A 57,671-nucleotide genomic window follows, 5' to 3' on the forward strand; every position below is an offset into this window, starting at 1 on the left:
TGATGCGCGTCAATCTCTATCGGCCTGTGCATGTGAAGACATTGACGAGCCAGAAGCACCGAGCATTGCTGACCGCGCGCAAACTCTTGCAGGAAAAAGCCATCGCCATCGCGAATGACATTCGTGGATCGTTGCGCAACTTCGGTCTGAAAGTCGGATTGGCCGGCAAGATCAAATTCGAGGAGCGGATCAATGAGCTCGTCGAAGACAGGCCTGATCTATACGAAATCATGCAGCCATTGTTGGCTGCACGCAAACTGCTGCGGGACGAGTTCACCAAGCTGCACAAGAAGGTTTTGGATTTGGTCCGCGACGATGAGGTATGTCGCCGATTGACGACGATCCCTGGTGTCGGCCCGGTTGTCGCTCTCACCTATACGGCAACCATCGATACTCCTGGCCGTTTTGCACATTCAAAGGCGGTCGGTTCTGTGCTCGGGCTGACGCCGAAACTGAACGAGTCTGGTGAAAGCAAACGGGTCGGGCGAGTATCCTGTTGCGGTGACGCAATGATGCGATCCCTGCTTTACGAAGCAGCGCAAGTTCTGCTTGTAAACGTTAAGAAATGGTCGTGGCTAAAAGCTTGGGCGATGAATATCGCCAAACGCCGCGGCAGGCAAAAGGCGGTTGTAGCCTCGGCCCGACGGCTTGCTGTGATCATGCATCGCATGTGGAGTGACGGAACCGAATTCTGTTGGACACGGGAGAGCTTGCCTGTTGCTGCGTAATTAGCAACAAGGTGACAACAACAAAAGGAGACAAGATTCCGCCGCCGGTGGAAAGATGTCCTTCGCGGGACGACGGATGGGGTGAGTTCGCGTGGTTGTCTTGGTACGGTCGTTTATTGCGATCAGGTCGCCGATTAGATTGTTCCGCCTCATTCTTCTGGTCCCATAATGGGAGGGCTATGCAGGCCGATCCCGTAGAGAAGCGCGATACTGCGAAGACATCAATCACCATAGCTACGGACAGTCAGAAGGTGCTTGACCTCACCACGCCGAATAGAGAAGACAACGCTGCCACGGCTGAAGCCGAGAAGCTTCGCCTGTCGCACGACGGACAGATCATTTCTTTCCGCTCAGCAGTCCGGCTTTGCCGAGCGCACCGGATAAAAAATCAATCTCTAACGTCAGTTCGCCGATCTTCGCATGGAGCGTTTTGACATCGACGGTCGGACCTGCCGGTTCTGCTTTGGCTTCATCGCCAAACACGCCCGTCGCCCCTCAAGGAGCTGAAGGGACCGTGTACCCGCCGATCTTTCACTTGGATTGAGATGAATGAATCACTATCGTCATTATTAAAACATACGTTGCCACAGTTTCGGCATTGCGATAGATGTTCATTGGGCGCTGGCAACGCGGAGCAAAAGCGGCTGCCTTGTCAAAAGACCCGATTTCAGAGGCCTGTGGGCCGCCGCGCCTGCGGCCAAAGGTTCAAAAGGGGAACTAAATCATGGAAATTTCTCGACGCGATCTCTTCAAAGTCAGCATGGCAGCCGCGACTGCTTTGACGATCCCATCCATCCTGCGGGCACAGGCCGCAGGTGTCGATCCAAGGACTATTCGGATGGTGAAAACTGGCGATCTTCAGGTTTTTGATCCCATATTCACGACGGCGAATATTACGGCCGACCACGGGGCGGCAATCTACGACACTCTTTTCTCGGTCGATTCCAAATTTGAACCGCGTCCGCAGATGGTGGAGAAGTGGACTGTTTCCGAAGACCAAAAGACCTACACGTTCGTGCTTCGCGATGGCCTGGCATGGCACGATGGTTCACCTGTCACTGCCGCCGACTGTGTGGCTTCGATCCGTCGTTGGGGACAGGTTCATCCAGGCGGCCGATTGATCATGGAATTGGCCAATGACGTCTCACGGGTCGACGCCAAGACTTTCACCATCGCCCTGAAGGAGCCGCTGGGGCTATTGATGGACATACTTGCGGACCTGACGCCGCCTTGCCTCTTCATTATGCGAGAGAAGGATGCAAGCCGCCCTGCTACCGAGCAGGTGACAACGAACATCGGGTCAGGTCCGTTCAAGTTCAATGAAGCTCTCGCCAAACCCGGCGCTAGCTTCACCTATGATCGGAACGAAAAATATGTACCACGCAACGAGATCGCCGATGGGCTGGCTGGTGGCAAAGTAGTCAAGGTAGATCGCGTGATCTGGGAGAACATCGCCGATCAGCAGACTTCTCTTTCTGCGCTACAAACCGGTGAGATTGATTTTCTTCAGGGGCCTCCTGTGGATCTGTACTCAGTAGTCGAGAATGATGCAAACTTGGAACTCGAAGTTCTCAACAAAGGCGGGGATGACATTTGCCTCCGTATGAATTTCCTGCAGAAGCCTTTCGACAACGTGAAAGCACGTCAAGCTCTGCTTCACCTGATCGACCAAGAAGCACTCTTGCAGGCAATGGCTCCGGACCCAAAATTTGGTCGCCCGGTCACCTCCATATTCGGCAATAATACTCCGATGACGAACGATGAGAACACCGGGTGGTTCAAGAAGGGTGGCAACCCTGAAAAGGCCAAGCAACTCTTCAGCGAAGCGGGATATGCTGGTGAGAAGATCGTAATTCTGCAGCCTACCAACGTAGCGAAGTTCAACGATGCGTCGCAAATTGTTGCGTCTGCGCTGCGAAAAATTGGGATCAATGCTGTACTGGCGCCGAGCGACTGGGGCGGCTTGGTCGCGCGCAGAGCGAACAAAGGTCCGGTTGAGAACGGTGGCTGGAACATCTTCATCACGGATGAAATCGACTACTCGCTAGCAAATCCCCTCGGCACACCGTTCCTCGTGGCTAGCGGCAAAAAAGCTTGGTACGGGTGGCCGAAGAGCGACGAATACGAAGCGCTCCGGGCCAACTGGGCAAAGGTTAATACGCTGGAGGAGCGGAAGGCGCTTGCCAGAAAGATGCAACGCGTCTGGTGGGACTTTGTCGGGGACATTAGGCTTGGGCAAATCGTCTCGCCTGTTGCACGCCGGAAAGCGCTCACAGGAGTCATCTGCATGCCGCAGATCATCCCTATGTGGAGTATGCTGAAGATTTAAGCAGGCGGTGCCCTTATTCTCGCGGGATAGTCCGACCATTGCTACATTGTGATGGACGGGATTCGTGTGTTGCGATCAGAACATCGTCCCGCGCCGTAATCGGCACGGTGCAGGTCGGCTGCCCCGGCCAGCTAAGCGCGGCGTGAGCGGCAACGCGTCCATTGAGCTTCGTCTCGCAGCAACGCAACGAGGTCGAGGAGTGAATGCAACGTTTGAGTTATAAAGTATAAAATAAAACACATGTTGCACATCGGGGTAAGCTGGAGTACATAAGGTGGGACGCTAGCGTCCGCGACGCCACCTATCCGAACTTTTCGGAAGGTCGTCGCAACAAAAAGCTGGGAGGAGCTGCGACCATGATAATTCGCGACGCGAAGACGCCGCGCCAATAGCGGTCCAATCCAGGAAGGTTGGAGCATCTTCATCACGAACGATATGAACTATCGCCAACGGGGCTCTGTCCTCAATGCAGGTGGGAAAAGCCGCGGTTTGGGACGAATATCAAGCATGGAACTTCGTTGGCGACATTCGACTCGGTCAGTTCGTATCCGCGAGAAACGAGGCGCTTTCCGGAGTCTTCGAGATGCTGCAACCTGTCGCCAAGTGGAACATGCAAAAGGTCTAAGGAACAATGGGCATTTACATCCTTCGAAGGTTGGTTTCGGCGATCGCTGTAATGGTGATGGTCGGAGTCTTCGTCTTCCTGCTGCTCAGGCTAGCGCCCGGCGATCCGGCAGCGATAATCGCTGGCGACGCGGCTACGCCGGAGATGATCGCCGGCATCCGCGAACAGTTGGGACTAACCGATCCGCTGCCAGTCCAGTTCGTACGTTGGGCGACTTCCATCCTCGGCGGGGACTTTGGGACTTCGATCTTTACGGGGCGCCCGGTCCTTGAGCTCATCGCGGACCGACTAGAGCCCACTCTTTCCCTGTCCTTCATGACAATCATTTCTTCTGTAACGATAGGAGTGTACTTTGGCGTCTTTGCTGCATGGCGCGCCGGTGGCGTCGTCGATCGCGCTCTCGCAGGATTTGCGGCGGTTGGTTTTTCTGTTCCGGTTTTTGTCATCGGGTATGCTCTCGTATACTACTTTGCAATCACAACTCATTGGTTGCCCGTTCAAGGTTACGCGCCCATTAGCAGTGGCACCGGCACTTGGTTCGTGCACCTCGTTCTGCCGACGCTGACTCTGGGTGTTGGCTATGTGGCGTTCATCGCGCGGATCACGCGATCAAGCATGCTTGAAGTACTGTCGGAAGATTACATGCGAACGGCTGCGGCAAAGGGCGCGTCGACATACGCCATGCTTTTTCACCACGCCCTGAAGAATGCCGGGGTGCCAATCCTCACCGTCATCGGCTTGAGTTTGGCGGGTTTGATATCTGGCGTCGTTATTACCGAGACCGTGTTTAACATCCCCGGCGTTGGTCGTCTCGTAGTCGATGCGATCAACAATCGTGACTATCCTATTATTCAGGCCGTTCTAATCCTTGTTTCGGGCCTTTACGTGCTGATCAACCTTGCGGTTGATCTCTCCTATACCCTGGTCGACCCTCGTATTCGGTACTGATATGACACTCTCTGCTCAGCTTGAACCCGTGCCGGCGCCCCGGCTAGAAATTGCTCATCTTCCTCGTCTAATTAGGCGGCATCCACTCGTGTTTGTAGGTGGCGGCCTATTGACGGTATTGGTGGTTCTGGCGGTTGCCGCACCGCTGTACGCAGGCGATCCAGTAAACATGGACCCGTTTTCTCGTCTGCAGGCGCCTTCACCTGAGAAGTGGTTTGGAAGCGACCACCTGGGCCGGGACGTGTTTTCTCGAACTATCTTTGGTGCCCGCATTTCCCTCATAGTGGGGTTGCTTTCGGCGATTTTCGCCTCTGCCGCCGGGCTCCTGATCGGCATCCTCGCCGGTTATAGTCGGAGTTTTGACAATATCGTTATGCGGATCATGGACGGCTTGATGTCGATTCCGACAATTTTGCTGGCTATCGCACTCATTTCTCTAACTGGTCCCGGGATTGGTATCCTCATCGTCGCCATAACGATCCCACAATTGCCAAGCGTGACGCGGTTGGTTCGTTCGGTAGTTCTCAGTGTTCGAGAACGACCCTACGTCGAGGCTGCACTTTGCGGTGGCGCGCGCCTCCCGAGGGTGTTGTGGCGCCATATCCTTCCGAGCACGATCTCACCTCTTATGGTTCAGAGCGCCATTGTATGTGCGGATGCAATCCTCACAGAAGCCGGCCTCAGCTTTCTGGGCGTGGGCGTGCCTCCCGAGATTCCCAGCTGGGGGAATATGATTTCGAACTCTCGCCTGTTTCTCGGCATCGCTCCCATGACGGTCTTTGCGCCAGGCATCTTTCTCGCCGTCACCGTCCTTGCCGTCAACTTGCTTGGGGATGGGTTGCGTGACATGTTTGATCCCCGTGCAAAGCGGAGACGCTGACATGAAAATGCAGAAAAACACAGATAGCCAGTTGCTTCTGGATGTTCGCGACCTTGAGACCCACTTTTATGGTGAGGAGAGCGTTACACGTGCTCTAAGCGGCGTTAGTTTTCAGGTGAACAGCGGCGAAACACTTGGCGTGGTCGGTGAATCGGGCTGTGGGAAGAGTGTCACCGCCCTGTCAATCCTTCGTTTGCTGCCAAAACGCACAGCAAAGACCATTGGTGGTGAGATCCTTTTCAAAGGGCGCAACCTTATCAATCTCTCGGAGCGGGAAATGAGAAAGATCCGCGGCGACCGTATTGCCATGATCTTTCAGGAGCCGATGACAAGTTTGAGCCCGGTTCACACCATTGGTCGTCAAATCGCCGAAGCTGTCCAAATTCATACGGGTGCTTCCCGCTCAGAGGCGTTGGAAAAATCGCTTGAAATGCTTCGCATGGTGCGCATTGCCGATCCCGAACGACGCTTGTACAACTACCCCCATGAGATGTCAGGTGGGATGCGTCAGCGCGCCATGATTGCCATGGCGCTCGCTTGTTCACCCGAGCTTTTGATCGCGGATGAGCCGACCACGGCGCTAGACGTCACTATCCAGGCGCAGATCCTGAGACTGATCGTTGACTTGAAAGAGCGCACGGGTACCGCGGTCATGTTGATCACACATGACTTAGGCGTAGTTGCAGAGACGTGTCAGCGTGTCATCGTCATGTATGCGGGTAGGATCATCGAGCAGACTACGGTGAAGGATTTGTTCGATTATCCTCTGCATCCCTACACAAAGGGCCTTATGCGATCCATGCCCGATCCCAGACGTGGGCGGCAGCAGCGACTAGCAGAAATCCCTGGAATCGTTCCTAGTTTGCGCGAGCCGATCGTAGGATGCAGTTTTGCGCCTCGTTGCCCGTTTGCGACGGGAATATGCCGTGAACAAGCGCCGAGCCTGCGTGACGTCAGGCCTGCCCATTCTGCAGCATGCTGGCGAGCCGAGGAGGTAATGGGCGCATGAGTGGTCCTTTGCTTAAAGTTGAGAATCTGGCCAAGCATTATCCGTTCGGTGGGGGCTTCCTGAAGAAGACAATCCCAGTGGTCCGGGCGGTCGAAGACGTTTCCTTTACCGTTGAGCCCGGGGAAACTCTTTGCATTGTAGGCGAATCCGGCTGCGGTAAGTCCACAGTCGCGCGGCTCTTGATGCGGTTGGTGGATCCGACAGGCGGGCGGGTCCTGGTCGACGGCACCGATATTGCCGGACTAAAGAAGAATGCTCTTCGAGCCTCGCGGCGTCGGATGCAGATGGTTTTTCAAGATCCATTCTCTTCGTTGAACCCGCGTCTCACCGCAGGAGAGATCATCACCGAGCCTGTCGAGAACTTCGAACGGCTAAACCGCAAAGACCGCCAAGCTCTGGCGGCCGACCTCCTGCGAAAGGTCGGGTTGTCGCCGGAGATGATGCACAGGCTTCCGTCCGAGATGTCTGGCGGGCAGCGGCAGCGCCTGGGTATCGCCCGTGCATTGGCCCTCAAGCCGTCGCTCATCATTGCCGACGAAGCAGTCTCGGCTCTTGATGTATCCGTGCAGGCGCAAATCCTAAATCTTCTGATGGATATCCAGCAGCAGATGGGTATCGCCTTTGTCTTTATCTCGCATGACCTCAGTGTCGTTGAACATATTGGCCATCGCGTGGCGGTCATGTACCTCGGTCGGATCGTGGAGCTGGCGCCATGCGACGCGCTTTTCGCCAAACCAGTTCACCCATACACAGAGGCGCTAATCGCGGCTGCACCTATACCAGACCCCCAGCGGGTTCGGATGGAAGTGCCCCTTGAAGGGGAGGTACCCAGCCCTGTCAATCCACCGTGCGGATGTGCGTTTCACCCGCGCTGCCCTCTTGCAATCGAACGGTGCCGAGTTGAAGTGCCGGCGCTGGTTCATATGGCGGACGGCCGAGTGGTGGCGTGCCATGTGCGCGCTCCGGCGGCGGGCACCAACGAACAGTTGTCTACGGCGGCTCACCCGTCAGTCGCTGTGGAACAGCCTCTGGGCTGATGATGTCAACGAGGCAATGAACAACTTGGAAGAGAGAAATATAGTGGACCAATTGGCAGAAAATAGCGTCTCCCGACAAGAGGCGAGCAATTACGATTCCATTGGTTCGGTCGCGACGAACGTAGCAGACGGCTTCACTCTGGTCGCTGTGGGCGACCTTATCGTGTCTCGAGCGATCACGAAAAACAACAACCCCGGGTTAGGCGAAGTGGCCGAACTTCTGCAAGGAGTTGATGTTACGTTTGGCAATCTAGAAACGAACATCTTTGACAGCCGATACTTCACCGGAAGTCCCCAAGCCGAATATGGCGGTGCGTATCACGTCAGCCTGCCAGTTGTTGGACCCGCTTTGAAGGCAATGGGGTTCAATATCGTAAGTTACGCCAACAATCACACGTTCGATTGGGGCGTTGAAGGCATGCGAGAGACTTGCCGGGCTCTCGACCAGAACGAAATCATTCATGCAGGTGTCGGCGAAAACCTTTCGCAAGCTGGCGCCGCTCGTTTTGTCGAAAGCCCGCGTGGCCGGGTGGCGCTGGTATCGTTTGCAACGACGTTTCCGCCGATGTCCCGGGCATGTGATCCCGCCGGCGAGGCGCCCGGCAGACCAGGCCTTAATGCCCTTCGATTGGCAAGGAGCGTGGTCGTGGCGCCCCACATGCTCGTGAGCCTGAGGGAGATACGCGATTCTCTGCCAAACTACGTACGCGATCATGCGGACGACGACCTGGTCGAGCTTGCTGGTGTGACCTACAAAGCCGGTGAGAAAGCAGGCTACAGCTATGAGCCCCATCCCGGCGACGTTTCTCATATCCTGCGCAATCTGAGACGGGGTAAACAGTTCTCTGACTTCTGCATTGTGACGAATCACGGACACGAACCGGGAAATTGGAGCCAAGAACCAGCTGATTATGAGAGAGCGTTCGCGCACTCGCTGATCGATGCTGGGGCCGACGCATACATCGTACATGGCCCCCACCAATTGCGCGGAATAGAAATCTACAAGGGCCGGCCAATCTTCTATAGCCTTGGAAACTTCATGATGGATGACCTGCGGACCCCCGTGGGCGCTGACATGTTTGACGCTTACGGCAAAGACGAACAGGCTGACACGGACGCTGAAGTCACGGTCGCCGAAATGGCATCGGGATATACAACAGCTCCAGGTTTTAAGGATCCGGTTTTCTACGAAAGTATTGTGACCTCAAGCCGGTTCGAGGGAAACAGACTTGTTGAACTGCAGCTCCACCCGATCGAACTTGGACATTCGAAAAGGTTTGCGAACCGTGGCATCCCATGTCTTGCACCTCCGGCCAAAGCGAAATCAATTCTGGAACGTCTCCAGAAGTTGTCGGCGCCCTTTGGCACTGAGATCAGCATCGAAGACGATGTAGGAATTATCAGATGTTGACGCATCCGGACCGAGCCATGAAAAGCCATGGGTCGAGGCTTTGCCCGCCTCTCAATGTCGGGCTCTGGCGCGCTTGATGAGATTTCACACGGTCATGCAGCCTTGCGCGAAAGCGATAATGGACATTGCTCTCGCGGGCGTTTCCGGCTCCCCCATACCCGCCTTAGTATGTTGATATAGGAATGATCTGATGAAACAGCCTCCAATCTTCCCTCCGCCCTTTCCAGTCGACGAATTCCGCTCGCGCCTCGCAGCGTTGCGCAAGGGGATGGCCGAGCGCGGCGTGGATATGCTCATCGTGGACCAACGTGAACACCGGGCCTATTTCAGCGGTTTCTCGTCAACAGCGGCCATGTACCAAGCCTTGCTCATCCCCCTCGACCAAGAGCCCATTGCAGTGATCCGTGGCCTCGATTCTCCCAGCTTTAGCGAGGCAAGTCGTTTCGGCGATTATGTAGCATTTTCTGATAACGAAAACCCGATTAAGGTCGCAGCCGAGACGATCAAATCCCGTGGCTTTGGAGCCTCGGCAATAGGCGTCGAGCGCGATAGCCATATTCTCACGGTGAACCGCGCATTGGAGTTCGAAAGTCTGCTCCCAGATGCCAAGTTCGTCGATTTCTCCCGCGTCATGTGGGAAATGCGGCTCGTCAAATCCCCGCTGGAGCTTGCTTGTCTAACAGTGGCCGCCGAGATCTGCGACCGTGCGGCGGCGGCAGCCTTCGAGGTAGCCCAGGTTGGCGTTAACGAGCGCGAAGTTTTTGCGGCCATGACGAGCGAAGCGTGGCGTAGTGGCGCTGATAATGCGCAGGTCGGTGTTATGTCGTCCGGCCCTCGCTCGGGAACTTTGCACTCGTCCCTCGGCGACCGCATGCTGGCTGAAGGGGATATCGTACACCTGGAGCCGGTTCCACATTTTCGTGGTTATACCTCGCGACTTATGCGCCCGAAATCAATCGGTGCTCCGACCGATGAACAAATCCGGACTGCCGAAACAATGATCCAAATTCAGGACGAGCAGTTCCGCACCATGAGGCCGGGCGTCAATGCAAAAGATGTTGACCGCGTCGTACGCGAGGGGATGCTGGAGGCTGGACTGCGCGACAGCTACGCGAATATTACCGGCTATACGCTCGGCCTAAAGAGCCCCCCTCGCACCAGCGATTTCACCCGTGTTTTCCTGGCGGATAGCGACTGGAAACTCGAGCAGAATCAAGTTTTCCACATGTACACATCGGCGCGTGGCATGGCCTTCAGCGAAACCATCGTCGTCACGACCGAAGGGGGAACGCGCTTAACCAAAATGGATCGTAGGCTTTTCTGCTGACGTCCGGCTCTCAAGCGACCACTTAGGCCGAAACGAAGAGCGATCATCTTCTCGATTCGTAGTTTCGTGATCCTCGCGCGCCGCTTCGGCCTTCTGCAGAAGGCCGGATCGGCCCTTTTCGCGAAGCCGGTAACCGTCGCCATGGATTATGATCACCGCCGATGATGGGTAGTGGTTCAAGCCGGAGACGCGAAACCATCCGGCGAAGGCGTCACCGGAGGGAAACGGAGACGCCTCCCGATTGAGAATGCTGTGTTGAAAAACCTACAGCGTTTTTCCGCCCTTCAAATAAAGAAGCGCACAATACTCGCTTCACATGCAGGTATGCTATGCGGAGGTGACCCCTTTCACGATTTGGCGGTTAGCTTCGGAGGTCCGTGGATAGAGGCGGATGAGACCCCGCCGCATCCGTCTCTGTTCGAGCTTGCGCTCGCACCATTACGTGATCAAAGCGCGCTGCGTGCGCTCGACCGGTCAGCTCCGCTCTTATACCGCCGGCCGTCGACACGCTCGACAACGTTCACCAGCCCATGTGGGTGCGTATTCCGATGAAGCCGGCCATCGATTCCGATTTGAAGCCGGCCAGTCATTCCGATTTCATTCCGGCCAGCATTCCGATTTGAAGCCGGCCATTTTCCGGACTGATCCTGGGTCTCGTTGATGTTTGGGTTGGGTTTCGTTTCAGGTCAAGCTTGGAGTGTGTCGGACGGTATTGGTGGTCGCTGTTTTCGCATGCTCTCGCCAGTGAGATCGATGCGATAGGCGTTGTGAACGAGGCGGTCCAAGATGGCATCTGCCAGGGTCGGGTTTGCGATGATCTCGTACCAGCGATCCAAGGGCACCTGACTGGTTATGATCGTCGAGCGACGCTCGTAGCGATCTTCGATGATCTCAAGGAGATCGCGGCGCTGATCATCGTTGAGTTTTTCCGGGCCCCAATCGTCGAGAATGAGAAGGTCGGTCTTGGCGAGAGATTTGAGGATCCTGCCGTATCGCCCGTCACCTCTTGCAAGCGCGAGCGTGGCGAACAGCCGGGGAACCCGGTGGTATGCGACGGAGAAATCCTCCCGACATGGCCAAGGTCCGGAGTTCCGTGCTCGCAACTTCTGCCAGAAACCCAAGCGCAAGCGAGGGCGGCGGGGTACATGTCGAAGACGCTGCCGCCCTGTAGTCTTATAGCATTTGCTGCGGTCGTGGCCGCGGGCACGGGAGTGGCGATCCCGAATCCTATGCTGCTGTGGACATGCAACGGCGCTTCAGAACTCATGAATCCTTTATTGAGATCTTGCGAACCCCAATAATGTAGGCCGAAAAGCTCGAAGCGTGACCGTCCCTCGATCATCACCTGCATCTCGGTGATCCGTTCTCTCAGCGGGCGCGGCCTCTTTCATGCCATCTCCTCAGATTAAATACTTGTCTGGATCCCGACCCCTAGGCCGAAGTTACTGCGTTAATTTCACCAATCTGGGCCGCGGCGCTACAAGGTGCGGCGCAATGGCTCCATCACCCGATAGTTACGGCCATCGAGACCCACATCGCCGCAGGCATAGTGAAGTCTTGATGGCGCACGTTGCTGAATGTCCACATTGCGATTTCATTCGGCGGCGTGCGCTACGCCAAGCCTTGCGGCGGCGCGGGCGCGAACTGCATCTCCGAAGACTCGAAAGATGCGTGCGGATGGCTCGTCGGTTTTTATCCAGTATTCGGGATGCCATTGCACCCCAAGGGCAAAAGCGCGTGCGCTCCGGACCGACACCGCTTCGATAGTTCCATCCTCGGCCCGCGCCTCGACCTCAAGCTCCTCCGCTAACCGGTCAATTGCCTGGCGATGGAGAGAATTCACAATGATATTGTCTGCATCGACGATGCTGGCAAGGCAACTATCTGACGCAATGGTCAAGCTCTGGTGGATGGCATACCGCTCATCGCGGTTATCGCTCGGCACCTCCCGATGATCAAGGTTTCCGGGCTTGTCTTGAATTTCGGTCGCAAGTGTCCCGCCGAGTGCGACATTCAATTCCTGAAGCCCGCGGCAGATCGCAAGCACAGGGAGCCCTTCGGCAATTGCCTTGCGGATTAACGGCAATGTGGTTGAATCCCTCGCAGGATCATAGGGGCCATTTGCTTGGCTCCCGTCACCGCCATAGAGCGATGGATGCACGTTCGTCCCGGAGCCTGTGACAATCAGTCCATCAATAGCGGCAAAGAGCTGATCGAAGTCAATTCGGTCTCCCAATGAAGGAACGATCAAAGGAAAAACCCCTGCACCTCCAACCGCCGCCTCGATATACTGCACAGGAGTCGCGTGCCAGAGATATTTGTATACCTCGACGACATCCGCCGAAATAGCAACAAGCGGCTGACGAGGCAGTGCGCGGCCAATCGTGGAACCTGTGGCGCCTACATCGTCACGTACATCTTTGCCCCGCATCATCTTAGCCTTCCTAATGGGTTTGCTTCATTTAGTTCATTTATTTAAATCATGCAACATTTGTGTTATTAGTTGAAACGAGGGCGTGGCCGCACCTCTCACTGCGGTCTCTTTCGGATTTCCCCAATAGCCACCAACGAAAAAAGGCCCACCTTTTGCAAGGCCGATCGAAAGCGGTCTGGTTGAAGTGAGTTCCTACAAAGTGTCAAAGGTAATTGAAGTGCTTCTGCTACGCGGCGAGGCTTGACCATGAAATCGGCATCAACAGTAGGATGGCTGTTTTTCGCAGACCCAATCAAAAGTCGGCCCCCGTGGACGCCAAGTCAATGCAACGGAACCGGCATAGGATTTGGCCAAGTGGCAACGATCGTCTGCGCAGTGGACGCCGGATCGCCGGCACCAACCTGAAAAGCAGGACCTCGACCATCGTGCTGCGATGGTCGAGGTGTTCTGTATGATAGTGTTCTCAGGCCTTCTGCATATTCCACATCGCGACAACGCCTTGCGGCGTCTCGACGAGCCCCGTGAGCATCTTCCGGCGCGCGATTGGCGACACAATTTGGCTAAGTACACGTCGCCCGCAAAATCCCACCAGATCCTTTGCATCTTGCGTGCGAGGGCCTTGTGCTCTTCGAGCGTTTCGAGACCTTCCCATTTGGCCCGAAGCGCCTCATATTCGTCACTCTTCGGCCAGCCGTACCAGCTCTTCTCACCATTCGCCGTAAGGAAGATTTCGCTGATCGGATTGCTCAAGGCAGCGTTTGCGACGTCCGTGAGAAATATGCTCCAGCCGCCTTTCTCAACGGGACCCTTGTTTGCCCGGCGCGCGACGAGCCCACCCCAGTCGCTCGGCGCAAGCTCGGCATTGACCCCAATCTTGCGCAACTGGGCCGCCACAAGCTGTGCGGCATTATTAAGAGATGCGATGTTGGTTGGCTGGAGAATAACGATCTTCTCGCCGGCATATCCAGCCTCCCGATGTATCTGTAGTCCGTCGGCTTGCCTGGCCGGGAGAAGTCGAGCACGACATCCTTGTGGTAGGACCCACGGACCGCAGTCTAAAAAGCCTTCTTGGATCCTAGCGCCCTCCGCAGAGCGGGATTGATAGGTGAATATCTGCAATCTGGCGTCCTATCATGAAAGTCGGCAATACCGGATACTTCAATGTTTTCCGATCGACCAATCAAGTTTGCTTCCTCCGGTTGTGAATTGAAGAAAAATCACAGCCTGTATGAAAAACCTCAACCTCAACACACCCGGGAACATCCGAGGCAAAGACCTTAGCGCAGGAACTGTCTATTCGATCGATGGTATCTTGCTAGGTGATACGATTGGAGCATATAATACGATACAAAACAAATGTTGCAAGTTCGTTTATGGAATGGTAGCTGTGACGACTGACAGCGGGTCATGAGCAAGACTGGCTACAAAGCTACGCTAATTACTTGCAACAAAACATAAAGAAGGGAACCGAAGCATGACGATCTCTCGACGCGAATTCTTCAAAGTGAGTCTGGCCGCCGGAGCGGCTCTCTCGACCCCGTCGGTCCTGCGCTCTAAGGCAGCGGCTGCCGAACCTCTAACGATCCGTATGGTAAGGGACAACCTTAAGGTCTATGATCCAATTTGGACCACATCCGGCGTAACCGCTAATCATGGCGCGGCAATCTACGACACATTGTTCGCCCTTGATTCGAAATTCATGCCGCAACCACAAATGGTGGGCAACTGGGGCGTTTCCGAGGACAAAAGGACTTACACGTTCGAACTGAGGGATGGCTTGGCGTGGCATGACGGCACTCCAGTCACTGCGGCTGACTGTGTTGCATCGCTTCGCCGGTGGGCAAAAGTCCATCCCGGTGGAAAATTGATCATGGCACGGGCAAGAGACATCTCTGCGAAGGATCAACGCACCTTCATTATAGCACTCAACGAACCTCTTTCGTTGCTGATCAATATTCTAGGGGACGTCACTGCGCCACTGCCATTCATGATGCGTGAAAAAGACGCAGAGCTCCCTGCCACTGAGCAGGTAACCTCAAACATTGGGTCGGGCCCCTTCAAGTTCAACAAAGACCTTGCTAGGCCCGGCGCCAGCTTTACATATGATCGCAACGATCAATATGTACCGCGACAGGAAGCTTCTGACGGATTGGCCGGCGGCAAGATCGTGAACGTAGATCACGTGGTTTGGAACATCATCTCGGACCAGCAGACTGCTCTAGCAGCACTTCAAGCGGGCGAGGTCGATCTCCTTGACAGTCCGGCAGTTGATCTTCTGTCAGTCATCGATGCTGATCCTAACCTTGAGGTTCGGGACCTGAATCAAGGGGGGTTGAACAATGTCCTGCGGATGAACTTCTTGCAGCCTCCGTTCAACAATGTGAAGGCCCGTCAGGCCTTACTCCATCTGATTGACCAGGAAGCGTTCCTAAATATCCTGTTCCCGGATCCAAGATTCCGTAGCACCGTTACATCTATATTCGGACATTCCACGCTTTACACAAATGATGCAAATACGGGATGGTTCAAGAAGGGAGGGGATCCGGAGAAGGCCAAGCAGCTCTTCAAGGAGGCCGGATATGTGGGCGAGAAGGTTCTCATTCTCCAACCGACTGACTTGGGATTGGCAGCAAGTAGCGCCTGCCAACTGCTAGCAGACACCCTACGCAAAGTTGGAGTCAATGCAGAGCTTGCTTCGATGGCTTGGGGTGAGCTTGCCACGCGCCGGTCTAACAAAGGCCCAGTCGACAATGGTGGCTGGAGTCTCTTCATTTCGGACCAGTCAGACTACGCCCTTGGAAATCCCATTGGCTCGCCTTTCTTGGTCGCGAGCGGTGACGACGCCTGGTACGGTTGGCCGAAATCCGATGAGTATGAGGCGTTGCGGGCCAAATGGGCGGACGTTGAAACGCTTGACCAACGCAAGGATCTGGCTCGGCAGATGCAAACTGTATGGTGGGATTTCGTCGGCGATATGAGGCTTGGTCAAAATTCCCAGCCTATTGCGTATAGAAAAGCTCTAACCGGCCTGATTGGTATGCCGCAGATTCTTCCCATGTGGAATCTCAGGAAAGCGTAGCGCCCGACAAGAGTATAACTCGCACGAGTCAGACGTTCGGCCATCGCTATGACAGCGATGGCCGAATGTTTTACTTCAGAAGGAGCCTCCACGGACTGTGGTGCTGGCGAGTCAAACTTACCAAACGTCGCACATCCCGCGGTAAAACAAATGTTGCATCCTATTCAAGAATGAATTAAACGGAGCAAGTCCATATGAGGGGCCGAAATGAATGAGAGCAAAGACTTACGTGGCGGATTTATGCGGCCGCATCTACGGGTGTCCGCCCACTGCGTCGTCAGCCGCTTGTTGCCATTTCGGCGGATGTCGTTGAGCTATACAAATATCTCTGGCAGGCGACGCCGTTGCAGGTGCAGGGGTCTTTCCTTTGATCGTTCCTTCATTTGGAGACAGACTTGACTTCGATCAGCTCTTTACGCGGTCCGCGCCCACGCGGCCACAAAGCGTCGTGCAGCGCACGTTGCTGAATATATTTGCAAAGCAGAAATTCAGCAACGATGGCGTCATCTAGAGCGCGTCCATTGAACGCGGAATCGGAATTGGGGTGACAGGCGTTGCTTGCCGTGATTCCTTACCTTCGAATCAGGAGGTATCGATGTCACGTGCTTTAAGCGATGATCTTCGCAGCCGCGTTCTCGCAGCTTCTGCAGACGGATTGTCTGCCCGCTCGGCAGCGGCGCGGTTTGGGATTGGAATTTCGACTGCGATTGCCTGGATTGCCAACGCCCGACAGGGGCGACTGACTGCGGCCAAGCAAGGCCGACGCTCCGGCTCGAGACTTGATGAGCATGAGACATTTATCATCGGCCTGATCGATCATGAAAGAGACATCACGCTCAACGAGATGGTGCTGCGCCTGGGTAATGAGAGGTCCGTATCGATCGGCCGTAGTGCTCTTGACGTGTGGCTTCGCAAGCGGGGCTGGACCTTTAAAAAAAGACCGCACATGCATTGGAGCAGGAGCGAGACGACCTGTTGAGCCGGCGTCAGGACTGGTTTGATGGCCAGCTCGATCTCGATCCCACCAAGCTGGTTTTTATCGATGAGACCGGTCTTTCCACGAAGATGGCGCGGCTGCGCGGGCGATCTCTGTGCGGAGAACGCTGCCGGTCGGCGGTTCCCCATGGCCACTGGAAAACCACGACCTTTACAGGCGCGCTGAGGCTTTCCGGAATGACGGCTCCGATGGTACTCGATGGCCCGATGAACGGCGTGGCCTTCCTGGCCTATATCGAGCAGGTTCTCGTCCCGACACTCAGTTCGGGTGACATTGTCATCATGGACAATTTGCCTGCTCACAAAGCAGAGGGTGTCCGCCAAGCCATCGAAGCTGCTGGCGGCCGGCTGCTTTATCTCCCGCCCTATAGTCCTGATTTCAACCCGATCGAAATGGCCTTTTCCAAACTGAAAGCGCTTCTGCGGGCAAAGGCCGAGCGCTCCGTTGATGCGTTGTGGGACACCGTCGGGAAAATCGTCACGCTCTTCAAACCGCAGGAATGGGCAAACTACTTCGCAGCAGCCGGATATGACCCCGATTAAAGCGGACGCGCTCTAGCTGTCGGAAACCTCCTGGCATGAGCGACGACTTGGAGGGGCTGGGGAAGCGCTCTGATCAAAACCGGACTGTCCGACAGCACTGGAATACCCAATTCTGTTCCCGAATTGAACCTGTGACCACGCTGGCGGTGGAGACGCACGAGAACTGGCTTGAGGCCACCGTTACTTCAACACGGACGAACTGAAGGAGCACAAGAAGGATACGATCCGCGAATCCGCTTAGCGAGCCAGCTGAGCCGCCCCGTTTTGCAGAGCTTGACGCACACAATCGGCCTTAGGCTTTCTTCATACTCCATAGTGCTCTGAGACCTGGAGTACTGACAAGATCCGTAAGTGTCCTGCGACGCACAATCGGCGAAACAACTCCACAGAGAAAAATGGTGCCGGCAATGTCCCACCATATTTTCTGCATTTGCCGAGCAAGTGCCTTGCGCTCCTCTAGACTGCCTACATCCATCCACCTCGCCCTTACAGCCTCAAACTCGTCGCTCTTCACCCAGCCAGAGAAGCCCGCCTCGCCAATTGGAGCAAGCCAAGACATGGCCATCGGATCACGAAAGCTAAAATCCGAAGAAGACGTGATAGTGATGCTCCAGCCGCCGCTATCAACGGAACCTTTGTTTTCCGTACGTGCTATCACGCCGCTCCAATCACTTGGTGCGAGCTCTGTATTTACTCCGATTTTTCGGAGCATTGTTGCCAATAACTGCGCGACGTCACTAAAGGCCCTAATACTCGTGGCTTGGAGGATGACAACCTTCTCCCCTGAGTACCCAGCTTCCTGAAGTAACCGCTTCGCCGCTTCGGGGTCTCCAGCCTTTTTATACCAGCTCGTATTTTCGTCGTTAGAATACACGGAACTATTTCCAAATAAAGACGTAACAGGCTCTGTGTACTTCGGGTTGGGCATGGCAACATACGCGAATGCCTCCTGATCGACGAGGTGGAGTATGGCCTGACGCGCCTTAACGTTATCAAAGGGCTTCTGCAGACAATTCAACCGCAACAAAAAGTCGTCTCCATTGTCCATTGGCTGAAGCGCGAGGTTGGGATCGCTATCGATCATTGAAAAAAAATCGGGAGGGGCGTGTTCCATGAAGTCAATTTCGCCCGCCTGAAGGGCCGCAAATGCGGTCTGCTGGTCGCTGATGTTATCCCAAATGACGCGGTCGACGTTGACCACCTTGCCGCCTGCATACATATCGGGCGGCTCCGCACGCGGCACATAATTTTCGTTGCGATCGTAAGTAACGCTTGCGCCCGGCTTGGCGAGATCATGATTGAACCTGAAAGGCCCCGAGCCAATATTCGCGGTAACCTGCTCGTTTGGGGGACGAATTGCATCCTTCTCTTGCATGACAAAAATACGTTCGGCCGCCAAGATGTCTATCAGCAAGCTCAGCGGCTCCTTGAGCTCAATAATAAAGGTCTTATCGTCCCTGGTTGAAATATCCTTTACTCGTTCCGTTACCAGCGGTCCAACACCCGCTTTCATCTGACCCCAGCGGCGAAGCGAGGCGACACAGTCAGCCGCAGTGACTGGAGTGCCGTCATGCCACGCCAAGCCATCCCGCAGTTCGAATGTATAAATCCTCTTGTCCTCGGAAACGCCCCACTTTCCCACCATCTGTGGTTGCGGTTTCATTCTGGTGTCAAGGCCAAACAGGGTGTCATAAATTGCGAGGGCGTGATCCCAAGTTATAGTTGAATACGAATAGTACGGATCATAGGCAAGGAGGTGACTGTGCATCGCCATGCGAACGGTACCCGGCGCCGTTGAGGCAGCATGCACGCGCGGGATCGGCGGGAAGGATAGTGCAGCTCCTGCCGCCATGCCCATCTTGATGATGTCGCGCCGAGATATATTCATGATTCACCTCCCGTTTTGGACTTAGTTAACTGAGTTTTAGCAGCACCTCGCCTCGAAGCACTCCGGTACGAACCTCGAAAACTCGCCAAGGTTTTCATCCTGCAATCCGTAGGATCTGTATTTCGCGCGACCATTGTAGTGAGCCGAGAGTTGAGGACGTTCAGACTTTAAGTTGCACGGCATGGAGGTCATTGACCCTGTTAATCGCAGAGGCGAGCGCGGAGCGTAGTAGTCGCTGGTTTAATGTGTCAGGTTGTGCTCAGCGCAGCGCGGATTGCAAGCAGCGCCGGCCTTTCGTCAAGGCGACGTTGGGTATAGTTTTCGTCGTTTGGGAGAGAGGAAAGTTTGACGGCTACAAACTCAGCGTCCGGGTCGATAAAGACGATCTGCCCATCCTGTCCGCGCGCCCATAAAGTGCCACGACGCGTATCTTCGATCCACCACTGGTTGTGATAGGCTCCGTTGGGAAGTGACTGGCTGCTGCTGCCTGAGAGTTCGACACCGCCGCTCCGTGTTCCTCTTATCCAGCTATGGGGAATAATTTGACGCCCGTCCCTGGAACCACCCTCAAGCAACAACATTGCAAACCGACCCAAATCACGCAGAGTCGCACACATTCCGCCAGCCGCTGCCGCTAATCCGGCGTGGTCCACAGTAATATAAGCATCCTCGCCAGCGCCCATTGGCGCCCAGATTTCTTGGCTCATGAGATCCGCCAACGATAGCCCAGACGCCCGCTCCAAGAGACAGCCCAGTACGGTGGTTGTGATGTTGCAATAGTGGAACGAGGCACCGTGTGGCCGCGCGGCTATGTTGAGCGTGAGGATCAGGTCCCACACTGTGCGTGGCCAGTCTGGCCGGTTGTGCGGGTGCCAGCCATTCGCGAGATAAAGTTTCTGGAGGTGGGAATCTTCATTCCGGGATTCGTCGAACAATACACCACCAGTCATGTCGAGCAGCTGCTGCACCGTCGCTCCCCGGAAGGCGGTTGCAGCGAGTTCCGGCAGATATTCTGTGACCGGCTCTTTGACATCGAGCAAACCTTTATCCTCGACAATTCCGGCGAGCGTACCTATGAACGATTTGGTCGCCGAGTGGATAAGATGCTGCGTGTGCGGGGCGAGTTCATTCATGTAACGCTCAAATATGATCCGGCCCCGATGCAAAACGAGGAACCCGTCTGTAGAGCTCTCGTTAAGGAACTCGTCGACGGATCGTTTGCCTTCACGGAAATCGATCATAATGTCGCCAAGTGGCTGAAGGCTCTCGGGTAGCGGCTGCACGGGACCGTCGCCCCGCCAAATCGGGGCCGTTGCCGTCATCTCGCGGACATGCTGGTTGGTCCAGCGGTTCCAGGGCGGCAACTCCCACCTATCTCGCGGGATGATCAGTGCGCCGGGGCTACGGCGGTCGCGCAACCGCATGTCAGTCATACTTTCTTCCTCTTCTTTCCATCAGCGTGCTCGACACGCCGTTTTCATTTCCGGGTTGCCGCTATGGAAATGCCTTGAACTGCAATGCGGGCGCGGTCGTGAATCAACTGCACCTAAACGGTGGCCATGCACCGTCGTGACTTAACGAGCTGCGGAATCGTCAGAATGTCCGAAACCCTAAATACTTGCGTCAACGGCATCTGTACCTCAGCTCCATTGGATTTGCAACATATGTTGTAGATGACAACAGATAATCCATACGTTTCATAAATTGGAACCCAGGCTGCGCTGAGTTTCACGCCCGACCGGCAGTCCTCTACCTGATCGTCCTTACCGGGGATCGCGGCCTGGCCGCGACATTCTCTCCTGTCTCAAAGCCGGTGTCGCCGGCGTCAAGTGGGTATCCGGCGTCATTCCACGATCCAACAAGAGAACAAATGCATAATCTAGAATCTAAAACAAACGTTGCATTTTCTGGCAAAGCCTGCAACTCACTACTCCAATATGCGACATCCGGTGAATAGAGTGCCTAGGGACATTCGAGAAGAGCGAACAGTCGCGGTGAGGCTTGATGAGTATGTCAGCATGACGTCACGGTCTGGCGTCTATCAAGCAGTCGATCAATTGGCCTGCCGTTCATGCGCGGGGCATCCTGTCCTAGGAGGACGGCTTGCCGTGACTGCAACTTCATCCAAAGCGCGGCGGCTAGGTAAGGGAGCCCTCGCGATGGCTGCTTCCACTGATCTGGTTCCCGTCGCAAGCTCAGCAACTGCCTGTACCGAATGCTCCTCAGGCGCGCAAGCCGACGGCGGCGGCGTTATTCCTTTCCCACGGCCCCGCTACGAGGTTAATGTTGAAAAGGACGCATCCAGATGAGCGATGGGATCGGTCTCTACGCCGATATCTATCGTCCGCAAGGGGTGGATAGCCGGTTGCCGGCAATCCTAATCCGCACACCATAGAGTAAAGCGCCCTACCAAGAGCGGCATGAGTCGGCTGCACGTAGTGGCGTAGCCTACATGTTCGCCGGGCAGGGCTTTGCAGTTTTGGATTGCAACGTAAACGCTCGCGCCTACGTCATATGTATCGCAGCTATGTACGATAATAATCCAAACGTCTCACATGCGCTTGACGGCGAGGCGCCATTGAAACGCTGGCGGAATTGGCTGCTGCTGGCGGGTTGTGATGGATGATGGAGGGATGCCTCTGGCGTGCTTGGCCATACAGTACAAGGTTCTGGGCCAACAGCGCCGTGGCCCGCCCAACACCCGCGAATACGAAGCATATGCAGGGGTAGGCGCTCCGCGTGCAAAAAATATCTGTACCAGGGGTGTTGCTTTTCACACGAAGGGGAGATTGTATCGAATGCGCCCTTCCTTTCCGCCCGGTCCCGCCACAAGCAAACAATCCGCGGTAAGCGCGCCAACTGCGGGTGGTCAATAGTGATGGATAAACTTTTCGGCCCCGTCCTTGCCGCAGGTTTGATTTGCCGTTGATGGCGGAAGCACGGGGACGGGATGGGACTTGAGACGACGGCTGATCGACCTCTTATCCGCGGGTTGGTTACCGCACTTCCGTAATCCGTCCTGGGCTATTCATGTCTAGAAGTCGGGCGTTGGGCTCTTACGACCAGCCACACAATACTGCCGTGAATTCCCGTGGCCACATCCCGTCTCCGTGCTGCCCGCGATTTTCGCCGCAGACCTGGCGCGGGCCGCCCTTCAATCCGGCGGCGCCGGTGCCAGGGATGCGCTTGCTGGGATCCTGTTCCTCGATGAAGCAGCGCGCTGCATCTCAGTTGACCGATTCGACCTGGTGACCAATGGCCCACAGGAAAGCCGCCATCTCGCGTGCGATCGCCGCAACGACGATGGGTTTTTTCTGCCCGCAGCCGTCAGGCGCCGGTAGCGGCCGCGCAGCCGCGTCTGCGCCTTCCAGGCGATCTCCCAAGCCTACGCCTCGCCCAGGACGCGGCGCGAGCGGCGGTTTCCGGCAAGCGTCGGCCGCCACGCTTGACCGTCTCGCCGGTTGACCGCTCCGAAGGCACGAGGGCCAAGCAAGGCCCTCAACTCTCGCGGATTGTCGAAGCGACGCACGTCGCCGACTTCGCTGAAGGTGACGGCGACGGTGAAGGACACGCCGCGAAGCGCTTGATACGCGGCCAACCACCGGCGTCATTGACCAGCTGGGCAGCAGTACCACAAGCGGCGCATCCAGCCGCTCCAGCCGGTTTTGTGCATCGGTGATCACGTCGACCTGATCCTGGAACACGACCTGCTGGGCCGGATGGTAGAACTTCTGCGACGCCAGCCAGCGGGCAAGCGCACAGCTCCAATTGTTGTGGCCAGTAAACGCGGCCATGGCGCAGCAAGAACGAGAGCAATTGCTGGCGTTTCTTGCGCAGATCTTCGCTCGCTGCGGCCCGCACCCGCACCAGATCGCGCACCGTTTCATGCACCGTGTCGGGAACCCATAAAGCGCACCGAAGTGAACAAATTTCCTGCGGAAAACAAATGAACCAAATTAGTATTAATAAAACAGTTGTTGCAATCTATGGTGAAACCTGCGACTCATCACACTGGCCTCAGTTTAATTTGGGCATCTGAGACATTCGTAAAGAGAGGACAGTCGCGGTGAGGATTGATGAATATGTGCAGCACGATGCTACCGGTTTGGCGTCTCTCGTGAAAGCGGGTGAAATCACACCGTTGGAACTAACACTCTTAGCCCGAGAAGCGCACGATGAGGTGAATCCTCGGGCAAACGCTGTCATCGAATTCTATGAAGATGCCGAGTCTGTCGTCGGTGCGAACGACGGTATTTTTGCCGGCGTGCCATTTCTTCGGAAAGACACGGGAGCAAGTGAGGCTGGTCGCCTTCAAGAAAAGGCAAGCCGTCTGTTTAAGGGCTACCGACCTAACACAGAAAGTCATTTTTTTCGCCGCGCGCGGGAGGCGGGGCTCAGAACCCTCGGAAGAACAACAATGCCTGAATTCGGGACGTCAGGCATGAGCCAATCGATTTTAAATGGAGTCACTGGCAATCCGTGGGATTTAGATCGGTCTGCAGGTGGATCGTCCTCGGGATCCGCGGCTGCTGTTGCTGCCGGCATTACACCAATCGCACACAGTAGCGACGGCGGCGGATCAATTCGTATCCCGGCATCCTGGTGCGGTCTTGTCGGCTTGAATCCATCTCGCGGACGCGTTTCCGGCGGCCCAAACAACCAAGACGCATCATCTGGCCGTAGTCGGGAGTTTGTTCTCTGTCGGACCGTCCGTGACATGGCCGCCGCGCTCGATGTTTTTTCCGGTCACTATCCTGGTGATCCGTTCATCATCACCCAGCCGAAGCATTCCTATCGCGAAGAACTTTCACAGCCGACAGGCGTTCTAAGGGTTGGAATTGCCAGGACCAAGTGGGGTGCCGTGGATCTGGAGCCGGAAGTGCTTGAGGTCGTCGATTCTGCGGCGACTCTGCTCGAGGAAATGGGGCACAGGGTCACCGAAATGGAGCCACCTTACGAATCTGCAGAATATTCAAGAATATTCCTCGCAGGTTCAGCCCGCAGCGCGCATCTACTTGGTGAAACGGCCCAGGCAATGGGGCGGACCATTAGTGCGGATACCGTGGAACCCATTAATTTAAAGATTTATGAATATGGCCGAAGGGCATCACCGTTTCTGACGGGGGACGTACAAGAGCTCATGCGAAGGATGCGGGTGCGCGTAGCTGAGGCGGTCGAACCGTACGACATACTGCTAACGCCCACCATGCCAACTGTGGCTCTACCACATGGCACCATTTACTGCACGACCAACCCAACGCTCTCCGCAGAAGAATTCATGGAAGCGGATGCCGCGCTTTATCAATATCTTGGAGTGCTCAATGTTACGGGACATCCGGCAGTATCTTTGCCGTTGGGACAAAGTTCCAACGGCATGCCTATCGGGCTTCAAATAGTTGCCCGTTTCGGCGACGAGGCGACGCTGGTTCGCGTCGCACGGGATCTGGAGGAGGCGAGGCCCTGGAGAGACCGGCACCCGAGAGTTTGGGCTGGCCAACAGCATTGATCTGCGGATGCCCCTGAATGACATCGGATCCAACGTTCGTCGAATACGACAGCTATTTTTCTTCAAGCGGGCACTGACCTTAGAAGGGTTCCGTCCAAGGTTCGTGCGCTTCTCCACCGCCATGTGGGAAGTGCAGATTAAATCACCACGTCACTACAATGAAGCGCAGGCATTTCCACTCGAGCAAATCAACCTGGAGAAAAATGCGCAACCTCTTACAGCTAAGGCCGTAATTTCAAGGGTTAGATCGCACAAAGTCTGGTCGATGGCTGTTATAAGAAAGCATCTTAGTCAAGAACTGCACAAAGGAAGCAACTCATGGCGACAATAGGAGTTTTGTCCCTGTCGAACGACGGCCGCTACATTGGCCAGCATCCCGATTTTGGTTACGGCATTGGCCATCCGAGCCGCTATGCGTCTCCTCCCATCTCGAAGCAAATTCCCGGAGCTTGGGCAAACAATGTTGTCTCAGGCGATCCTGATTGCGAGAGTGAGTATGTGAAAGGCGCCAAAGAGCTTGAACGAAACGGAGCTGCTGCGATTACTTGTGATTGTGGCTTTACTGTGCGGTATCAGAAGGCTATCGCATCGGCTGTATCAATACCAGTGTCTACTTCTAGCCTACTCCTACTGCCAGCCCTTCTATCCATCGTCCCCCCGGACAAGAAGATATCAGTACTGACTGCGGATTCGCGCTGCATAGATGCGGAAATTTGGGCTGCGCTCTCTATTACTGATCCATCAAGGTTGATTTTCGAAGGGCTCGAGGACACAGCAACATACGATTACATGTGGGCCGAGAAAGGCGAAATCAATGTCGAGGACGTCTTGGCTGATACTGACGATATCATTGCTCGCGTTCAAAAACATGAGAATGTAGCGGCGATTCTTTGCGAATGTACGGTATTCGTGCGTGTCTCGCCTCGAATCCGAAGAGCGACGGGGCTGCCGGTTTATGATGCGGCGCACAACGCAGGTCTTCTTATGGCGGGCGTAAGTTAGGTGCGGGGGTCTTTCCTCGCCTCTAAAGTTATCCCAATGCGGGGTGCGTGCCCAGAGGGAAATCGATGTGCCGATTGCATCTCGAGTACTAGGTGGTTAGCTGTCGCGGTGCTAATCGGATTGGCGACGGCAGGCGCGTCAGGTCTTCTGGCGCTGCCTGCTGAACTGATCACGGCCGTGCCGGCCTTTGCGGACGGGCCTATCGAACGCGCCTTTGTGCCACTGGCGATTACGACCGAGCCGAAGACGGTTACCGATGCTTTGCCGAACCCGGAGCCGGTGAGGCCGCTTCGCAGATCGTGACGGTAGAAACAGGCGCAGACCTTGTGATGAGGGTGCCCGGCGATGTGCCGGTTGATCGGGCTGTAGTCTTGGTGCGCGCGATGCGAGGGACGGCATGATCGTCGCGGGCCAACGATCACCGATCCTGATCGCGACGCGGGCGGTGGACTTCCGCTGTGGCCATCAGGATCCCCACTGAAGGAACTGATCGAGAAGCTTGAGGGCCAGGTCCAGGACTATCGCCGCACGAAGTTTGGGCCGAAATCGGAAAAGCTCGATCCGGCACAGATGGAACTGGCGCTGGAAGAACTTGAGACGGCGATTGCCGAAACACATGCCCAGATTGCCGTCGTCGAGGAAAAGATTGCGGGAAGCGCAGTTGACCTCGAAAAGGCCGTACCTCGCAAAGGACGGAAGGCGCGCGCGCTGCCTGAGAACCTGCCGCGGGTCGAGCGGGTGATCGAGCCCGACAGCATTGCTTGCCCATGTGGTTGCGGCGACGTGGTTCGGATCGGCGAAGATCGAACGGAACGGCTCGACTAGATTCCGGCACGCTACCAGGTGATCGTCACGATCCGCCCGAAATATGCGTGCTCCAAGGGTCGAACGGGCGTCCAAGTTGACGCCTATGGCGGCTATTCTCACCTCGCCACGCCAAAGCGCTCGGGTGGCGATCCGTTGAGGCTGGCCTTCTGCTGGGCACATGGCCGCAGAAAGCTGATCAAGGCCAAGCCAAAGAAGGATTCGCCCATCGTCGACGAGGCGTTGTTGCGCATCGCCGCCCTCTACAAGATCGAGGACAGCATCCGCGGTTGTGATCTCGATCATCGCCGGGCTGTCCGTGCCTACCTGCGCGACCTTTTCATCAGCCTCGCCAATGGCCACCTCGCCAAAGACATCGACGGCCCTCATACGCTGGGCCCATGCGCAACGGACCAGCGCCTCACAATGAGCTCGTCCGGGGTTCCCCGACGAGCTCACAGGACTTCCGATCGACATCACCGTTGCAACCACAAAATCAATGGGGCGGAGACGCCGCATACCGAGGGGGTGAACTCGGCTTGGCGAGCAAATAGGCAACCTGCAAAACAGGAAGCGTTAGGTACGGTGAGTTTTTGGCAGTTGGCCGCGAAGAGATGCTCATTGCGATCGATGTAATAAAAGCTGAGGCAATCGCGCGCTGTCGGAGAATTCCTGCGTTATTCGGGGGAACTACGCAGGGCCCCGCTCCTCGCGGGGGAGCAAACGCCGCAATCATTCTCGTCTTTGCTCGTATCTTTGAGAAACGACAATCGGTTGCAGGAGTTTGCTTATGACCATCAACATCAAAGATATCAGCGAGAAGGACCGCAACAGCGTCCTGCATCCGTTCACGCAGCTGAAGGATTTTGCCAGCGGCAAGCTTGGCGAGCCGACCATCGTCGAGACCGGAAAGGGCATCCGCATTCAGGATGCGCATGGCCATCAGTTGATCGACGGCTTTGCCGGTCTTTACTGCGTCAATGTGGGCTACGGTCGGACGGAGATCGCGGAGGCGATCTCGCGTCAGGCTTATCGTCTGGCCTACTACCATTCGTATGCGGCGCACACGACGGACGAGCTTGCGATCCTGTCGGACCGATTGGTGAAGATGGCGCCGGGCAAGATGAGCAAGGTGTTCTACGGCATGTCCGGTTCGGACGCCAACGAGACTCACGCCAAGCTCGTCTGGTACTACAACAACCTCCGCGGCAAGTCGACCAAGAAGAAGATCGTCTCGCGCGACCGCGGTTATCACGGCTGCAGCGTCGTCTCCGGCTCGATGACCGGCATGAGCTTCTATCACGACCACATGGACCTGCCGCTACCGCAGATCACCCATACCGGCGTGCCGCATCATTTCTGGGGCGCAAACCCTGGCGAAACCGAACGGGGATTCTCCGTCCGTCGGGCTGCCGAGCTCGATCAGTTGATCGAACAACTTGGTCCCGACAATGTCGGCGGTTTCATTGCTGAACCGGTCCTTGGCACCGGTGGCATTACGCCGCCACCGGAAGGTTATTGGGAGGCCATCCAGCCCGTTCTCAAGAAGCACGACGTGCTGTTGATTGCCGACGAAGTCATCACAGGATTTGGCCGCACCGGCTCAATGTTTGGCTCGCAGCATTATGGCATCGAACCGGACCTGATCACCGTCGCCAAGGGCCTGACCTCTGCCTACTTCCCGCTGTCGGCCGCGATCGTCGGCGAGAAGGTTTATCAGGTGCTGGAAGACGGCGCCGACAAGGTCGGCGCGTTCTCGCACGGCTATACCTATTCCGGACATCCGATCGGAGCGGCCGCTGCCAACGCAGTTCTCGACATCGTCGAGCAGGAAAACCTGCCCGGCAATGCCCGCGAAGTCGGCGACTATTTCCAGGCGCAGCTCAAGGAGAAGTTCGCCCAGCTGCCGATCGTCGGTGAAGTGCGTGGTGTCGGTCTGATGGGTGCAATCGAATTCGTCGGCAACCGTGAAGCCAAGACGCGTTTTGATCCGTCTCTGAAGGTCGGGGCACGCGTGTCCAAGGCCGCCCGAGACCTCGGCCTGATTGCCCGCGCCATGCCGCATGGCGACATCCTCGGCTTTGCTCCGCCGCTGGTCACCACAAGGGAAGAGATCGACGAGATCGTCTCGATTGCCGAGAAGGCGGTGCGCTCTGTGATGGACGAACTGGTTCGCGACGGCCAGAAGGTCTGATCGGGAAACTTAAGCCATGGCGGCCGGTGATGCTGGGCCGCCATAGCTTGCCATTAACGACTGCATCAAAAAGCCGAAACGGGGCAGGAGCGTAAGCTTTGCCTTGCAGGTCAAACTCGGCCTCCAGACAGGAGGTTCATCAGGAATAGGAAAGCTGGCCACATGACTGCCGCCAAACTCCATATCACGACCAGCCTGGCGCCGATCTCTGTTCATAGCCCTTATGATGGGTCGCTGCTTGGATCGGTCGATGCAACCGATCCTTCGGAGATCAATCGTCTCCTGGAAACCGCTCGCCGCGGCGCCGAGGTCTCACGCAATCTGGCCAGGCACGAACGCGCGAGCATCCTGGAGGGCGCCGCACGGATCGTCGATAGCCGTCGCGACGCTTTAGCCGAGACCATCGTCCGCGAAGCCGGAAAGACGATTGTCCAGGCGCGCAAGGAAGTGCTTCGCTGCGTCAACACGCTGAAGCTTTCAGCGGAAGAAGCAAAGCGCAACGCCGGTGAGATCGTGCCCTTCGATGCCTATACCGGATCGGAACAACGCCAAGGCTGGTTCACCCGCGAACCCCTCGGCATCATCACGGCCATCACCCCATACAACGATCCGCTGAACCTTGTTGCTCATAAGCTCGGCCCGGCTATCGCTGGCGGCAATTCCGTGCTGCTCAAACCGTCGAACCTCACTCCCTTTTCCGCGATCAAGCTGGTCGAAGCGCTGCGCGAAGCCGGCCTGCCTCAGGAGGTCATTACCGTCGTTTACGGTGACAGAGAGCTGGTGACTGCGATGGTCGCTGCACGCGAGGTGCGCATGGTCTCATTTACCGGCGGATTTGTCACCGCCGAGGCGATCAGCCGCGCGGCTGGCCTGAAGAAGCTCGCCATGGAACTCGGCGGCAATGCGCCCGTTCTCGTCATGAACGACTGCGACTTCAACAAGGCGGTCGAGGCTTCCGTCTCCGGAGCCTTCTGGGCGGCCGGCCAAAACTGCATCGGCGCGCAGCGCATCCTGATCCAGGCGGAGCTCTACGACCGCTTCCGCGATGCCCTTGTTGCCGCGACGTCCAAGCTCAAGGCCGGCGATCCGATGCAGGAGGACACCGACGTCGGCCCGATGATCTCCAAACAGGTGGCGGAACGCACCGAAGCCGCCGTCAACGAAGCTATCGAGGAAGGTGCCAGGTTGCTCTGCGGCCACCGTCGCGAGGGATCCCTGTATCACCCGACGGTACTCGAAGGCACGCCGCTGACCTGCCGGCTGTGGCATGAGGAAGTGTTCGCGCCCGTGGTCATGCTTGCGCCGTTCGACACCCTCGATGAGGCGATCGAGATGGCCAATGATCTGGATTACAGCCTGCATGCCGGCATCTTCACCAAGGATCTCAACGTTGCGCTTGAGGCGGCTAACCGGATCGAAGCGGGTGGGGTGATGATCAACGACTCCTCCGACTATCGCTTCGACGCCATGCCGTTCGGCGGCTTCAAATACGGCAGCATGGGCCGCGAAGGCGTGCGCTTCGCCTACGAGGATATGACCCAGCCAAAGGTCATCTGCATTAATCGCGGGTGAAGCTCGGTCCGATGAGCTGGTTCGGCAGCAAATCCAGATGCGCCGGCCGACATCCCGTGAACCGCATAATTTGAGGGGAGATTATGAATAAGACATACGAGAACCCGCAGGCAGCTCTCGACGGCCTGCTGTTCGACGGGATGTTCATAGCGGCTGGTGGGTTTGGCCTCTGCGGCATTTCGGAGCTGTTGATCGATGCAATCCGCAAGGCCGGAACCAAGGACCTGACGATTGCATCGAACAATTGCGGCGTCGACGATTTCGGTCTCGGCGTACTCCTGAAGACCAAGCAGATCAAGAAGATGATATCTTCCTATGTCGGTGAAAACGCCGAGTTCATGCGGCAGTATCTCAGCGGCGAGTTGGAACTGGAGTTCAATCCCCAGGGGACGCTGGCCGAACGCATGCGCGCGGGCGGCGCCGGCATTGCCGGCTTCTATACCAAGACCGGCGTTGGCACGGTCGTTGCCGAGGGCAAGGAGCAAAAGACTTTCGGCGGCGAGACTTATGTGCTTGAGACCGGCATCGTCGCGGATCTCGCGATCGTCAAAGCCTGGAAGGCGGACACCTCCGGCAATCTCGTCTTCCGCAAGACGGCCCGCAACTTCAACCCGCCAGCCGCCACCTGCGGCAAGATCTGCGTTGCCGAGGTCGAGGAGATCGTACCTGTTGGCGGCCTCGATCCTGATCAAATCCACCTGCCTGGAATCTATGTGCATCGCCTAATCCAAGGCGAACACGAGAAACGCATTGAACAGCGCACCACGCGCGCTGCAGCTTGAGGGGAGGGAACAAATGGCTTGGGACAGAAACCAGATGGCCGCGCGGGCTGCGCGTGAACTCGACGACGGCACGTATGTCAATCTCGGCATCGGCATCCCAACACTGGTGGCCAACCACATCCCCGAGGGTGTCCACGTGACACTGCAGTCGGAGAATGGCCTGCTCGGCATCGGCCAATTCCCGACCGAAGACGAGATCGACGCCGATCTCATCAACGCCGGCAAGCAGACGGTGACGGCACTGCCGCATTCGGCCTTCTTCGACTCTGCACAAAGCTTCGCGATGATCCGCGGCGGCAAGATCGCCATGGCGATCCTCGGCGCGATGGAGGTGGCGGAAAACGGCGACCTCGCCAATTGGATGATCCCCGGCAAGCTCGTAAAGGGTATGGGCGGGGCGATGGATCTGGTGGCCGGTGTTAAGCGGGTGGTCGTGGTCATGGACCACACCAACAAGGCAGGCGAATCCAAGGTGCTGAAGGCCTGCACGCTGCCCTTGACCGGCCAAGGCGTTGTCGACCGGATCATCACGAACTTTGGCGTCCTCGACGTCGTCGAAGGTGGTTTGAGGCTGGTGGAACTTGCCGACGGCGTGACCGACAGCGAATTGCGCAAGGCAACGGAAGCAACGATCGTCAATTGATAGAGATTGGTCGAACACAGACCAAAGCCCACTAGATCCAAAGAACAGCGGAAGGAGCCGTTATGAGCACCCCATGCATCGTCATCGCCAGTGCCGCCCGTACCGCCGTCGGGTCCTTCAATGGCGCGTTCGCTAACACGCCGGCTCACGAGCTTGGGACCGCCGTCATCGAGGCGGTGCTCGAACGCGCCGGCGTCGAGGCGAGCGAGGTCGATGAAGTGATCCTCGGGCAGGTGCTGCAAGCAGGTGAAGGCCAGAACCCGGCGCGCCAGACCGCGATGAAGGCGGGCATTCCGCCAGAAAAGACCGCCTGGGGCATGAACCAGCTCTGCGGCTCGGGCCTGCGCGCAGTCGCGCTCGGCATGCAGCAGATCGCATTCAGCGATGCAGAAATCATCATCGCCGGCGGCATGGAGTCGATGTCGATGGCGCCGCACTGCTCGCACCTGCGTGGCAGTGTGAAGATGGGCGACTTCAAGATGATCGACACGATGATCAAGGACGGCCTGACGGACGCCTTTTACGGCTACCACATGGGCATCACCGCCGAGAATGTCGCCCGTCAGTGGCAGCTGACCCGCGAGGAGCAGGACCAGTTCGCGCTCGCGTCGCAGAACAAGGCCGAGGCCGCGCAGAAGGCGGGCCGTTTCACTGACGAGATCGTTCCGTTCGTCGTCAAGGGCCGCAAGGGCGACGTCATCGTCGACCAGGACGAATATATCCGCCATGGCGCAACGCTCGACCAGATGACCAAGCTGCGTCCGGCCTTTGACAAGGAAGGAACTGTGACCGCCGGCAATGCATCGGGTCTCAATGACGGTGCTGCTGCCACCCTGCTGATGACCGAGGCGCAGGCCGCCAAGCGCGGCATTCAGCCGCTCGCGCGCATCGTCTCCTGGGCAACGGCCGGCGTCGAGCCGCAGGTCATGGGCACAGGCCCGATTCCGGCATCGCGTAAGGCGCTAGCGAAAGCCAGCTGGTCTGTCAGCGATCTCGACCTCGTCGAAGCGAACGAGGCCTTTGCCGCCCAGGCCTGCGCCGTTAACAAGGATCTCGGCTGGGATCCATTCATCGTCAACGTCAACGGCGGCGCCATCGCCATCGGTCACCCGATCGGCGCGTCGGGCGCCCGCGTTCTCAACACGCTGCTGTTCGAAATGAAGCGCTGCGGCCGTTCCAAGGGCATTGCGACGTTGTGCATCGGCGGGGGCATGGGCGTCGCCATGTGCGTGGAAGCGATGTGAGGGGGAGGGCAGTGTCATGACTGCCGTCGAGTTCCGCCTCTGCGAGGTTTCGCTTGACCGTTCTTTCGGTGGCCGAGACGAGCGCATTGAGCGTGAACAAGCGCTCGCGGTTGTCGACCTCCTGGAAAGCAACACGTTCATCCCAGTCGGACATGACGGCGGCCCTTATCGTCTTCGGATCGAAATGGTGGACGGACGCTTGGCGCTGCATATCGCCGACGATAAGGGGGCGCATATCGTGTGTCACTATCTCTCGCTCGCACCTTTCCGCCGACTGCTCAAAGACTACACCCGCATTTGCGAAAGCTACTACGACGCTATCGGTCGTTCTGGTCCTGAAAGGCTTCAAGCAATCGACATGGGCCGGCGTGGCATCCATGACGAGGCTGCTGAGCTACTGAGAGAGCGACTCTCAGCGAAAGTGCACGTCGACAAGGACACCGCTCGTCGGCTGTTCACGTTGATTTACGCTCTGCTTGCGCAGAATGCCACCTATCCAATGCTGTTGAGCTGAGACGACATGCAACTTGGCACGCAAGAGGCGGGGAATGTGAGCGGCCGATTGAACGCAGGGCACAGGTGCAGCCATAGAAAACTCTGCGTCAGAGACATTGGCGGCAACCGCTGCACGGGCGACGATGCATCAGCAAAACACCACATCAGCACGAAGGAGGACCCAAAATTGTGTTCAGAAATACCGCGAGCGCTTCATGGTGAAGCGAATGCCCCACTGACAGCCGAGCGCACGTTCGAAAGGCCGGACCGCGCTAATGAATGCATCCATGGAAGCAGCGCTCTCCGAGCAGCAAGAGGTGAGTGATGCAGGCTAGTTCCCTAGGTTTCCTGGAAAGCGTCGACCAGAACTTCCGCCATGCCATGACCTTCCTCGATCTGCCGGAGGGCCTGACCGAGCGGATCATACAGTGCAACTCGACCTACACGGTCCGCTTCGGCGTCAGGCTGCGCGGGCGCATGTACAGCTTTATCGGTTGGCGCTCGGTCCACAGCGAGCATTGCGAGCCGGTGAAAGGCGGGATTCGCTTTGCGCCAAATGCCGATGCTGAAGAGGTGGAAGCGCTCGCTGCCCTGATGACGCTTAAGTGCTCGCTGGTCAACGTGCCGTTCGGTGGCTCGAAAGGCGCGCTGAAGATTGATCCACGCGAATGGACAACGCAGGAGCTCGAGCGCATCACCCGGCGGTTCACGCAGGAACTCTACAAACGTGGCTTGATCGGCCCGGGTGTCAACGTTCCCGCCCCCGATATCGGCACAGGTGAACAGGAAATGGCCTGGATGATGGACGAGTTCCGTCGTGCCAATCCCACCGATTTGGTCAACGCGCGCGCTTGCGTCACCGGTAAGCCCTTGTCGAAGGGCGGCATTGCCGGACGCACGGAAGCAACAGGCCGAGGCGTGCAGTTCGCTGTCCAGAGCTATCTCCGGGATCCCCGCACTGCCGGCCTGGGCGGCCGGCGTGATCTCAAGGATGCCTCCGTCATCCTTCAGGGGTTTGGCAACGTCGGCTATCACGCCGCCAAGTTCCTCTCAGAGCAAGACGGTGCGCGCGTGACTATCGTCGCAGAACGGGACGGTTATGTCGCCCATCCGGAAGGTCTGAACATCGAAGCGCTCAAGCAGCACCAGATCTGCACGGGCAGCATTCTGGGCTTTGCCGGCGCCAAGTCATTCGCCGGCGATATGACCGGCATCGAGCAGCCCTGCGATGTCCTCATCCCTGCGGCGATGGAGAACGCCATCCACGTGAAAAACGCGGGCCGCATCAAAGCGCATCTCATCGTGGAAGCTGCAAATGGGCCGGTCACCTTCGAGGCGGATCAGATATTGCGCTCCCGAGGTGTAATCATCCTTCCCGATCTCTACGTCAATGCCGGCGGGGTGATTGTCAGCTATTTCGAGTGGGTGAAGAACCTGACACACATTCCCTTCGGGCTAATGGAAAGACGGCGGCGTGAACGGCGCAACCAAACCATTGCGACAGCGCTCGAGCGGATGACCGGCAAGCCATTTCCCGAGGATATCCGCGACGAATTCCTTGAAGGTGGAGCCGAGATCGATCTCGTCCGATCCGGCCTTGAGGACGTCATGCGCAGCACCTGGACACGCATTGCCGATCTTCTTGATACGCAGCCGGAACTGGGCGACTACAGGACGGCTGCTTGCGTTGCCTCCATTCGACAAATCGCTGATGCATATGAGGCAATTGGAATCTGATCACACGACAGGGTCGAAGGCTGTGGGAGGAGCCCGCTAGCCTTCGGCTTCTGCAAAATCGAAGATGGTCGAGAATGTCGGCTTGCATACGCCAGTTCACCGGCTGTGAATTTGGGAGGATGCGCCAACGCAAACCACTTCAAATCGGGCCGCGTGTCACCATGTCTCGTTGAACGGCCTCGACGAGCGCTGCCTCTGCTCGGTCAATAGTTGGCATATTAAATCCTGCATGGGCGGCATTGATTCGCAGGAGTGCCTACCACCGTGATCACGTCGGTCATGTTGGCCGCAGCGAACGACGTGTCATGGGCGCGATCGAAGTCTACGCCAAACCGCCTTTCGGCGGGCCGGACCAGGTGCTCGCCTATCTCGGCCGATATACGCGTCGTGTGGCCATCCAACAGTCGTATCGTATCCGTCGATGACGAGCATGTCGACTTCCGATGGAAGGATTATCGACGCCAGGACATGACTGCGAGAAGATCTTGCGCGTTGAACCGCACGAGTTTATCCGGCGCTTTTTTCTCCCACGTACTACCCGACGGCTTTCACCGAATGCGTCACTTCGGCTTTCTCGCCAATACCCATCGCCGGCAGCGCACCGACCTCTGCCGAGACTTGCTTGGCCAGAGGTCGACGCCAATCAAGCAACGGCATTGCTCAACCCAAATCAAGGCCAGCCCTTCACGTCCCCCGACGGATTTTGCCTCCGCGAGAGGCTTTCCCATTTCGGCGATCAAAATCGCTGCAAGATCATCGCTGTGCTCGAGGATAGACCCGTGCCATCTCCATAAGATGTCGGAGCGCTCGCGGGCGGTGAGACCGGCCCAATGCTCTTGTGCGGCATGCGCTTTGTCGATGGCTTTGGAAACGTCCTCAGGCGCCATATCCGGAACCTCCGCGAGGAGGTCACCGGTGGAAGGGTTCACGACTGAAAAACGCTTTGCAGCCGTATTCGCGCGTGACTCAGAGGTGAGATGGAGAAACCGCTCTGGATTTTTGAGATGTCTTGTTAGCGATGGCGTCAGGGTCATCTCGAGTTCCTCAAACGTTTGTATTATGGTTTATAAACTTCGTAACGTGTATGCGGGAAAGCCGGATCGATGCGCTGATCTTTGCTCGTTCCAATGTAGGCAACTTGCCGCTCGTGCCCGTTAGCTGACAGCGGTGACCGCCTCGAGCTCGTCTTTCGCGTGTTTCGGCAAAGCCTTCACTTCATTACAAGCGCGCGCAATATACGCAATGAAGCCGGCATAGATAGCACTGACTTCTCCACAGTTGCTGAGGTCGGTGAGAATTACGGGTGTCGTCTCTGTCTTCGACAGCTTGCTGCCCGGCAGCATTGGCGACCGCGGCTAGATTTTGAGGCACTTTCGGCCTGCTCCACAGCATTCTTCGAACTCACCGGTGGCAGAATAGATCGGCAATTGCGCGGACCGAAAGCAGATCGCCAACCTTAACTGGGAATGGAGGTCAACTGCACCAGGAGCATCAGTGTTGATACTTGTCCGATCAAAGCTTAGTTCTCCATAGATGATTAACTCGTAGGGGTTCAAGTGGAGCGGCTGATTGATGGGCCGGTGTCATTGATCTCCCGCTTGCGGCCGGAAACGAGATCGGCAAGCCCACAGGCCGGGCCGGAACTTATTGTCCAGTCAAGCGTGCCGTGCCCGGTGCTCAGAACAAGCCGGCAATCCTCGTCGAACCAGTCACCGGCGTGCCATCCAGCGTCATCGGCCTGAGGCCAGACCAGAGGGAGGTACCCCGAGGTGCAGGTCTAGAGCACTCTTCACTGGGCAGGACACCATGACGCCGTTGATTTTGGGCACAAAATCAACGGCGCGTGCTCCATGAACAGCCATTTCATCGCTTTTAGAGGGATGCCGGGCGCGGCCCAAGACGAGCAATAGCCGAAGGAAATTTCGCCCGCGTTTGCACGGCCCGCCTTTGCGTTAAGCACGTTCCTATTTCGATGGTCGCGATACGCCAGATTCAATGAATGTTTCATATTTTCTCGAAGGCAATGACGAGGACATCACGATATGCGAACGGCATCTTAGGATTTTCGATCACAACCGACGATACATCGTGAAACCTCGTGCGGTCGTTGCAGATCAAAAAATCATTCGGCAGGTTCATCTCGACGTCGCCGAGGAACTGCTTCGAGGCATCTTTAACCGTACTCACACCGCCGGTGACATTGACCCGCCCGATCATATAAGAAACGATGATATCCACCCCGTCCTGGTGGAGGCCCTCCGGTGCTGGTTCGCCGTTAACCCCGTCCCGCGCTACAATCCGATAGGGATGGAGCTTGATATTCCAACGATCATGTCGAGTGGCATCCGATAGAATTCTGCAAAAGCCTGTCAGAATCTTATTTAGGACCGGATGGTCGATAAAGGATTGTTCAAGGGGTTCGAAGTACCGCTTGAAGCCGCCATTTAAGTAGTTGACTGCTTTCGATTGCTCGTAGGGGGCACGGGGAAGGAGCCTAAAAATTCTGTCGGCTACGTCACATTCAAACGCACTATAGCGCCGGTAGCGATAGGTCCCGCCGTCACGCATATATTCATCAAGAAGAAGTCGGCTCCAGTGATCAGCAAAGTCCTTCCAGTCGGCATCAATTTCGATCCCGAAGCCAGCCTTGGTGCGATTACCTTTCGAAAACCACCATCCATTGGCCACCAGATGATCAGCGCATTCTTGCCTGTAGTAATGGGATGGGTTCTTTTTCAGCATGCGTGTCTCCAGCTTTGTTAAAGTGGCGTGGGTGATGCTTGTTTCTTTGCGCGCGACTTGCTTTTCCCAAATGTCGCGGTCCCTGATGTATTTCGGCGTGCTGGCGATGATGGACCGAGGTAAAAAGCGCCTATCGTCGATGATGTAGGTGACGCTTCCGCTGACACCATCGAGTGCTGACACTATTGCCTGTTCGCACATCTTATGAACAGTACTGCCCCATGCGCCTGAAACCGCCTCCTGAGCCCAAGCTTGTTCGAGGCTTTGCTTTAAGATGATCGATTCGACGCCAAGGGAAGCGGTTTCGAGGTGCCGTAGCGCGTCCATGACAATGGCTGCGGCAGGGGCCTCGCGGACTTCGAGAACTTTTTCACCGGTTGAGATGTGTTCAAGCCCGACAAAGCGGCCATGTCCGAATTTACCAACTGTCTTATTCAGGAGCGGGATTGCGTCGATCAGTGCGACATCACGGTCATCAATTGACACGAGATTTCCGTCGATGAACCCGAGTTTGACCTCTACCGGCTGTTCTGCCGCAATATTGCGCGTCCAATCAAATGCCTCTTCCGGGATGGAAAAGTTCTCGGGATCATCCAAAGGGCCAGACTCGAATTCCCGGCACCAGAGGTTTTCGTCCCCGCTCCACTTGCGGTCCGTGACAAAGGTTAGCCCGAACTTCGAGAGGGCGGCGGCCTTCTGCTGTCTGGAAATCACCGAGCGTTCGTACGGACTGCCGAAGCTACCGGAAAATCCCGAGCGCTTAATACTATTGTTAAGGCGCGGAAGACTGTTTTGCGAAAGGTTTGCTGTATGAAGAAGCAGCCGTGACCCGATTGATGTTGCATGGTCAACAATCAACGAGGCAATGACGGGTCGGCTCAAGGAACTGCTTAAGGGGTAGTTGCCAAGGTATTTGGCGTGGGCCCGAATGGCGGGTTTCACGCCTTGTTCGACCAAAGCTTTCCGTCCTTCGCGATAGACAAAGCGCGCGCCGAACCTCGCTGCCGTCTGTTCAAGCAAAGGCTTGTCGATGGACGTTCCGACATTCGCTGCGACAGCTTCAATGTTTGCAAAGCCAAGCCTTTGCAGCATATAGAGAAGGTAAGTGCTGTCGAGGCCCCCGCTGAACATGGTCGTGACTGGTGCTTCTCGATCCGGCCAAGCGTCCAGATCTTCGAAACTCGAAATTCCGGTGGATGGTATGGTCAAAGCTGAGACGGGGCTCATTTGTCAGGTCCTTTTCTCAAAAAAGATGCCGGCAGAGGTTCCGGCGAGGATGAGGGCTGCACCTATCAAGCTTATTGCGGCCAAAGGTTCCGTCAGGAGCAGGTGAGCGAGGACCAAGCCGAAAAGCGGTTCGGTTCCCATCAGGAAGCTGGCCCGTGTCGGAGTGGATTTTCTGATCGCGGCGTTTTGGACGTAGAAAGCGACGATCGTGCAGAAGAGCGAAAGAAAGGCAACAGCGCCCCAGAACTGCAGGTTTCCCTTCACAATAAGCCCGGAAATCCCGAACTGAGCGAACGCCACGACGAAAGTGAGTAGTGCCACCGCCGATCCCTGGATGGCCGTGAATGCTGCTGACGAAACCTGCCGACCGTCCAGAACGCGTTTGCTCAACACTATCAAAACCGCTCGCAGAACGGCAGCGCCCAGCACAAGCGCGTCACCGCGATTGAACGCGCCGATCCCCCCAGTCAAAAAGCCGACACCGATACTTGATAGGGCAGCGCTCGCCAGTACGCCCGCGGGAGGAGGCCGTCCTGACAGCCCATAGTCAAGGATGGGCGTGAAGATCAAGCTAAGCGAAATAATCAGGGCCGTGTTTGTGGCGCTTGTTGATGCGACACCGTAAGTTTCGGCAATAAAAACTGAAAACACTACCGTCCCCATTGCCAACCCGCGGAGGCGATCGCCCCATGACATCGTTGCAATCTCACGTCTTGCCACGACTGCCATGAACACCGTTGTAATCAGGAAGCGGTAAAGAATGAGGATCAAAGCTGGCGCATAGAATAGCGCGCACTTCGCGACAGGATAGCTAGCGCCCCACACGAAAGCGACACCCACGAGGGCCAAGTCAGCCCATGAGAAAGATGTCCATGACCTCCTGATAGGTTTTGAAGGCTTTACGAAACCATCCACGATCCAGAATCCTTTGTTGATGGACGAGCTACCCCGTGCTGGTGCGAGGCGGGCCGACGCCAGGCCGTCGGGGACGTCACTTTTGCCAAAACGTATTGCTGTCCTTGGTTGGAGGGAGATCGGAACTGTGAGGACGGGGCAGGCGCGTGGGCGGATGCGCAAGATCGCCCGACAGACGGTGCGGGAACTCGCCGATGAACTCAGGAACCGTCCGGCCCTCGACGAAAGCAACGATGCCGCAGCCTCTGGCTTCCCAAAGCGGCGGGATAATCGAGTATCTTGTCGCAGCCACCGTGGGACCCAAGAGCGGTAAGCATTGTCGACGAGATCCGACGGTGGCGACTGCCTTTTCAGCGAGCCTGTTCATTGAGTACTCCCTTTTTATTCGCGGCGAATGGTAGTTGTGACTAGCCAAGCAAGGGCCGGGCCAGACTGAAAGGCCCTTTAGAAACAACATGATCGTTATCCGAGAAAATTATTTCGTGTCCGACGTTGTCAGAAATCCGACAATGAGTGCGGCCGCCGCCAACGAGCCGATGGCTGCAATTATCAAAATGGTTTCCGACTGCGGCCCCGGATCGTTCATCCACCTGATTGAAACACGGCTTCGCCCTTTTTCGTTGACCGCCTTTCAGTTAAATAGCCGTTGATCATCGGATATGCCGGCGATCATTTTTCCTCAACTCTCCGACCATCCGGAAGCGCCCTTGCGGTGAACGGCGGGGTACAACGAGAAGCCCACAGCGCCGATCCCGTCAATTCGGTGAGACAGCTTTCCGCGAGCGCATCACGCAGGCGATTGACCGCGGGTCCTCGTGATGCCCGCTTCTCGGCGGCCCGAATTTCTTTCGGGACTATGTTACCGAGCCTCGACATGTTCCTATCCGGGTTCCGGCGGGGGCAGAATCTGCTGCGCGGAATTTTTTAGGTGCGACTATGATATCTGTCCTGACATAGTCGGTTGCATGCAGAGCGACTGTTGTTTCCTATTCGAAATTAAAGGGACGCTATTTTGGCAATGAACATCAAGTCATCGGCACCAACAGCGGCACGGCACGAAAGCATCCTGGTTCGCTTGCAGGAGGACATCGACCTACTGCCGAATGCGCTTGCTCGCATCGCCAAGTACATCCTGGAAAATCCTGAAAAGGTGCTGCACCACTCGGTCGCCGAGTTGGGCGAATTCGCCGGCAGCGGCGAAGCAAGCATATTGCGGCTTTGCCGGCAGATAGGCTTTTCCGGATTTCGGGATTTCAAACTGGCGCTAGCCGCAGAGATCGGCCGTCCGGGAATGCCTTCAGTTGGTTCTGAAAATGCGGACGGCGCGCTGAAAACGCTGCATGACACCATGGCGCAAAACCTCGGCATCGCACACAGCAATGCCGATCCCGAAACGCTTACGAAGGTCGCCGCCGCACTTGCGGCAAGCCGAAGGATCGACCTCTACGGGGCGGGGATGTCGGGTGTGACGGCTGAACTGCTGGCCTACAGGCTCTTGCGGGTTGGACTTACGGCGGTGGCGTTCAGAAATTCCAATATGGCTCATGAAGTCGCCAACGGACTTGGCCCGGGATGCGTGGCGATCGGCTTCTCGATCTCCGGTCTGTCTGTTGATACCGTGCAATTTCTCAAGGGCGCCCGCTCGGCGGGGGCCGTGACCGTTGCCATCACCAACCGCTCTCGCAGCCCGCTTGGCGAGGCGGCGAACTTTACCCTGCAGGCGTCGGGCCTTCACGACCGCCCGATCGGCGGCACGCTGACCCCGATGGTCGGCAAGATCTTCGTGATCGAAAGCGTGATGCTGGCGCTGGGAAAGGCGATGGAGGAATTGGTCGAAAAATGAAACTAAACTCCATTTTGTCATCAATATGAAATAAAACACCACTAAAGCTGCCGCCAACCGAAAGGATCTCGGAATGGCAGCTTTGGACCTCCACATCGACAAGATCAGCAAGCGCTATGATGTGACGGATGTGCTCCGCGGCGTCTCGCTAAGGGTAGCCCCAGGGGAATTTGTGACGTTGCTTGGGCCGTCCGGCTGCGGCAAATCCACGCTTCTTCGCATCATAGCGGGATTGGAGCGCGCGGATCGCGGTCATGTGCGTGCAGGGGGTAGGGGATTGGACACCGTTGCGCCTAAGGATCGCGACTTGGCCTTCGTGTTCCAGAGCTACGCGCTTTATCCGCATCTGAGCGTCTATGAAAATATCGCAGCCCCCCTGGTCATGCGCGAACTGACTAGCTTGGAACGTCTTCCGGTTATCGGCGCTCGGATGCCCGGAGCCATCCAGCGCAAACGCTCGATCGAAGAGCGGGTCCGGCAGACCTCAGCGTTGCTCAAGCTTGACGCGCTGCTCGACCGCCGGCCGGCCGCACTCTCGGGTGGACAGCGACAGCGCGTGGCTTTGGGTCGCGCCATGGTGCGCAAGCCGAAGATCTTCCTGATGGATGAACCGTTGGCAAACCTGGATGCAGCGCTGCGCATCCATACGCGCGGCGAGATCGCCCGGCTGCACAAGGAAATGGGAACGACGACGTTGTTCGTGACCCATGACCAGGCCGAGGCAGCAGCGCTTTCGGACCGGGTCGCCGTCATGTTCGGCGGCGAGATCCGCCAAGTGGCGGCGCCCGCCGCTCTTTATCGCGATCCCATCGATCTCGATGTTGCCCGGTTCCTGGCTCAGCCATTCCTGAACGAACTGGCGGTGACCGCACCGATCGGGGGCGGGCTGATGATCGGCAACAGCAGGCTCATCATTCGCGATGCACTCGGGTACCGGGAACCCGGCACGCTGGCTTTCCGGCCGGAACATGCGTCCCTGGTAAGCGCGGACCAGCCGGGCGCGCTGCCGGTTCAGGTCGCACGCATCGAGTACTCTGGGACCGACGCTTACGTCTTTGCCGATGCTGAGGTGGGTGCGCAGTTCGTCGTCCGGATCGCGGCTGAACGCGCTCACTCAATGCGAGGCGGGGAGACCCTCGGACTGAGCATCGATTCGGAAAAGGCATGGTTCTTCCCCTCCAGCGGGTCGCGCCAGCGTCGCGACCGCAGCAGGGCAGCTTGATATGGCCGTGGTGAACGACATTCCGATCAGTTCCTTGGCTGACAACGCTTCAACCAACGATCCGCTACGCGCGTGCCCGCGCGCGGGGGTCATTCTGGCCTTGCCGGCGACGTTGTTGATTGCCGCTCTTGTGATCGGCCCCGCCATTCTCGTCTTCTTTCTGTCCTTCACGGACGCGTCCCTTGGTTTGGCTGGGGCTCGGTTCGTCGGGCTCGCCAACTACACCCGCATGCTGACCGATCCCGGCTTTGCGCAGAGCCTGCGCAACACGGCGCTTTACGTGCTTGTGGTCGTGCCTTCCTCTATCGGGTGGGGGCTTTTGGTCGCTCTCCTGATCGCCCAATCGCGGTTCGCGGCGGTCTATCGGACCGCCTACTTCCTGCCCGTGGCAGCGACCCTGGTGGCTCTTGCAACCGCGTGGGAAGCGATCCTGCATCCTAGTCTCGGTTTCGCAAACTCACTGCTGCTGCTTTTGGGCGCATCTCCCGTCAGGTTCCTGTCCGATCCGGCAACGGCCATCTATGCGCTTGCGGCAATCGGCGTCTGGCAGTTGGTGGGTTTCAACATGATCCTCTTCCTGGCCGGACTTTCGACCATTCCGGAAGAGCTTTACGAAGCGGCGGCGATCGATGGGGCGGACAGGGGATTGAAACGCTTCCTGCTCGTGACCTGGCCGATGCTGGCGCCGGTGACGCTGTTCGTCACGGTGATGACAATCATCCGCGCGTTTTCGGTGTTCGAAACGGTCGCTGTTCTCACAGGGGGCGGGCCGATGAAGTCCACGTCCGTCATTCTCTACACATTCTATGAAGAAGGCTTCCGGTTTTTCCGGGTGGGATATGCGTCGGCGATTGCCGTTTCCTTCTTCGCCTTCGTGACCGTCCTGTCGCTCGTCCAGATGCGCGTCTCCGAGCGCCAGGCGCGCTGGAAGAACGAAGGAGGCCGGTCATGATCCTGGCGCAGTCTTCCGCCTCACGCCTTGCCTCGCATGCCGTGCTTATGACCGGCGCGATCATCATGGTCTTGCCGTTTCTGTGGATGCTGCTTGCCTCGCTGACGCCGCAGAGCGAGATCTTCGGCGGCAGCCTTCTGCCGATCCCGACGGTTGACGGCGCAATCGAGAATTATGGCAACGCGCTCTCCGCCATTCCGCTTCTGCGGTTCATGGGAAACGGCATTGTTGTCTGCCTTGCAATTCTTGTGCTCCAGATCGCGGTTGCCATTCCTTGCGGCTATGCGCTTGCCAAGCTGTCTTTTCCCGGTCGCCCAATTCTACTTGGGGCCGTCCTTCTCGGACTTCTGGTGCCCGTTCAGATACCGACCATCCCGATCTACATCGCGCTCGCCAAATCCGGCCTGCTCGACAGCTATGCAGCTTTGATTCTGCCCTGGAGCATCTCGGTTTTTGCCATCTTCCTCTTCCGACAGTTCTTCGTCACCTATCCCGACGAGGTGCTCGATGCTGCGCGGCTTGATGGCTTCAGGGAGCTTTCGATCGCCTGGCGGATCATGCTGCCCGCGGCGTGGCCGGCGGTCGCCTCCTTCTCGATTTTCTCCATCGTGGCCCATTGGAATGATCTCTATTGGCCGCTGGTGGTGACGACAAACCCCGACATGATGATGCCTTCGCTCGGCATTGCCTATTTCCGGCAGGCGGGCGAGGGGACGGGAAATGTCGGTGCACTGATGGCCGGGGGCGTCCTCGTGACGGCGCCCTTGGTCGCTCTTTTTCTTCTCATGCAGAAGCACTTCATCCGGGGCCTGGTGCTCGGCCGACACTAGCTCCGTTTTCCAACCCAAATCTCAACCTCAGGAGAGCAATGTGAAAACACTTGCCATGATCCTTGCCGCCGGTATCACTACGGCGCTAGCAGCCACGCCGGCGCAAGCCGAGACCAAACTCGACGTCTATTACGCCTGGCCAGAACACGAAGTGATCCATAAGCCGATCGCCGATCGCTTCATGGCGGAGCACCCGGACATCAAGATCAACTTCCGCGCTGCGGCGCCGAGTTATGATGAAGCTGTCCAGACGCTAATCCGCCAGAGCATGGCGGGCGAATTGCCGAACGTTCACTACGTCGGCTTCAACGTGCTGCGTCCGCTCGTCGCGCGTGGGCTCGTAAAGCCCATCGACGATCTGGTTGCCGCCGATCACCTGATTGATAACGGCTACACGGATCAGGTCCTGTCGCTCGCAACGATCGACGGCCATCTCTACGGTCTGCCCTTCGCCATGTCGACGCCGGTCGTTTATTACAATGCCGATCTCGTGAAGAAGGCTGGGGGCGATCCCGACAAGATCCCGGCCGACTGGGACAGCTTCGTTGCACTCGCGGGCAAGATCGGAGCGCTCGGCGACGGAACATCCGGCATGTATTACCAGCTTGGCTCGGACGACTGGGCCACGCAGAACCTGGTGCGCAACTTCGGCGGCCAAATGATGAACGACAAGGAGAGTGATATCGCTATTGACGGTCCCGCCGGCCAGAAAGCCGTTGAGCTGTTCAAGCGCTTCCATACTGAAGGCACTCAGCCGGCGATCGACAAGTCCGCTGCCCGCCAGCTCTTTACATCCGGCAAGCTTGGCTTCTTCTTCGCCTCCGCCGGCAGTGTGAGCGGTTTCGAAGGTGAAATCGGAGACCGGTTCACACTCCGCACGGCCAAGCAGCCGCTCGGCGCTGAAGATGCGACGATGCCGACTGGCGGCATGGTTGCGGTGATCCTCACCGACGATCCGGCCAAGCGCGCCGCTGCCTGGGACTACGTCAAGTTCGCCACAAGTCCTGAAGGCCAGAGCATTGTCGTGCCGAATACCGGCTATATGCCGACCAATACGCTTGCGCTGGACAAGGATCATCTCGCTGGCTTCTACGACAAGCATCCGAACTGGTACACCAGCGTGCTGCAGACGCCGCGCGCGCGCCCGTGGTTCTCCTGGCCCGGTGATAACGGCGTTCAGATCGGTCAGGTCCTCCGCGACGAGATGACGGCCATCGCGCTCGGCTCCAAGGAACCGGAAGCCGCTCTCGCAGACATGGCTTCGCAGGTTCGTGCGCTTCTGCCGAAGACCAACTGATCCTCTCCCTCCTGGGGACGCGGCATGTTGTGCGGCGTCCCTTCTTTTTTCGGATTTACCTCATGAAACTCATTCACCTGACCGACCTCCACCTAGTGCCGCCGGGCGCCACGCTCTTCGGTTTTGATCCTGCCGAACGCCTGCGCAAGACCATCGAGCGCATCAACCGTGACCACACCGACGCCGAGCTTTGTGTCGTGACCGGCGATCTCACCGACGAGGGAGACTTCGCTTCCTACGAACTGCTGCGCGATGTGCTGCGGGACCTGCGCGTACCCACCCGGCTTCTGCTCGGCAACCACGACAGTCGTCAGAACTTTCTACGCGCCTTTCCAGACGAGCCGCGCGATGAGAACGGCTTTGTCCAGTCGGTCCATGAAAGCTCGGCAGGACGCCTCATCTTGCTCGACACCCTGGTGGAAGGGTTCGGTCATGGCTCCTTGAGCGATGACCGGCTCGAATGGCTGCTCGCGCGGCTGGCCGAGAAGCCGGATGTGCCGGCCTATCTCCTCGCCCATCATCCGCTGCAGCCGATCGGCCTCCCGCATTTTGAGCCCTGGAACACGGAAAACTGGCGCCAGATTATGCCGCAGATCGCAAAGGCCGGTAATGTGCGGCACATCTTCCACGGTCATGTGCATGTCGATGTCGGCGGAACTTGGAGTGGGATCCCCTTCAGCGCAAGCCGCGGCGTGGCGCATCAGATCATTCCGAATTTCAAGCGCAGGGACGCGGACTTCGTGGAGGATGCGCCGGCCTTCGACATAGCGATGATCGATGCTGAGGGCGTCCTGGTGCATCGTTTCGAAGTCAACGACCGGCACGTGGTTGAGGTCTCCGCTGCAGGTCTGGTTCCGGAGGGCGTGCAATGACCCCTTGTGAACTGGTCATCTTCGATTGCGACGGCGTCTTAATCGATAGTGAGACGCTGGCAAGTCGCATCGACGCTGAGGAACTGACCCGCATCGGCTATCCTACGTCGTATTCTGATGTGGTTCTGCGCTTCACCGGCCTGTCGGCGGCGACCATGCGAAAAATGGTCGAGGAAGACTGGGGCCGTCCCCTGCCGAATGACTTCGATACCATCGTGCAATCCCGCATCAAGGAAACTTACCGAACGGAACTGCAAGCCATCGAAGGGATCGACCGGCTCTTGCATCAATTGCCGCTGCCACGCTGCGTCGCATCGAGCAGCGCCCCCGACAAGCTGAAGCTGGGTCTTGAACTGACGGGGCTGTGGCGACACTTCGATCCTCACGTGTTCAGTTCCGTCATGGTAAAGGCCGGCAAGCCGGCTCCGGACCTGTTCCTCTTCGCCGCGGCGCAAATGGGAATCGAGGCCGCGCGCTGTGTCGTTGTGGAAGACAGCATTGCCGGCGTCCGAGCCGGCGTAGCCGCCGGGATGACGGTCATCGGCTTTACGGCGGGTGCCCACTGCTTCGATGACCACGGTCAACGACTGCTCTCAGCCGGCGCTGCGGTCGTTGCGCGGTCGGCTGAAGAGCTGGGTTCGTTCTTGACGATGAGCCAGGCTATATCCGCTGCAGAACGATAAAATCCAACTGCCGCAACCATCTTCTTCCTAAGGGGCCGGCGAACGACAACCGCTGAGCCTGATCGGTCACAACGTCAGCTTGTCATGCGTTCAAGCGAAGTGCAGAGATCCGAGGCTGACCCTATCGATGGAGCAGGGGGCGTGAGCATTGCCGCGAAGGTCTACTTCGATGGAGCGTGCTTCATTATGAGTAAGGCGGCCGACCGCCCCAGGATATGCCGAGCCGCCCTGGGCGACAATTGCCAGTGAACTGAAGCGAAATGGCGTGACGCTGACGCTGTTGTGGCAGGAATATCGCGGGCGGCATCCTAACGGTTACGGATACGCATGGTACTGTGAGCGTTTCGCCGCGTTCGAACAACGCGCCAGCGCCATGAATTACTGCTACTGGCGCCACGTAGCACATAGCGGCGCCGGGCGTGGATGGACGAAGCCTTTCGTGCAGGCGCTCTCAATCGAAGATCATGGACGATGGACGGACGTCAATTTCTGCCATTTTAGAACTATGGAACAGGCGGCGCTGCAGAATGCCACATCGTCCAGGCCAGGCGGCAACTGCCAGCCCGTCAGCCCGACCTCACCAGCGCGCAGGTAGGCCGAAATGATCGTTTTGCTGATCTTCAGCCGTTCCGATATTGCACGAACCGAAAATCCTATTCGTGCGTCTGTCGCAATATCGATCGAATGTCCTTCACGTCACTAAGTCTCGCCTGCTTCCGTCGCTATTCATCAGCCCCTCGTTCAAATCGAGGTTCAGAATGGCAAAAACGGCGCGTACGAAAGTCGATGTTTAATGCCGAAAGACTGCCGGGAATTAGCGGAATGCTGTCCCGGATTTAAGTGACATCGCTGTCCGGGAATTAATGGAATCCCTGTCCTTGAATTACCGAAACCCGCATCTCAACTGTGGAAACTTCACCATGCGACGGGGCTGCGCGACATCCGCCAAACCCCTTGCGGATATTAATTGCAGAAATGCCCACGGAACCCCAATCCGGTCGTGCTCTCTGGCTAATCGTGGCATAAGGGGATCTTTGCGACAGGCCCCGCTTCTCCCCTCTGCGACATCGCGGGACGCGCAGCTAAGTGAGCTCGAATTTGTATAATCCGATTATTTGGCATATACAAACATATACACAAGGAGAACGACATGGTTCACGCACATCAGCCGGATTCGAAGGAGGTTCGGCTATTTCGTAATAACCGCAGCCAGGCTATTCGAATTCCGGCCGAATTCGAGCTCCCGGGCGAGCGCGTCGTTATCAGCCGTGAGGGCGATCGTCTCGTCATCGAGCCAGTGCGCACGAGCACAGGATTGCTCAACCTACTTGCGAGCTGGTCTCCCCTCGATGAGGAGTTTCCGGATATCGAGGACGCTCCGGTAAAGCCGGAGGAAATTTTTTGACGCGCTATCTGCTCGATACGAACATCATCAGCGATCTCGTGCGCAATCCTGGTGGGCTAGCAACGAAGCATCTGCAGCGCGCCGGCGACGAGAACGTTTGCACCAGCATCATCGTCGCGGCCGAGTTGCGATACGGATGCGCAAAGAAGGGTTCGGCCAAGCTTCTGGAACGGGTAGAGGAGGTCTTGTCGGCAATTCCAGTCCTTGCACTGGAGGGTCCCGCGGACATCGTCTACGGCTCGATCCGTGCCACTCTCGAGCGGGAAGGGCGGACCGTTGGCCACAACGGCCTGCTGATCGCCGCGCATGCCTCCTCTCTCGGCACAACATTGGTGACTGCCAATGTTGGCGAGTTCAGCAGAATACCTGACCTGACAATTGAGAACTGGATCGAATGAAAGCGCCGGCACACGGCTTCGGGGCCCGTCGCAAAGATCTCCTAATGCCACGATCAGCCAGACCACCCCGGATATTCATGCTTTGTTAACTTTTTGCAGTCCGAAGATGCGCGCAAGAAGATCGTTCTGATCGTTGACGGTCCAGTCGCCTGAATCCGAAACCTTTCCGCAGCCACAGCATCACCTAGAATTGGGCGATGGTTCGACGCGCGGTGTTGAATGACTGGGAGCCGCCGATTTTCGGCGCCGTCGACATTTGTGGGGACAGTTCCTTTGGTCGCGTTCGGCGGCATGCGGTCCCGGGAAAAAGGGGTCGAGACGATGGCGCGGTCCGGTGAAACGCATCATACTGAGCGGCCAGATATTCATGCGCACCTTAATTTAGTCGCTTCTCTGCTGCCTGCATTCTCGCAAACAGCTGCTTCAGAAAAGTATATTTGTATATATATTATCCATTTATATCAATTAGTTGGTTTCTTTTCTTCTGAATGACGTTACCTAATCCGCGTATCGATGTTGGCTGCCGGCTGTTTGAGATATCAACGCTGCAAAATCGTGGATACTGTCATGCTTCACCCGCTTCCAGAAGAAGTGCGCGCTATCACAGGTCTAAACTTCCCACTTTATCCCTGCTCAAATGGGGCTTGGTCGATCAAACCAACCGTCGGCCCCTCAAGCGCGCGGGTTATGATTTGTTCCATCCCGAAAGCGGGCACCCACCTATATGCCCGTCTTCTTGCTCTGCTCGGGCTTGAACAGTCCGATGTGTTTTTCAATCGAGACTATCTCGGAGACTTCCGCTTTGTAAATGTCGAGAGAGCTCGCTTCACTCATTCGGAAAATATCCTACGGATACCGATTGAGATAGCGTCGCTCTTTGTTCAACCCGGTCAGTTTGGATATGGGCATCTGCCTTGCGACATCGCGATCCGTCGTTGCTTGGCGGATTTCAAAGTCATCTTTGTCACACGCGAGATGCGGGCGGCAATCGTATCGCAGATGCGGTATGTCGGTGATAGCGATTGGTGTCCGCCCGGGAGGACCGAGATCAAGTGGCGCAATGAGCCGAACGGGCAAGACAAAATGCTAAAGTACTTCGACGAGATCGCGCCCTTCATTTTCAACGAACGTTGTCACCCAATGGCGCCGTGGGCAGATGAGATTGATGTTCTTGGATTGACCTACGAACAGATCATAGGTGACCACGGGAAGGAAGTTCAGCTCGAAACCATCCGCAAAGTTGCAGAGTTTTGCGAGATTCGACCACCGCAGCCCGAGCTAATCTTGGATCAACTGATCGGAAAGCAGACCTTCACCTTCTCCGGCGGGAGAACGTCCTGGGACGCTTACTGGAATCCGGAGATCGAGGCGCGATTTATGACGTTCGGTGGATCAGAATTGAACGAGCGTTTCGGCTTTGGCGCATGATAGATTTCGCTACTGTCGCACCGCGCGCGTAGATGGTTTCGCGGTTTGGTTGCGCCGGCGAACGAACCGGTTGTGTCGTCTGGTTTGGGAACCGTCACGTTTCGCAATTTGCGCCCATGGCGAGCCAGTGCGGGAAACGCAGAGGACGCCGTTCAGGGCGCGCCGATATCGACGCTTGGAGGCCGCCAGGCTTGCTCGGCAGCAGTGGCGCTATGATCGACCATTCGTAGTCTGTCAGTTTGGCGTGGCGACGTCATAGTGGGGTTCCTTATTCCGGAAGCCTTCAATCGCCGGCGCATGATACTCAAAGCTCTAGTAGTCCTCGATCCTTTCTGGACCTGATCCACTTCTAACCATCATTGCGGAAAAGCTGCTCTCTAAAAGGCAGGCTTTCAAGTCCCTATGATGGACGCTGTTCCAAAGATCATAGTGTTCATTGGGATCCTTCTGATGATCGAACAGCTCTCCTATTCCGACATCATGATATACATTTAGTTTGTAACGGCCATCATAGTACATTGATGCCCGTGTGCCTCGGCTTCCCTGGAAACGGAGGGAATTGTAATACTCACTGACCACGTAGTGCTTATGGCAATCTAGTGAGGTGTTGCCGAGCAGCATTTGATCGAGTGACAATCCCTGCATGGCCTTGGGGATCTCAAGCCCCGACAACGAAAGTAACGTGGGTGCAATATCGACCAGTTCGACAAGGGCATTCGACACCGATCCATGTACTAAGCTGCCAGGCACGGAAATTATAAGTGGTACATGCACCACACCCTCATAGAACCGGCAGCCTTTGTAGAGCAGGCCATGGTCACCCATCATATCACCATGATCGCTCATGAAGACGATGATCGTGCGATCGAGCTGTCCGGTTTCCGTCAGCACCTCGAGTACGCGGCCGACCAGATCGTCGACTTGAGCCACTTCCGCGTGGTAGGCCGCTCTCATCTCCCATATATTGAAGCTTGTGGGCGGCGTTTCATGCGTGGGGCCTGCCGGCCCATCATTGTGTGCTTCACCCACGCCATGTGCCGCGCGCCAAGGATTGATCGCAAACTTCGCCTGCTGATCCACTTTCTCGAATTTCTTTTGGTGTTCAAGATCGATTGGCTTGAAGGCAGGGTTTGGCATGTCGGCCGAATTGAAACGCCTCAGATAGTCTTCCGGAGGATTGAGCGGCGGATGAGGTGCGTCGATGTTGATAGCAAGGTACCAACTGCGATCAGAATGCATCTTGATAAAACGCTCAGCTCGATCGCCCGCCCAACGAACCTGTCGGTACTCAGCTGCCGGCCCCGGTCCATAGTGCTGGTGCTGATATGGTTTGAAATAGGTCTCGGGGTCCACCCCTTTATCCCATAACCAGGCATGATAGTCGTGGTCGCCCGACCACTCCGGAAATGGCTCAGGGCTCCAGTAAAACTCGGCATATCCGTCGTCAGGACGCTTTTCTATCATTTGCCGAGTGGCGGACAGATGCAGCTTTCCGATGTGACCTGTGTAGTAGCCCGCATTTGCCATCAGTTTCGGGATTAAACGCAGATGCGACGGAAAGGCACCTGCACCGTTCTGATGCACCTGGTGCGCGATCGGATACATCCCCGTCAGGAAGCTCGTCCGGCTCGGCGTGCAGATGGGGCTCTGGCTATATGCGCGAGCAAAAGCAGTGCCCCTCGCAGCTAGCCGGTCGATATTGGGAGTTTGCGTGCCCTTGAACCCCAGACATTGCAATGTGTCCCACCGTTGCTGGTCACTGCAAATCCAGACGATATTATAGTTGCTCAACTCTCGTTCCCCACGCGTTGAATTCAAAAAATCGTGACCACCGGCACCGCATCAGCGTGCCGGTGGAGGCATTTTCGGGATTACTTCAATATCCGGCGCGCTTGACGATGCCTTCGATGTCGGCCTGAGCATCATCCAGGGCAGCCTGCGGGGCTTTGCTCCCAACAACCGCCTCTCGCCGCCAGAAACACAATCCTTCGCGGCGTGCGGTTGTTAGGCGAAATTCAACACGATCTGCTGTGCGATGTGGGTGTCGGAAGCATCCATCCGATAGGTGTTGGCACCACCATCGCCTAGGGTTTCCTGTTCGAGTGCGGGGTAAGACTGGAAATGTTCTTGTGCCCCTTCAGGCACTCGGCGATGCATTCACTCAAGAGCGCCATTGAAGGTATGAGCCTTGCCGATCCAGCTTCCGGCCAAGGGCCTGCGGAGCTCAACAATAAAACCTCATCGGCAACTTCGGTGATCGCGGATTTTTCACGTGTGGTGATTGCGAGCGTATCCGCACCTCTGCCGCGAGCCGTCCTCAGAAAAGCTACAGTCTCCTCGCTCATTCCCTCATAGGAAATGCCGATAGCAAAATTCGAAGCATCAAGTCCGTGTGCCAGACCGCGCGCTATATTCACGGTACCGGTTGAATGAATAGGGATCCCGAGCCAGATCAAGCGATGCGTCAATAGCTCAGCACAGATTGCAGATACGCCCATGCCAAAGGCTTCAACGCGCGTCGCACTTCGCAACCTCTTCGTTACGCCCTTGATCTGTTCATAGTCGAGAAGTCGAGCTGAGGCCGCTACGGAATGCTGGAGAGCAGCGCTCAGGTTGGCAATTTCCGGCCTTACATGTTTATCTTCACTGCCGAGGTACTGCGTTGCTCGCCGGGCTTTGTCGCGCTCAATCTCTCCGGTGAACGCCATCCTGAACTCGCGAAATCCAGAAAAGCCGAGTGTACGGCAAAATCGCACGATCGACGCTTCCCCGCTGCTGGTCAGCCTGGCGAGTTCGGAGATTGATAGATCTCCGACGACTTCTGGGTTCTGGGCGATGTAATGCGCGATCCTTGATTGCGAGCTCGGTCCGCTGGTGACCAGGTCGTATACTGCATTCCGCACCAAAGTTGGTGATAAGTTCGCGTTCTTCATTGTCTTGTCCGTAGGGTCCCCGTGCATTCCAGATCTTGTCTCATCACATCACCATTCCTGCATATCAACGATCGTATAGCTCAACGTTTCGCACGGCAGAGCGCCAAGCCTTCAAGATCCAGCCAACCTTCCTGCTGTGGGTGAAGAAAGGCTTTGAGCTCCTCCAAGTTCAGGAGCAGTGCCTCGGGCTCAAAGGTCCGCAGAATATCCCTCAACTGAACGGAATGGTGGCGGGCGCCACCGAATGCGCAATAGCGCATGTTTGCGTTCCGCGCAGCATTGAGGCCGTTGACGCTGTCCTCGATGACGAGACATTCGCTCGGGCATACGCCCATCACTTCCGCTGCCAAAAGCAGCACGGAAGGGTCGGGCTTGCGGACGCCGATGTCATCGGAGGAGAAGAACCGCGGCCCAACGAGCCCCAGGAGATTAGCGGCCCTCATACGCCGGATGAGATCGAAGCGAGATGTATTTGATGCGACACAAAAGGGAATGCTAAGCCATTCAAGCACCTCTATCGCGCCAGGTGTTGCCGGTAGCCTCGTAGAAGCGGCATGCTGGATTTCCATTTCGACCGCTTCCATGAAATTTGTTGGCAAGTTGACACCGAAATAGCTTTCTAGACGAGGCTGTAGATCGTCCCGCTTAATTCCGGAGAGCACGCTCGTAATTTCATCCGGATGCGCATCGATGCCTTGCGCGGCGAGCTTTTTCGCGGTTACCTCAGACGCTATGATTTCCGTTTCTGCAAGGGTTCCGTCAAAATCAAAGATGATCAGTCGAGGCCGAGGTCGAGTGAAAGCTGTGATTGAGGGTGTAGCGGTCATTTCGGGTCACCGGGGCGAATGACGGGCAACAGCTCAAGGCCCTCGTGACGATGGACGACGACATCGATCCCATCCAACATGACGACATCGTATGAGGGCGTGGCAGCAACAAATATCGGCTTACTATACTGTTCCCAGTCGAGGACGATATGCTGCGCCGTACCTCGGCTGGCCGTGAAAGGTATCCCCGACAAACTCCCCGCCGCTGCGACATGCCGATGACCGCAAAGCATGTGTCGAACCGACCCCTGCCGCCTAGCGATGGAGAAGAACCGATCGATCTCCTTCATACCGCCCATTCGGAAGCAAGGCACATGCAGGTCCCCAGGCGTATGATGCATAGCGACCACGACTGGGCGACCGGCGGCGTGAACAAGCTGCTCTTCGAGCCATTCAAACCGGCCGCCGTCGAGACAACCGAAATGGCTTATGTCGTCCTTCGTGTCGAGCAGGACCACGCGCCAATCGTCGAGATCGATTGCCGCCTGCACGAAGCCTTCTCCACCGAAAACGCCTCGAAACGCACTGCGATCATCATGATTGCCCATCGTCAAATAAACAGGCAGCCGAACCTCCGACAAAATTTCGCGTAAGAGGGCGTACGCGGCCGGATCGCCCGTATCGGCAAGATCGCCGGTTACCAGGATGAGCTTCGCATCTGAGTGTATGCTTGAGACATGCGCCAAGGTGTCACGCAATCTCTGCGCCGGATCGATGCCGTAAAGCATCTTGTCAGCTGCGACTAAATGGGGGTCGGTTATGTGAATGATTTTTTGCATTGCTCGACACTTACGAGGACCAGACTCCTGCACGGAGCTGGGCAAGGGAAAGATTGCGAAACGGTCGATTGATGAGGCTGTTTGTCGTTGTGACCATCTCTTTCAGGCCTTCATCCGGGGACAGAGTTCCGCGCTGGACCTGATCGATGATTTCACGCTGCGCACGCCTCTGGAAAACCATCGCCAGGTCGCGCGCCCTTGGAGCGAGATGGTCCACGGCCAGCCCGTCAAGCGAAACCGTGCCGCGGTCCTGCGCCTCGAAGCCCGCAACAATCCGCAAGAGGGTTGATTTTCCACATCCCGACGGGCCGAGAAGAGACATGAATGCTCCTGCCTGAAAATCGATAGCAATCTGTTTAAGCACTTCGGTCGAACCGAATGCTTTCGAAACCCCATCAATTGAAGCGTCGCCCCCATATCATCACCGCTTGTCAAACTTCGTCGAATAGCAACATAACGGAGTTTATTTTCAGTTTCATGTCAACTGGAATTTATTTCCATTGTCGCGGCAGTTGGGTTTGGGGTTGCCAGCTCACGGGCGCCGCCCTCCGTGGATGCAGCGTTTCCAACAAAAGCCTCGTCAGCCGGGATATTTTTTCTTCACTTGATGCGGCTGGAGGCTGCCACGGGCCAAAAGTTGACTTTTTATCGGAAACCAATGCATGGCGATGGGCTTCAAACGAATCTGGAAGTTGCGTCGAGCGCTAACCGCGCCGGGTTACTGCGCATTTCCACAGTCATATGCATGCGATGTCAGCGGCACCTGGCGCGGCATTCCGTTGAGCGCCAATCGCGGCATGGCCAGGACCAATACTGGCGACCCTTCCTCACGCCTGCTGCCGCTATGGGCACTACTTGCGGAGGAAAGGATGAGGCAGCCTCACATGTCAGGAAACCTGCTGTAAGCACCCACCGGGGATGCGGTAGGAGCTTTCACCCGCAAACGCCTGAGCCTGAACGATTGCTTGCAATTTGACCGAGACGGCGAATCTGCTCGGTATGCTGATCCGACCGCACCTGCGCCAGGAGGTGTTGCGTGTAACTGCGCGCGAAACCGTACATCAGCCTCGTCATTGATCTGGGTCAATGAAAGCATCAGCAGCAGTTCAGATATTCATAACTTCGCTACTTGCTTTCAGTGGCCAACTTTCGATTCAAGCGGACAGTTTAAAATATGCAAGAGCCACGACAGGCACGCCGACTGCTGCTAGACATGATCAGTGATGCGATCAATACCGCTCCGAATGCGCTTGCGCGTATAGCATTTTCTATCTTTAAGGACCCCGAGGCTGTGCTAGCGCTGTCCATAGCTGATCTTGCACGCAACACCGGGAGCGGTTCTGCCTCGATAATACGATTTTGCCGAATGCTCGGATTCTCTGGATTTCGCGAGTTTAAGATTGCACTTAGCGGTGAAATTGAGCGGCGGAAGGCATTTGGATTGGCCAGACCCGTCGCACCGGAAGATGTAAGCCTTGCGCCGCGGGTCGCCGCTCTCAGTACTGCGATACAGAACTCGATCGCTGCGTCCGCTCAAGGTTTTGACGAGCTTCAAATATGTGATCTTGCCAATCGTGTCCGAGCGGCCCGACGCGTCGAAGTGTTCGGTACGGGGTCGTCGTCCATCTGCGCCGACATTTTGGCGATGCGGCTGATTTGGCTGGGACTCCCCGTGCATTCCTCGGGTTCCGCAAGCATGACCCATGGTCTGGCGCGAGCGCTTGACCCATCGAGTCTTGCAATTGGCGTCTCCTCGTCGGGCCACACCGCGGAAACCAAGAACTTTCTGGATATCGCGCGCAAAGCCGGAGCATACACGATTGCCATTACAACCCTTGCATGCGGCGCGGTGGCTGGGGCCGCAGACGAGGTAATCCTATTTACTCCGATCGGCGCTTGGCCGGTACCTGGGTCAGTCATGCATGTGCCGTCCGTAGTACTACTGAGTGAATATCTCGGCCAGTGTGTGGAGGAGGCGGAAGCTGTATCAACCGGCGCGGGGAATCCGGATAAGTAGTACAACCGAGGGACAGGCACAGAGCGGCAGATGCGGTGTCGGAGCGGGCGGGGAAGCGGACCAAAGGAAAAAGGAGAAGCCAACCGCC

46 protein-coding genes and 10 pseudogenes (1 of these 56 cut by a window edge) are annotated in these 57,671 nt (G+C 56.8%); 38 read left to right on the top strand and 18 right to left on the bottom strand.

The genetic code is table 11. The annotated features are described in order from the left end of the window. Window positions 1-728, top strand: a pseudogene (locus tag ISN39_RS35045) (IS110 family transposase); it begins 310 nt to the left of the window's first position. A gap of 278 nt (window positions 729-1,006) precedes the next feature. Here ISN39_RS35045 and ISN39_RS35050 read toward each other — a convergent pair. Continuing rightward, window positions 1,007-1,169: pseudogene (locus tag ISN39_RS35050) on the bottom strand (IS3 family transposase); the annotation flags it as partial. 283 nt (window positions 1,170-1,452) lie between these two features. Here ISN39_RS35050 and ISN39_RS35055 point away from each other — a divergent pair. The 7 genes from ISN39_RS35055 (at window position 1,453) to ISN39_RS35085 (ending at window position 10,294) form a co-directional block, all read left to right on the top strand. Then, the gene (locus tag ISN39_RS35055; protein WP_194732484.1) at window positions 1,453-3,057 is read left to right on the top strand and encodes an ABC transporter substrate-binding protein; all 1,605 of its coding nucleotides are present in this window, start codon (window positions 1,453-1,455) and stop codon (window positions 3,055-3,057) included. 631 nt (window positions 3,058-3,688) lie between these two features. Next, a complete protein-coding gene (locus ISN39_RS35060; protein WP_194732485.1) occupies window positions 3,689-4,630 on the top strand; it encodes an ABC transporter permease in 942 nt (313 codons plus the stop codon). 1 nt (window position 4,631) lies between these two features. Continuing rightward, a complete protein-coding gene (locus tag ISN39_RS35065; protein ID WP_194732486.1) occupies window positions 4,632-5,510 on the top strand; it encodes an ABC transporter permease in 879 nt (292 codons plus the stop codon). A gap of 1 nt (window position 5,511) precedes the next feature. Beyond that, a complete protein-coding gene (locus ISN39_RS35070; RefSeq protein WP_194732487.1) occupies window positions 5,512-6,519 on the top strand; it encodes an ABC transporter ATP-binding protein in 1,008 nt (335 codons plus the stop codon). Beyond that, window positions 6,516-7,556, top strand: coding sequence for a dipeptide ABC transporter ATP-binding protein (locus tag ISN39_RS35075; RefSeq protein WP_194732488.1), 1,041 nt, complete (start codon window positions 6,516-6,518; stop codon window positions 7,554-7,556). The genes ISN39_RS35070 and ISN39_RS35075 overlap by 4 nt, the downstream gene beginning before the upstream one ends. 16 nt (window positions 7,557-7,572) lie before the next feature. After that, window positions 7,573-8,967, top strand: a complete 1,395-nt coding sequence (locus ISN39_RS35080) for a CapA family protein (RefSeq protein ID WP_194732489.1) — start codon at window positions 7,573-7,575, stop codon at window positions 8,965-8,967. A 190-nt stretch (window positions 8,968-9,157) separates the two neighbouring features. Continuing rightward, window positions 9,158-10,294, top strand: coding sequence for a Xaa-Pro peptidase family protein (locus ISN39_RS35085; protein WP_194732490.1), 1,137 nt, complete (start codon window positions 9,158-9,160; stop codon window positions 10,292-10,294). 686 nt (window positions 10,295-10,980) lie between these two features. Here ISN39_RS35085 and ISN39_RS35090 read toward each other — a convergent pair. Together ISN39_RS35090 and ISN39_RS35095 are read right to left on the bottom strand one after the other, a co-directional pair. Continuing rightward, window positions 10,981-11,367, bottom strand: a pseudogene (locus ISN39_RS35090) (ATP-binding protein); the annotation flags it as partial. Between the two features lie 521 nt (window positions 11,368-11,888). Next, the gene (locus tag ISN39_RS35095) at window positions 11,889-12,725 is read right to left on the bottom strand and encodes a gamma-glutamyl-gamma-aminobutyrate hydrolase family protein (protein WP_194732637.1); all 837 of its coding nucleotides are present in this window, start codon (window positions 12,723-12,725) and stop codon (window positions 11,889-11,891) included. Between the two features lie 624 nt (window positions 12,726-13,349). Between ISN39_RS35095 and ISN39_RS38295 the strand changes: the two genes are divergently transcribed. The 4 genes and pseudogenes from ISN39_RS38295 to ISN39_RS37485 form a co-directional block, all read left to right on the top strand. Continuing rightward, window positions 13,350-13,715, top strand: coding sequence for a hypothetical protein (locus ISN39_RS38295; protein WP_194732491.1), 366 nt, complete (start codon window positions 13,350-13,352; stop codon window positions 13,713-13,715). 487 nt (window positions 13,716-14,202) lie between these two features. Beyond that, window positions 14,203-15,807, top strand: coding sequence for an ABC transporter substrate-binding protein (locus tag ISN39_RS35105; RefSeq protein WP_194732492.1), 1,605 nt, complete (start codon window positions 14,203-14,205; stop codon window positions 15,805-15,807). Window positions 15,808-16,402: 595 nt separating this feature from the next. Then, window positions 16,403-17,346 (top strand): IS630 family transposase gene (locus tag ISN39_RS35110; RefSeq protein ID WP_194732493.1). Its coding sequence is split into 2 segments (ribosomal slippage): window positions 16,403-16,739 and window positions 16,739-17,346, totalling 945 coding nucleotides; the frame shifts between segments, so codons are not numbered across the junction. A gap of 101 nt (window positions 17,347-17,447) precedes the next feature. Then, window positions 17,448-17,587, top strand: a pseudogene (locus ISN39_RS37485) (IS256 family transposase); the annotation flags it as partial. A 51-nt stretch (window positions 17,588-17,638) separates the two neighbouring features. Here the strand turns inward: ISN39_RS37485 and ISN39_RS35115 are convergent. Further along, complete coding sequence (locus tag ISN39_RS35115) at window positions 17,639-19,234, bottom strand: ABC transporter substrate-binding protein (protein WP_194732494.1); 1,596 nt, start codon at window positions 19,232-19,234, stop codon at window positions 17,639-17,641. Window positions 19,235-19,482: 248 nt separating this feature from the next. After that, window positions 19,483-20,667 carry a serine hydrolase gene (locus ISN39_RS35120; RefSeq protein ID WP_194732495.1) on the bottom strand — a complete coding sequence of 395 codons (1,185 nt, stop codon included), beginning with the start codon at window positions 20,665-20,667 and terminating at the stop codon, window positions 19,483-19,485. An 872-nt stretch (window positions 20,668-21,539) separates the two neighbouring features. Between ISN39_RS35120 and ISN39_RS37490 the strand changes: the two genes are divergently transcribed. Continuing rightward, window positions 21,540-21,629, top strand: a complete 90-nt coding sequence (locus ISN39_RS37490) for a CocE/NonD family hydrolase (protein ID WP_246763624.1) — start codon at window positions 21,540-21,542, stop codon at window positions 21,627-21,629. 832 nt (window positions 21,630-22,461) lie between these two features. Here the strand turns inward: ISN39_RS37490 and ISN39_RS35125 are convergent. After that, window positions 22,462-22,617 (bottom strand): hypothetical protein, encoded by a 156-nt coding sequence (locus ISN39_RS35125; protein WP_194732496.1) that lies wholly within the window; start codon window positions 22,615-22,617, stop codon window positions 22,462-22,464. 2 nt (window positions 22,618-22,619) lie between these two features. Next, window positions 22,620-22,832: a transposase gene (locus ISN39_RS35130; RefSeq protein ID WP_194732497.1), complete on the bottom strand. Its 213-nt coding sequence runs from the start codon at window positions 22,830-22,832 to the stop codon at window positions 22,620-22,622. A 468-nt stretch (window positions 22,833-23,300) separates the two neighbouring features. Between ISN39_RS35130 and ISN39_RS35135 the strand changes: the two genes are divergently transcribed. From ISN39_RS35135 to ISN39_RS35190, 12 genes and pseudogenes are all read left to right on the top strand, one after another. Further along, window positions 23,301-24,740: an amidase gene (locus ISN39_RS35135; RefSeq protein WP_194732498.1), complete on the top strand. Its 1,440-nt coding sequence runs from the start codon at window positions 23,301-23,303 to the stop codon at window positions 24,738-24,740. 318 nt (window positions 24,741-25,058) lie between these two features. After that, window positions 25,059-25,742, top strand: coding sequence for a hypothetical protein (locus ISN39_RS35140; RefSeq protein WP_194732499.1), 684 nt, complete (start codon window positions 25,059-25,061; stop codon window positions 25,740-25,742). Window positions 25,743-25,850: 108 nt separating this feature from the next. After that, window positions 25,851-26,045, top strand: a complete 195-nt coding sequence (locus ISN39_RS37495; RefSeq protein WP_246763625.1) for a hypothetical protein — start codon at window positions 25,851-25,853, stop codon at window positions 26,043-26,045. A 174-nt stretch (window positions 26,046-26,219) separates the two neighbouring features. Next, window positions 26,220-26,867, top strand: a pseudogene (locus tag ISN39_RS35150) (transposase); the annotation flags it as partial. 469 nt (window positions 26,868-27,336) lie between these two features. Next, on the top strand, window positions 27,337-28,740 hold the full coding sequence (locus ISN39_RS35155) for an aspartate aminotransferase family protein (RefSeq protein WP_194732500.1): 1,404 nt from the start codon (window positions 27,337-27,339) through the stop codon (window positions 28,738-28,740). Between the two features lie 162 nt (window positions 28,741-28,902). Further along, complete coding sequence (locus ISN39_RS35160; RefSeq protein ID WP_194732501.1) at window positions 28,903-30,312, top strand: aldehyde dehydrogenase family protein; 1,410 nt, start codon at window positions 28,903-28,905, stop codon at window positions 30,310-30,312. Window positions 30,313-30,395: 83 nt separating this feature from the next. After that, window positions 30,396-31,094: a CoA transferase subunit A gene (locus tag ISN39_RS35165; protein ID WP_194732502.1), complete on the top strand. Its 699-nt coding sequence runs from the start codon at window positions 30,396-30,398 to the stop codon at window positions 31,092-31,094. Window positions 31,095-31,107: 13 nt separating this feature from the next. Then, window positions 31,108-31,737 (top strand): 3-oxoacid CoA-transferase subunit B, encoded by a 630-nt coding sequence (locus tag ISN39_RS35170; RefSeq protein ID WP_194732503.1) that lies wholly within the window; start codon window positions 31,108-31,110, stop codon window positions 31,735-31,737. Window positions 31,738-31,799: 62 nt separating this feature from the next. Beyond that, a complete protein-coding gene (locus ISN39_RS35175) occupies window positions 31,800-32,981 on the top strand; it encodes an acetyl-CoA C-acetyltransferase (RefSeq protein ID WP_194732504.1) in 1,182 nt (393 codons plus the stop codon). Window positions 32,982-32,997: 16 nt separating this feature from the next. Beyond that, window positions 32,998-33,495 (top strand): UPF0262 family protein, encoded by a 498-nt coding sequence (locus ISN39_RS35180; protein ID WP_194732505.1) that lies wholly within the window; start codon window positions 32,998-33,000, stop codon window positions 33,493-33,495. Between the two features lie 362 nt (window positions 33,496-33,857). After that, on the top strand, window positions 33,858-35,213 hold the full coding sequence (locus ISN39_RS35185) for a Glu/Leu/Phe/Val dehydrogenase (protein ID WP_246763641.1): 1,356 nt from the start codon (window positions 33,858-33,860) through the stop codon (window positions 35,211-35,213). Window positions 35,214-35,518: 305 nt separating this feature from the next. Beyond that, a pseudogene (locus ISN39_RS35190) lies at window positions 35,519-35,792 on the top strand (transposase); the annotation flags it as partial. Here the strand turns inward: ISN39_RS35190 and ISN39_RS35195 are convergent. The 4 genes and pseudogenes from ISN39_RS35195 to ISN39_RS35210 all read right to left on the bottom strand — a co-directional run bounded on the left by ISN39_RS35195 (window position 35,774) and on the right by ISN39_RS35210 (window position 40,097). Next, window positions 35,774-36,247 (bottom strand): aldehyde dehydrogenase family protein, encoded by a 474-nt coding sequence (locus ISN39_RS35195; protein WP_194732507.1) that lies wholly within the window; start codon window positions 36,245-36,247, stop codon window positions 35,774-35,776. The pseudogene ISN39_RS35190 and the gene ISN39_RS35195 overlap by 19 nt on opposite strands. Window positions 36,248-36,765: 518 nt before the next feature. Beyond that, window positions 36,766-36,965 (bottom strand): annotated as a pseudogene (locus ISN39_RS37500) (D-amino acid dehydrogenase); the annotation flags it as partial. A 252-nt stretch (window positions 36,966-37,217) separates the two neighbouring features. Further along, the gene (locus ISN39_RS35205; RefSeq protein WP_194732509.1) at window positions 37,218-39,182 is read right to left on the bottom strand and encodes an argininosuccinate synthase-related protein; all 1,965 of its coding nucleotides are present in this window, start codon (window positions 39,180-39,182) and stop codon (window positions 37,218-37,220) included. A gap of 3 nt (window positions 39,183-39,185) precedes the next feature. Then, the gene (locus ISN39_RS35210) at window positions 39,186-40,097 is read right to left on the bottom strand and encodes a DMT family transporter (RefSeq protein WP_246763626.1); all 912 of its coding nucleotides are present in this window, start codon (window positions 40,095-40,097) and stop codon (window positions 39,186-39,188) included. A 455-nt stretch (window positions 40,098-40,552) separates the two neighbouring features. On the opposite strand from ISN39_RS35210, the gene ISN39_RS35215 reads away from it, so the two are divergent. The 9 genes and pseudogenes from ISN39_RS35215 to ISN39_RS37505 all read left to right on the top strand — a co-directional run. After that, on the top strand, window positions 40,553-40,747 hold the full coding sequence (locus ISN39_RS35215) for a hypothetical protein (RefSeq protein ID WP_194732510.1): 195 nt from the start codon (window positions 40,553-40,555) through the stop codon (window positions 40,745-40,747). Window positions 40,748-41,115: 368 nt separating this feature from the next. Further along, the gene (locus tag ISN39_RS35220) at window positions 41,116-41,940 is read left to right on the top strand and encodes a MurR/RpiR family transcriptional regulator (RefSeq protein WP_194732511.1); all 825 of its coding nucleotides are present in this window, start codon (window positions 41,116-41,118) and stop codon (window positions 41,938-41,940) included. A gap of 73 nt (window positions 41,941-42,013) precedes the next feature. Continuing rightward, complete coding sequence (locus tag ISN39_RS35225) at window positions 42,014-43,162, top strand: ABC transporter ATP-binding protein (protein WP_194732512.1); 1,149 nt, start codon at window positions 42,014-42,016, stop codon at window positions 43,160-43,162. Window position 43,163: 1 nt separating this feature from the next. Further along, the gene (locus ISN39_RS35230; protein WP_194732513.1) at window positions 43,164-44,114 is read left to right on the top strand and encodes a sugar ABC transporter permease; all 951 of its coding nucleotides are present in this window, start codon (window positions 43,164-43,166) and stop codon (window positions 44,112-44,114) included. Further along, the gene (locus ISN39_RS35235) at window positions 44,111-44,944 is read left to right on the top strand and encodes a carbohydrate ABC transporter permease (RefSeq protein ID WP_194732514.1); all 834 of its coding nucleotides are present in this window, start codon (window positions 44,111-44,113) and stop codon (window positions 44,942-44,944) included. The genes ISN39_RS35230 and ISN39_RS35235 overlap by 4 nt, the downstream gene beginning before the upstream one ends. Before the next feature lie 40 nt (window positions 44,945-44,984). Beyond that, entirely contained in the window at window positions 44,985-46,241 is a 1,257-nt protein-coding gene (locus tag ISN39_RS35240; protein ID WP_194732515.1) for an ABC transporter substrate-binding protein, read from the top strand. A gap of 62 nt (window positions 46,242-46,303) precedes the next feature. After that, on the top strand, window positions 46,304-47,113 hold the full coding sequence (locus ISN39_RS35245; RefSeq protein ID WP_194732516.1) for a phosphodiesterase: 810 nt from the start codon (window positions 46,304-46,306) through the stop codon (window positions 47,111-47,113). After that, window positions 47,110-47,796, top strand: coding sequence for an HAD family hydrolase (locus ISN39_RS35250; RefSeq protein WP_194732517.1), 687 nt, complete (start codon window positions 47,110-47,112; stop codon window positions 47,794-47,796). The genes ISN39_RS35245 and ISN39_RS35250 overlap by 4 nt, the downstream gene beginning before the upstream one ends. 217 nt (window positions 47,797-48,013) lie before the next feature. After that, a pseudogene (locus tag ISN39_RS37505) lies at window positions 48,014-48,166 on the top strand (IS21 family transposase); the annotation flags it as partial. 138 nt (window positions 48,167-48,304) lie between these two features. Here ISN39_RS37505 and ISN39_RS37510 read toward each other — a convergent pair. Further along, window positions 48,305-48,491: pseudogene (locus ISN39_RS37510) on the bottom strand (IS21 family transposase); the annotation flags it as partial. Between the two features lie 455 nt (window positions 48,492-48,946). Between ISN39_RS37510 and ISN39_RS35255 the strand changes: the two are divergent. Both ISN39_RS35255 and ISN39_RS35260 read left to right on the top strand, forming a co-directional pair. Beyond that, on the top strand, window positions 48,947-49,201 hold the full coding sequence (locus ISN39_RS35255; protein WP_194732518.1) for an antitoxin: 255 nt from the start codon (window positions 48,947-48,949) through the stop codon (window positions 49,199-49,201). Further along, the gene (locus ISN39_RS35260) at window positions 49,198-49,599 is read left to right on the top strand and encodes a type II toxin-antitoxin system VapC family toxin (RefSeq protein WP_194732519.1); all 402 of its coding nucleotides are present in this window, start codon (window positions 49,198-49,200) and stop codon (window positions 49,597-49,599) included. Before ISN39_RS35255 ends, ISN39_RS35260 begins: the two co-directional genes overlap by 4 nt. Window positions 49,600-49,674: 75 nt before the next feature. Here ISN39_RS35260 and ISN39_RS35265 read toward each other — a convergent pair. Continuing rightward, window positions 49,675-49,843 (bottom strand): annotated as a pseudogene (locus ISN39_RS35265) (IS6 family transposase); the annotation flags it as partial. A 323-nt stretch (window positions 49,844-50,166) separates the two neighbouring features. Between ISN39_RS35265 and ISN39_RS35270 the strand changes: the two are divergent. Beyond that, window positions 50,167-51,027: a sulfotransferase domain-containing protein gene (locus tag ISN39_RS35270; protein WP_194732520.1), complete on the top strand. Its 861-nt coding sequence runs from the start codon at window positions 50,167-50,169 to the stop codon at window positions 51,025-51,027. 312 nt (window positions 51,028-51,339) lie between these two features. On the opposite strand, the gene ISN39_RS35275 is transcribed toward ISN39_RS35270, so the two are convergent. The 5 genes from ISN39_RS35275 to ISN39_RS35295 form a co-directional block, all read right to left on the bottom strand. Continuing rightward, complete coding sequence (locus tag ISN39_RS35275) at window positions 51,340-52,818, bottom strand: sulfatase-like hydrolase/transferase (protein WP_194732521.1); 1,479 nt, start codon at window positions 52,816-52,818, stop codon at window positions 51,340-51,342. A 293-nt stretch (window positions 52,819-53,111) separates the two neighbouring features. After that, window positions 53,112-53,960 (bottom strand): MurR/RpiR family transcriptional regulator, encoded by an 849-nt coding sequence (locus tag ISN39_RS35280; protein ID WP_194732522.1) that lies wholly within the window; start codon window positions 53,958-53,960, stop codon window positions 53,112-53,114. 80 nt (window positions 53,961-54,040) lie between these two features. After that, window positions 54,041-54,787 (bottom strand): HAD family phosphatase, encoded by a 747-nt coding sequence (locus tag ISN39_RS35285; RefSeq protein ID WP_194732523.1) that lies wholly within the window; start codon window positions 54,785-54,787, stop codon window positions 54,041-54,043. Beyond that, window positions 54,784-55,611 carry a metallophosphoesterase gene (locus ISN39_RS35290; RefSeq protein ID WP_194732524.1) on the bottom strand — a complete coding sequence of 276 codons (828 nt, stop codon included), beginning with the start codon at window positions 55,609-55,611 and terminating at the stop codon, window positions 54,784-54,786. Before ISN39_RS35290 ends, ISN39_RS35285 begins: the two co-directional genes overlap by 4 nt. Continuing rightward, window positions 55,577-55,888, bottom strand: coding sequence for an ATP-binding cassette domain-containing protein (locus ISN39_RS35295; RefSeq protein ID WP_246763627.1), 312 nt, complete (start codon window positions 55,886-55,888; stop codon window positions 55,577-55,579). Before ISN39_RS35295 ends, ISN39_RS35290 begins: the two co-directional genes overlap by 35 nt. Before the next feature lie 891 nt (window positions 55,889-56,779). Between ISN39_RS35295 and ISN39_RS35300 the strand changes: the two genes are divergently transcribed. Further along, entirely contained in the window at window positions 56,780-57,583 is an 804-nt protein-coding gene (locus ISN39_RS35300) for a MurR/RpiR family transcriptional regulator (protein WP_194732525.1), read from the top strand. The last annotated feature ends 88 nt before the right edge of the window (window positions 57,584-57,671 follow it).

Source organism: Rhizobium sp. 007 (genome assembly GCF_015353075.1).
Classification (GTDB): Bacteria; Pseudomonadota; Alphaproteobacteria; order Rhizobiales; family Rhizobiaceae; genus Rhizobium.

Coding starts and splice junctions, on each gene's coding strand:
- ISN39_RS35080 (WP_194732489.1), top strand. CDS start 7,573: ATGAACAACTTGGAAGAGAGAAATATAGTGGACCAATTGGCAGAAAAT.
- ISN39_RS35220 (WP_194732511.1), top strand. CDS start 41,116: ATGAACATCAAGTCATCGGCACCAACAGCGGCACGGCACGAAAGCATC.
- ISN39_RS35160 (WP_194732501.1), top strand. CDS start 28,903: ATGACTGCCGCCAAACTCCATATCACGACCAGCCTGGCGCCGATCTCT.
- ISN39_RS35170 (WP_194732503.1), top strand. CDS start 31,108: ATGGCTTGGGACAGAAACCAGATGGCCGCGCGGGCTGCGCGTGAACTC.
- ISN39_RS35180 (WP_194732505.1), top strand. CDS start 32,998: ATGACTGCCGTCGAGTTCCGCCTCTGCGAGGTTTCGCTTGACCGTTCT.
- ISN39_RS35285 (WP_194732523.1), bottom strand. CDS start 54,787: ATGACCGCTACACCCTCAATCACAGCTTTCACTCGACCTCGGCCTCGA.
- ISN39_RS35230 (WP_194732513.1), top strand. CDS start 43,164: ATGGCCGTGGTGAACGACATTCCGATCAGTTCCTTGGCTGACAACGCT.
- ISN39_RS35255 (WP_194732518.1), top strand. CDS start 48,947: ATGGTTCACGCACATCAGCCGGATTCGAAGGAGGTTCGGCTATTTCGT.
- ISN39_RS37490 (WP_246763624.1), top strand. CDS start 21,540: ATGAGCGATGGGATCGGTCTCTACGCCGATATCTATCGTCCGCAAGGG.
- ISN39_RS35295 (WP_246763627.1), bottom strand. CDS start 55,888: ATGTCTCTTCTCGGCCCGTCGGGATGTGGAAAATCAACCCTCTTGCGG.
- ISN39_RS35095 (WP_194732637.1), bottom strand. CDS start 12,725: ATGCGGGGCAAAGATGTACGTGACGATGTAGGCGCCACAGGTTCCACG.
- ISN39_RS35205 (WP_194732509.1), bottom strand. CDS start 39,182: ATGAGCCCCGTCTCAGCTTTGACCATACCATCCACCGGAATTTCGAGT.
- ISN39_RS35055 (WP_194732484.1), top strand. CDS start 1,453: ATGGAAATTTCTCGACGCGATCTCTTCAAAGTCAGCATGGCAGCCGCG.
- ISN39_RS35085 (WP_194732490.1), top strand. CDS start 9,158: ATGAAACAGCCTCCAATCTTCCCTCCGCCCTTTCCAGTCGACGAATTC.
- ISN39_RS35300 (WP_194732525.1), top strand. CDS start 56,780: ATGATCAGTGATGCGATCAATACCGCTCCGAATGCGCTTGCGCGTATA.
- ISN39_RS35225 (WP_194732512.1), top strand. CDS start 42,014: ATGGCAGCTTTGGACCTCCACATCGACAAGATCAGCAAGCGCTATGAT.
- ISN39_RS35060 (WP_194732485.1), top strand. CDS start 3,689: ATGGGCATTTACATCCTTCGAAGGTTGGTTTCGGCGATCGCTGTAATG.
- ISN39_RS35280 (WP_194732522.1), bottom strand. CDS start 53,960: ATGAAGAACGCGAACTTATCACCAACTTTGGTGCGGAATGCAGTATAC.
- ISN39_RS35155 (WP_194732500.1), top strand. CDS start 27,337: ATGACCATCAACATCAAAGATATCAGCGAGAAGGACCGCAACAGCGTC.
- ISN39_RS35075 (WP_194732488.1), top strand. CDS start 6,516: ATGAGTGGTCCTTTGCTTAAAGTTGAGAATCTGGCCAAGCATTATCCG.
- ISN39_RS35105 (WP_194732492.1), top strand. CDS start 14,203: ATGACGATCTCTCGACGCGAATTCTTCAAAGTGAGTCTGGCCGCCGGA.
- ISN39_RS35215 (WP_194732510.1), top strand. CDS start 40,553: ATGATCGTTATCCGAGAAAATTATTTCGTGTCCGACGTTGTCAGAAAT.
- ISN39_RS35245 (WP_194732516.1), top strand. CDS start 46,304: ATGAAACTCATTCACCTGACCGACCTCCACCTAGTGCCGCCGGGCGCC.
- ISN39_RS35195 (WP_194732507.1), bottom strand. CDS start 36,247: ATGACCCTGACGCCATCGCTAACAAGACATCTCAAAAATCCAGAGCGG.
- ISN39_RS35270 (WP_194732520.1), top strand. CDS start 50,167: ATGCTTCACCCGCTTCCAGAAGAAGTGCGCGCTATCACAGGTCTAAAC.
- ISN39_RS35175 (WP_194732504.1), top strand. CDS start 31,800: ATGAGCACCCCATGCATCGTCATCGCCAGTGCCGCCCGTACCGCCGTC.
- ISN39_RS35250 (WP_194732517.1), top strand. CDS start 47,110: ATGACCCCTTGTGAACTGGTCATCTTCGATTGCGACGGCGTCTTAATC.
- ISN39_RS35065 (WP_194732486.1), top strand. CDS start 4,632: ATGACACTCTCTGCTCAGCTTGAACCCGTGCCGGCGCCCCGGCTAGAA.
- ISN39_RS35070 (WP_194732487.1), top strand. CDS start 5,512: ATGAAAATGCAGAAAAACACAGATAGCCAGTTGCTTCTGGATGTTCGC.
- ISN39_RS35235 (WP_194732514.1), top strand. CDS start 44,111: ATGATCCTGGCGCAGTCTTCCGCCTCACGCCTTGCCTCGCATGCCGTG.
- ISN39_RS35185 (WP_246763641.1), top strand. CDS start 33,858: ATGACCTTCCTCGATCTGCCGGAGGGCCTGACCGAGCGGATCATACAG.
- ISN39_RS35115 (WP_194732494.1), bottom strand. CDS start 19,234: ATGAATATATCTCGGCGCGACATCATCAAGATGGGCATGGCGGCAGGA.
- ISN39_RS35165 (WP_194732502.1), top strand. CDS start 30,396: ATGAATAAGACATACGAGAACCCGCAGGCAGCTCTCGACGGCCTGCTG.
- ISN39_RS35120 (WP_194732495.1), bottom strand. CDS start 20,667: ATGACTGACATGCGGTTGCGCGACCGCCGTAGCCCCGGCGCACTGATC.
- ISN39_RS35140 (WP_194732499.1), top strand. CDS start 25,059: ATGGCGACAATAGGAGTTTTGTCCCTGTCGAACGACGGCCGCTACATT.